General features: G+C 71.0%; 35 protein-coding genes. 2 read left to right on the plus strand and 33 right to left on the minus strand.

The genetic code is table 11. From position 1 onward, the window contains the following. Nucleotides 1-510, plus strand: a 510-nt coding sequence (locus KDM41_05775) for a hypothetical protein (GenBank protein MCB1182922.1), incomplete at its 5' end; no start/stop codon positions are given. A gap of 89 nt (nt 511-599) precedes the next feature. Here the strand turns inward: KDM41_05775 and miaA are convergent. The 19 genes from miaA to uvrC form a co-directional block, all read right to left on the minus strand. Further along, nucleotides 600-1,526, minus strand: a complete 927-nt coding sequence (gene miaA, locus KDM41_05780) for a tRNA (adenosine(37)-N6)-dimethylallyltransferase MiaA (protein ID MCB1182923.1) — start codon at nt 1,524-1,526, stop codon at nt 600-602. A gap of 13 nt (nt 1,527-1,539) precedes the next feature. Further along, the gene (gene mutL, locus KDM41_05785) at nt 1,540-3,393 is read right to left on the minus strand and encodes a DNA mismatch repair endonuclease MutL (GenBank protein ID MCB1182924.1); all 1,854 of its coding nucleotides are present in this window, start codon (nt 3,391-3,393) and stop codon (nt 1,540-1,542) included. 190 nt (nt 3,394-3,583) lie between these two features. Continuing rightward, entirely contained in the window at nt 3,584-5,830 is a 2,247-nt protein-coding gene (locus tag KDM41_05790) for a GAF domain-containing protein (protein MCB1182925.1), read from the minus strand. A gap of 111 nt (nt 5,831-5,941) precedes the next feature. After that, the gene (gene mutS, locus KDM41_05795) at nt 5,942-8,560 is read right to left on the minus strand and encodes a DNA mismatch repair protein MutS (GenBank protein MCB1182926.1); all 2,619 of its coding nucleotides are present in this window, start codon (nt 8,558-8,560) and stop codon (nt 5,942-5,944) included. 64 nt (nt 8,561-8,624) lie between these two features. Beyond that, the gene (locus KDM41_05800; GenBank protein MCB1182927.1) at nt 8,625-9,689 is read right to left on the minus strand and encodes an SPOR domain-containing protein; all 1,065 of its coding nucleotides are present in this window, start codon (nt 9,687-9,689) and stop codon (nt 8,625-8,627) included. A gap of 2 nt (nt 9,690-9,691) precedes the next feature. Beyond that, entirely contained in the window at nt 9,692-10,885 is a 1,194-nt protein-coding gene (locus KDM41_05805) for a hypothetical protein (protein ID MCB1182928.1), read from the minus strand. After that, on the minus strand, nt 10,882-11,211 hold the full coding sequence (locus tag KDM41_05810) for a LapA family protein (GenBank protein ID MCB1182929.1): 330 nt from the start codon (nt 11,209-11,211) through the stop codon (nt 10,882-10,884). Before KDM41_05810 ends, KDM41_05805 begins: the two co-directional genes overlap by 4 nt. 46 nt (nt 11,212-11,257) lie before the next feature. After that, the gene (gene miaB / locus KDM41_05815; protein ID MCB1182930.1) at nt 11,258-12,673 is read right to left on the minus strand and encodes a tRNA (N6-isopentenyl adenosine(37)-C2)-methylthiotransferase MiaB; all 1,416 of its coding nucleotides are present in this window, start codon (nt 12,671-12,673) and stop codon (nt 11,258-11,260) included. Continuing rightward, nucleotides 12,673-14,076 (minus strand): tRNA (N(6)-L-threonylcarbamoyladenosine(37)-C(2))-methylthiotransferase MtaB, encoded by a 1,404-nt coding sequence (gene mtaB / locus KDM41_05820; GenBank protein ID MCB1182931.1) that lies wholly within the window; start codon nt 14,074-14,076, stop codon nt 12,673-12,675. Before mtaB ends, miaB begins: the two co-directional genes overlap by 1 nt. Before the next feature lie 129 nt (nt 14,077-14,205). Next, a complete protein-coding gene (locus tag KDM41_05825; protein ID MCB1182932.1) occupies nt 14,206-16,185 on the minus strand; it encodes a 30S ribosomal protein S1 in 1,980 nt (659 codons plus the stop codon). 136 nt (nt 16,186-16,321) lie between these two features. Further along, nucleotides 16,322-17,800 carry a (d)CMP kinase gene (locus KDM41_05830; protein ID MCB1182933.1) on the minus strand — a complete coding sequence of 493 codons (1,479 nt, stop codon included), beginning with the start codon at nt 17,798-17,800 and terminating at the stop codon, nt 16,322-16,324. 1 nt (nt 17,801) lies between these two features. Continuing rightward, nucleotides 17,802-18,662, minus strand: a complete 861-nt coding sequence (aroF, locus tag KDM41_05835; protein MCB1182934.1) for a 3-deoxy-7-phosphoheptulonate synthase — start codon at nt 18,660-18,662, stop codon at nt 17,802-17,804. After that, the gene (locus KDM41_05840; protein ID MCB1182935.1) at nt 18,659-19,777 is read right to left on the minus strand and encodes a histidinol-phosphate transaminase; all 1,119 of its coding nucleotides are present in this window, start codon (nt 19,775-19,777) and stop codon (nt 18,659-18,661) included. The genes aroF and KDM41_05840 overlap by 4 nt, the downstream gene beginning before the upstream one ends. A 54-nt stretch (nt 19,778-19,831) precedes the next feature. Then, nucleotides 19,832-20,599 (minus strand): rRNA pseudouridine synthase, encoded by a 768-nt coding sequence (locus KDM41_05845; GenBank protein ID MCB1182936.1) that lies wholly within the window; start codon nt 20,597-20,599, stop codon nt 19,832-19,834. 2 nt (nt 20,600-20,601) lie between these two features. Further along, nucleotides 20,602-21,387 (minus strand): SMC-Scp complex subunit ScpB, encoded by a 786-nt coding sequence (gene scpB, locus KDM41_05850; protein MCB1182937.1) that lies wholly within the window; start codon nt 21,385-21,387, stop codon nt 20,602-20,604. Continuing rightward, a complete protein-coding gene (locus tag KDM41_05855) occupies nt 21,384-22,628 on the minus strand; it encodes a segregation/condensation protein A (protein ID MCB1182938.1) in 1,245 nt (414 codons plus the stop codon). Before KDM41_05855 ends, scpB begins: the two co-directional genes overlap by 4 nt. Before the next feature lie 7 nt (nt 22,629-22,635). Continuing rightward, complete coding sequence (gene trpS / locus KDM41_05860; protein MCB1182939.1) at nt 22,636-23,592, minus strand: tryptophan--tRNA ligase; 957 nt, start codon at nt 23,590-23,592, stop codon at nt 22,636-22,638. Between the two features lie 191 nt (nt 23,593-23,783). Continuing rightward, nucleotides 23,784-24,695 (minus strand): site-specific tyrosine recombinase XerD, encoded by a 912-nt coding sequence (locus KDM41_05865; protein ID MCB1182940.1) that lies wholly within the window; start codon nt 24,693-24,695, stop codon nt 23,784-23,786. After that, nucleotides 24,695-26,629 carry an excinuclease ABC subunit UvrC gene (gene uvrC, locus KDM41_05870; protein ID MCB1182941.1) on the minus strand — a complete coding sequence of 645 codons (1,935 nt, stop codon included), beginning with the start codon at nt 26,627-26,629 and terminating at the stop codon, nt 24,695-24,697. The genes KDM41_05865 and uvrC overlap by 1 nt, the downstream gene beginning before the upstream one ends. Before the next feature lie 78 nt (nt 26,630-26,707). On the opposite strand from uvrC, the gene rpsT reads away from it, so the two are divergent. Continuing rightward, on the plus strand, nt 26,708-26,965 hold the full coding sequence (gene rpsT / locus KDM41_05875) for a 30S ribosomal protein S20 (protein MCB1182942.1): 258 nt from the start codon (nt 26,708-26,710) through the stop codon (nt 26,963-26,965). Nucleotides 26,966-27,198: 233 nt separating this feature from the next. Here the strand turns inward: rpsT and dapB are convergent, their stop codons facing one another. From dapB to KDM41_05945, 14 genes are all read right to left on the minus strand, one after another. After that, on the minus strand, nt 27,199-27,942 hold the full coding sequence (gene dapB / locus KDM41_05880; GenBank protein ID MCB1182943.1) for a 4-hydroxy-tetrahydrodipicolinate reductase: 744 nt from the start codon (nt 27,940-27,942) through the stop codon (nt 27,199-27,201). Continuing rightward, the gene (locus tag KDM41_05885; GenBank protein MCB1182944.1) at nt 27,939-28,856 is read right to left on the minus strand and encodes a 4-hydroxy-tetrahydrodipicolinate synthase; all 918 of its coding nucleotides are present in this window, start codon (nt 28,854-28,856) and stop codon (nt 27,939-27,941) included. Before KDM41_05885 ends, dapB begins: the two co-directional genes overlap by 4 nt. Next, the gene (locus KDM41_05890) at nt 28,853-29,704 is read right to left on the minus strand and encodes a diaminopimelate epimerase (protein MCB1182945.1); all 852 of its coding nucleotides are present in this window, start codon (nt 29,702-29,704) and stop codon (nt 28,853-28,855) included. The genes KDM41_05885 and KDM41_05890 overlap by 4 nt, the downstream gene beginning before the upstream one ends. 4 nt (nt 29,705-29,708) lie before the next feature. Beyond that, nucleotides 29,709-30,941 carry an Ig-like domain-containing protein gene (locus KDM41_05895; protein MCB1182946.1) on the minus strand — a complete coding sequence of 411 codons (1,233 nt, stop codon included), beginning with the start codon at nt 30,939-30,941 and terminating at the stop codon, nt 29,709-29,711. A gap of 81 nt (nt 30,942-31,022) precedes the next feature. Next, nucleotides 31,023-31,937, minus strand: a complete 915-nt coding sequence (argF, locus tag KDM41_05900; GenBank protein MCB1182947.1) for an ornithine carbamoyltransferase — start codon at nt 31,935-31,937, stop codon at nt 31,023-31,025. Nucleotides 31,938-32,053: 116 nt separating this feature from the next. Continuing rightward, nucleotides 32,054-33,589 (minus strand): hypothetical protein, encoded by a 1,536-nt coding sequence (locus KDM41_05905; protein MCB1182948.1) that lies wholly within the window; start codon nt 33,587-33,589, stop codon nt 32,054-32,056. Between the two features lie 2 nt (nt 33,590-33,591). Beyond that, a complete protein-coding gene (gene hslU, locus KDM41_05910) occupies nt 33,592-34,953 on the minus strand; it encodes an ATP-dependent protease ATPase subunit HslU (GenBank protein ID MCB1182949.1) in 1,362 nt (453 codons plus the stop codon). After that, the gene (hslV, locus tag KDM41_05915; GenBank protein MCB1182950.1) at nt 34,953-35,504 is read right to left on the minus strand and encodes an ATP-dependent protease subunit HslV; all 552 of its coding nucleotides are present in this window, start codon (nt 35,502-35,504) and stop codon (nt 34,953-34,955) included. The genes hslU and hslV overlap by 1 nt, the downstream gene beginning before the upstream one ends. 13 nt (nt 35,505-35,517) lie before the next feature. Then, on the minus strand, nt 35,518-36,546 hold the full coding sequence (locus KDM41_05920; GenBank protein ID MCB1182951.1) for a tyrosine recombinase XerC: 1,029 nt from the start codon (nt 36,544-36,546) through the stop codon (nt 35,518-35,520). Between the two features lie 85 nt (nt 36,547-36,631). Further along, nucleotides 36,632-37,981 (minus strand): methylenetetrahydrofolate--tRNA-(uracil(54)-C(5))-methyltransferase (FADH(2)-oxidizing) TrmFO, encoded by a 1,350-nt coding sequence (gene trmFO, locus KDM41_05925; protein ID MCB1182952.1) that lies wholly within the window; start codon nt 37,979-37,981, stop codon nt 36,632-36,634. Beyond that, nucleotides 37,978-40,785, minus strand: coding sequence for a type I DNA topoisomerase (gene topA / locus KDM41_05930; protein ID MCB1182953.1), 2,808 nt, complete (start codon nt 40,783-40,785; stop codon nt 37,978-37,980). Before topA ends, trmFO begins: the two co-directional genes overlap by 4 nt. A gap of 82 nt (nt 40,786-40,867) precedes the next feature. Further along, on the minus strand, nt 40,868-41,347 hold the full coding sequence (locus KDM41_05935) for a DUF494 family protein (protein MCB1182954.1): 480 nt from the start codon (nt 41,345-41,347) through the stop codon (nt 40,868-40,870). Nucleotides 41,348-41,446: 99 nt separating this feature from the next. After that, nucleotides 41,447-44,458 (minus strand): preprotein translocase subunit SecA, encoded by a 3,012-nt coding sequence (gene secA, locus KDM41_05940; protein ID MCB1182955.1) that lies wholly within the window; start codon nt 44,456-44,458, stop codon nt 41,447-41,449. 10 nt (nt 44,459-44,468) lie between these two features. Further along, a partial coding sequence (locus KDM41_05945) for a hypothetical protein (GenBank protein ID MCB1182956.1) occupies nt 44,469-44,708 on the minus strand: 240 nt, incomplete at its 5' end.

Here is a 44,708-nt window from a genome sequence, read left to right on the forward strand (position 1 = left end):
AACACCACGAACTTCGTGCACCCGATCGGTGAGCTGGGTTCGACCGTCGCCGCCACCTACAACGCCTACGTCAGCAGCGACAACCTGACCGGCGGCACCGCGGCCACGGCCTACATGGGCCTGGTTCCGTTCGAAGCCGTCAATGCCGACCTCGGCCTGGTCGACCCCGGGAACTACTCCCAGGGCCCCACGGGCGTCGACGAAGTCATGTGCCTGAGCTGCCACCGCGCCCACGCCTCGGCGTTCGGCGACGCGGCCCGCTGGGACATGGCCGAGACCTTCCTGGTCGACTCCCACCCCGCCGACACCGACATCGGGTTCGTCCAGTCGGACGTCGACAACAAGTACTACGAGTACACCTTCGTCACCAACCAGCGTTCGCTCTGCAACAAGTGCCACGCCAAGGACTTCGGAGACTCGGGCTTCGACGAGCCGGGCGGACTGCCCCCGGGCGAAACCGTTCCGCACGGCGGCGGCGGCAGCAAGTACCCGGCACGGCACCGCTTCTGAGAACCGACGGGAGCGGCAACGACGGGGCGGCCGGGCGGCCGCCCCGTCGGCTTTGCGGGGAGCGGATCGGGTGAACCGCAGCGGCCGGTCTAGGTGCTCCCGCCGAGCCGGGCGACGAGACGCCCGAGCAGGGCCGGGTCGTCGGGTGACCAGGTGCCCTCCCGGGCGAGATGACGGAACATGGTGCGCTGCCGTTTGGCGTACTGGCGGGTGGCGAGGACGATCGCGGGCGCGAGGTCGTCGCGGGCGAGTTCTCCCCTCTTCCAGGCCACGATCTCGCGGTAGCCGATGGTCTGCAGGCCCGGGGAGTCGTCGGCGTGGGCGGTCAGGGCGGCCTCCGTTTCCTCGATCCAGCCGGACCCGAGCATGGCCGCCGTGCGGGCCGCGATGCGCGCGTCGAGATCGGGCACGGGGCGGGCCAGCACGAAGGCGGGGAAGGTCAGGCCGAGCGCCGGGTCCGGCTCCTGGGAGGCGGTCAGGTCGGTCATGGTGCGGCCGCTGACGAGGAAGATCTCCAGGGCCCGCTGGCTGCGGTAGCGGTCGTTCGGGTGGATGCGCGCGTGGGAGGCCGGGTCGGCCGCCGCGAGCCGGCGCCGGATCTCGTCGGCGGGCAGGGGCTCGAGTTCGGCGCGCACCGCGGCCAGGGACGCCGGGCTGTGGCCGGGGATCGTCATGAAGCCCTCGCGCAGGCCGGTGAGGTAGAGGCCGGTGCCCCCCACGAGGATCGGCACGCCGCCGCGCGCGGTGATCTCGCCGTGGACCCGGACGAAGTCGGCGCGGAAACGCTGGGCGTCGTAGGTCGCGCGGGGCGAGAGGAAGTCGATCAGGTGATGCGGGCAGACGGCGCGTTCGGCGGACGTCGGCTGGGCGGTGCCGATGCGCAGGCCGTGGTAGACCTGCCGGCTGTCCAGGCTGATGACCTCCAGGGGCACGCGGCGGGCCAGGGCCGTGACCAGGGCCGTCTTGCCCACTGCGGTGGGGCCGACCAGGGCCGGGCAGGCGGTTCCCGGTGCCACGGCCGCTCCCATCTCACGTGCGCCCGAAGCGCTTCTCCAACTCGGCGAGGGAGAATTGGATCAGGGTCGGACGTCCGTGGGGACAGCTGAGGGGCGTGTCGGTGGCGAAGAGCTGGTCGACCAGGTTCTGCATCTCGGGCACGGTCAGGGGTTCGCCGGCCCGCACGGCGCCGTGGCAGGCGTAGCTCGCCAGCAGGTCGACCTGGTTCTCACGGCTGGGCTGGTCGTCCCAGGCGAGGTCGTCGAGCATGTCGAGCAGGAGCTGGCCCTCGTTCCAGTTCTTCAGGCTGGCCGGGATGCCCTGCACCAGGATGCTCTGCCCGCCGAAAGGCTCGATGGTGAAGCCCATGGACGCGAGCTGCCCCGCATGGGCCTGCCACGCCTGCACCTGGCCCGGCGTCAGCTCGAGGTGGGCCGGGAAGAGCAGCTGCTGGGTCGGGACGCCGAAGCCGCCCTCGGCCTCGACCGCCTTCTTGGCCTCGTTGTAGAGGATGCGTTCGTGGCTGTTGTGCTGGTCGATGAGCACGAGCCCGCCGCGGATCTGGGTGACGATGTAGGTGCGGTGCAGCTGCCAGAACGGCGCCGAGTGGAGCGGCGGCTCGCTGGCACCGGACCAGACGCGGTCGTCGCCGTCCTCCCCCGTCGCCCGCGGCCGCAGGGCCGCCGCGCCGAAGAGTTCGCCCTGCCCCTGCGGCACGCCCTTGTACTCGTAGCCCGCCGAGGCGCCGCGCTGGAAGTAGCGGCGCAGGTAGTCGTCCTGGGCCTGGGCGACCCGGGCCGGCGAGTCGGGCTCGTCTTCGTCGGCGGCGCCGCGGCCGTCCCAGGGCCGCAGGTCGTCGGCGCGGCGCAGGCTGAGTCCCTCGGCGAGGGCCTTCTTGAGCATGCCGAAGATCTCGCGCTCGAGCAGCAGCCGGACCTCGGTCTTGGCCGGATGCACGTTCACGTCGACCTCGCCGGCGGGCACCTGCAGGAAGGCGATGACGACCGGGAAGCGTCCGGCCGGCACGACCTCGCGGTAGGCCTGCACGATGGCCTGGCTCAGGGCGCGGTTCTCCACCGGCCGTCGGTTGATGAAGAGGAACTGCTGCTCGCGGTTGCCGCGGGTCCAGGTGGGGCGCGAGGCGAGACCGCCGATGCTGAAGCCCCCCTTCTCCAGCTCGAAGCGGGCCAGGTGGGTCATGACCGAGCCACCGAGCAGGTCGCGCACGCGGTCGGTGAGGCTGGTGGCCGGCCGCAGGTCCAGGGCCACGTCCCGGCCCGAGCGCACGAGCCAGCGCACGTCCTGGTGGGCCAGGGCGAGCTGGGTCAGCAGCTTCATGATGGCGCGCTTCTCGGCCTGGGCCGTCTTCGTGAATTTCCGGCGGGCGGGCGTGTTGTAGAAGAGATCGCTGACGGTGATCGTGGTGCCGCGGTTGCGGGGCGCCGGTTCGCGCCGCACCAGCTCGCCGCCCTCCAGCTCGATCAGTCCGCCGAGCTCCTCGTCCTCGCAGCGGCTGACGCAGCGCACGCGGCTGACCGAGGCGATCGAGGCGAGGGCCTCGCCGCGGAAGCCGAAGCTGCCGACCTGCATGATGTCGGCCGCCGCGGCGATCTTGCTCGTGGCGTGCCGCTCGAAGGCCAAGGGCAGTTCGGCGAAGGGGATGCCATGGCCGTCGTCCTCGATGGTCAGGCTCGTCAGGCCGCCGTCCTCCATGGTGATCGTGAGGCTGCGGGCGCCGGCGTCGAGGGCGTTCTCCACGAGCTCCTTGACGATGGAGGCGGGCCGTTCGATGACCTCGCCGGCGGCGATGCGGTCGATGGTGGCGTTGTCCAGCACCCGGATCCGACGCGGACGTCGGCCGGGACCTTGGGCGGCTTCGCGGGCCATGTTGCCTTTCATTCCGTTGCGGGCTCTTTCCTGGGGAGGCGGCGGTCCGGTCTCCAGCCGGCCGCGCGAGGGGCGATTTGTCCGAGCAGCCAAGGTTAAACGGGGCGGCCGAAGGCGTCAACCGGGGTTGGGCGCGCGGCCGCGGCGACGGGGGGAATTTCCGGGGATAAGTGGACCTGGCGGGCGGGAATCAGTCGGCCAGCGCGTCGAGCACGTTGGCGATCAGCGCTTCGGGCGTCTCCCCGCCCCCGGGATAGACCCGGGTCGCGCTGCGGACGGTCAGGTCGGCCAGGCCGGTGGCCTGCCGGAGCACCTCGGTCACGCGGTGCTGCAGTCGGGCCAGGGACTGGATGTCCTCGGGAACGATCACCAGGATGGTGCCGTCCTGCAGGCAGCCCGTGTGGTCGGTGCTGCGCAGGCGGCGGTCGATGATCGCGACCACGTCGGCGGGGCCGAGACCGGCGTCGCTCTCGAGCCGGAAGGCGGCGAGGCCGAGCATGGTGTGGTAGCGGTCGCAGCGGTCCATCTCCCGCTGCAGGATGCCGGCCAGCGTGTCGCGCGTCAGACCCGCCAAAGCCGGGGCCGCGGCGGGTTCCAGACGGTCGACGATGGCCTCGGTGTCGGCCTCGCTGATGGCGGGGCGCTTCTCCTCCGGCACGTGCAGCAGCGGCAGCAGGCGGCGGGCGAACAGGGCGTCGAACTCGGTGAATCCGGCGCCGTCCAGGGGGTGCAGCCGGCGCTTGTCCAGCAGCACCAGGCCCGGGAACGGGTTGCGGTCGTCCAGGGGCACGACCAGCAGCGAGCGGGTCAGGGCGCCGCCGGCCACCTCGAGCACAGTGGTCTGCCAGCCGGCCCGACCGGCCTCGGTGAGCAGTCGCACCGCTTCGAGGCGCAGGGCGTCGTCGTCCTCGTCGTCGCCGTCGCCACCGGGCAGGGTGTCGTCGCTGCCGGTCAGGAGCAGCGCCTGGCTGGCCCCCGTCAGGCGGCAGGCCGCCTGCAGGACGCGGTCGCGGAAACCCGCGGCGCCGGCGCTGCGGGCCAGCTCGCTGAGCGCGGCGGCCAGGGTCGTGAGGCGGTCGACCTGGTCGGCCGTGGCCGCGCGGTCGAGGAAGCCCGTCAGGTGCCGGTTGATGAGGTAGATGATCTCGGCGCTGACGGCGTGGAACTGGTGCGCCCGCGCCGGGCTGGCGAAGCCGAGGGTCAGCAGGGCGCGCAGGGGTTCCCGCCCCACCGGCAGGTGGAAGATCGTCAGCGGGCTCGCCGCGGGGCTGTCCGGATCACCGGGACGCAGCACCGCGGGACGTCCCGAACTGAGCACCTCCGCCTTGCGGGCGGGAGGCGGCGACTCGTAGCCCGTCTCCTCCGGTCCGGCCCAGAAGAGGTCGCCGTCGCTGGTGAGCACCTCCAGGCGCGCCAGTTCGGCGCCGGCCACGTCCTGCAGGTCGAGGGCCCAGTCGCACAGGGTCGAGGCCACCGACTGGGGATGGCCCGTGTCCCGGTGCAGGTCGCGGTCGATGCGCCGGAAGAGCTCGCTGTCACGGGCGAGCTGCAGGCTGAGGAACCGGTCCAGGATGAGGCCGAAGCGGTGGGTCAGGCTCTGGATCGTCTCGAGGGCCTTGCGGTCGAGGGCGGCCTCGCCGGCGTCGGTCGAGACATTGACCACGCCGAGCACCTGGCCGCTCCAGAGGATCGGGGCGCAGATGGCCTGGCTGATGGCCGAGCGGTCGCGGCGGGCGCCCGGATGGCGGTTGTCGCCGATGAACTCGGCCTTGCGGGTCTGGGCCACGCGGCCGGCGATTCCCTCGCCCAGCCGCACGCGCGTGGTGTGCATGGTGTGCTGGCTCAGGCCGTAGGCGAAGGCCACGTACAGCTCCTCGGAGCGGTCGTCGAAGAGCATGATCGAGCCGGAGCTGGCGCCGGTGGCCCGGGTGGCCAGGCCCAGCAGCCAACGCAGCAGGCTCTCGCGGTCGAGGGCCTCCTCGATGCGGCTGAGGGTGCGGTGGATGGCCGCGGTCTCGCGCTCGAGCAGCTCGTCCTCGGTGGTGACGACCTCGGCGAGGCTGTCGAGGGTGGCGCCGGCGGGGGTCGGACGACGGTCCGGCTCGGGCGCCAGGCGCGGCCCGTTCAGCAGGGCGGCGAATTCGCGCGCGCCGATGGTCTCGAGCCCGTGTTCGGCGGCGGCGTCGAGGAAGAAGGCGACCTCGTCGTTGCGGGGCGGGTGCACCAGCCAGGCGGCGCTGCCCGGCGTGAGTTCGGCGAGATCCTTCACGACCCGCACGCCCATGATCTCCGCGAGGCCGGCGCCGAGGGACGAGCCGGTGCGGTCGGCCACCGCCACCAGCCGGGCATCCCGACGGGCCGACACCTCGGCCAGCAGGGAGAGCTCCTCTTCCCCGGGGCACACGAGAACGACCGGCCATTTGATGATGTCTGCCATGGTTCCCATCGGAGCGGGCGTTGCGGCGCTGCGGGCGCGCCCGGCGCTCCAGCTCGCCGGACGGGCCCAATCCTCGACTTCCTTCCGGTTTTCGGCCGCCGCCGCAAGGGATTAATCGGAAAGTTCCCGCTTGATCCGGGCCAGCCACATGAAGGCGTCCATCGGGCTGATGGATTCGAGGTCGAGGCCCTTGAGGGCGTCCAGGGCGTCGCGCTCCGATTCGTTGAAGAGGCTGAGCTGGGCCCGCGGCCCGCGCGAACCCGCGTCGGCGGCGAGGGAGGCCCCGCGCGGTCCGGCCACGCGGGCGTCGTGGTCGCGCCGATCGGCCGAATCGAGGCTGTCGAGGATGGTCTGGGCCCGGCGCAGCACGCCCTCGGGCAGGCCCGCGAGGCGCGCCACGTGGATGCCGTAGCTCTTGTCGCTGCGGCCCCGGCCCACCGAGTGCAGGAAGATGATCCGGCCCTCCCACTCCTTCACCTCGAGCTGCAGGTTCACCAGGCCCGGCAGGTCGCCCTCCAGATCGGTCAGTTCATGGTAGTGGGTGGCGAAGACCGAACGCGGCCGCGGGCCGTCCCGGTCGGAGAGGAACTCGGTGATGGCCCAGGCCAGGCTCAGGCCGTCGTAGGTCGAGGTGCCGCGCCCGATCTCGTCGAGGATGACGAGGCTGCGTCCGGTCATCTGGTGGAGGATGTGCGCCGTCTCGCTCATCTCCATGTAGAACGTCGACTCGCCCCGGGCCAGGTTGTCGCTGGCGCCCACGCGGGTGAAGATGCGGTCGACGACACCGATGCGGGCCGAGCGGGCCGGCACGAAGCTGCCCGCCTGGGCGAGCAGCGTGATCAGGGCGACCTGGCGCAGGTACGTGCTCTTGCCGCCCATGTTCGGGCCCGTCAGCAGCAGCACCTGGTTGTCGTCGTGGCCGAGCACCGTGTCGTTGGGGATGAAGTCGGAGGTGAGGAGCTGCTCGACCACCGGGTGGCGTCCCCCCTTGACGACGAGTTCGAGGGACTCGTCGCAGTGCGGCCGGCAGTAGCCGTGGCGCTCGGCCAGGGTGGCGAAGGCGAGCATCAGGTCGACGCCGGCCACGAGCCGGGCGGCGAGGTTCAGATCGGCCAGGCGGGCGGTGACGCGCCCGATCAGGGCCTCGAAGAGGGCGGTCTCCAGGCGCGTGGCGGCCTCTTCGGCCTCGAGGATGGTGCTCTCGGCCTCCTTCAGTTCGCCCGTGACGTAGCGGCAGGCGTTGACCAGGGTCTGCTTCTGCTCGTAGTGGTCGGGGACCTTGTCCACGTGCTTCTTCGTAACCTCGAAGTAGTAGCCGAACACCTTGTTGAAACCCACCTTCAGGGTCGGGATGCCCGTGGCCTCCCGCTCGCGCCCCTGCAGTCCCGCCAGGAAGCCCTTGCTGTCGGCGCTCACGGCCCGGAAGCGGTCGAGCTCGGCATCGACGCCGGCGGCGATGAAGCCGGGTTTGCGCACGTGGGCCGGGGCGTCGTCGGGAATCGTGGCCAGGATGTCGGCCGCGAGCGCGGCGAAGTCGGGCAGATCGGCGGCCCAGGCGACGACCGGACCCGCCGGCGCGCCCTCTGCCGCGGCCCGACCGCGGATCCCGTCGACGGCGGCGAGGGTGGCGCCGAACTGGCGCAGGGCGGACGGCCCGATGCGGCCGTTGGCGGCGCGCGCGGCGAGGCGGTCGATGTCCCCCACGCGGCGCAGCCGGTCGCGCAGATCGTCGCGCCAGGTGCGCGCCGCCAGGCAGGCGGCGACGCCCCCGTGCCAGGCATCCAGTTCGTCCAGGTCGGTCATGGCCTCGGCCAGTCGCATCTCGAGCAGGCGCCGGCCCATGGCCGTCAGGGTCGCGTCCACGTGGTGCACCAGGGTCCCCGGGCCGCGATCGCCGCGGAACGAGCGGAAGATCTCGAGGTTGCGCAGGGTCTCCTCGTCGAGCACGAGGCGGTCGCCGCGGGCACTGAAGCGGAGGGTCGTGACCTGCTCCGGACGGCGCTTGCCGAGGGTCGCGAGGTAGCGCAGGATGGCGCCGGCCGCCGTGCAGGCCGGTTCGCGATTCGCCTCCTCCAGGCCGAAGGCGGACAGGCTGGCCGTGGCGAAGTGGTCGGTCAGGGTCTGGCGCGCGAAGCCGGGATGGTACCAGGCGGCGTTGGCCTGGTTGACGACGACGTCCGGCAGGGCGGTGCGCCAGGCCTGCACCCGCTCGGGCGACGTGTCTTCGGCGACGATGACCTCGCGCACGGGGTGGCGCTGGCAGAGACTCTCGAGCGACACGTTCTCGGCCCCGCAGCGGAAGTCGCCGGTGGAGGCGTCCAGCAGGGCCCAGCCGTCCCAGCCGCCCTCCCGCGGCACGTAGGCCAGGCAGTAGCGGCCGCTGTTGCCGCTGAGCAGTTCGGGCGCCGTGGCCGTGCCGGGGCTGATGACCTCGACCACCTCGCGCCGGACGAGCCCCTTGGCCGTGGCGGGATCCTCGACCTGCTCGCAGATGGCCACGGTGAGGCCGGCCTCGATGAGCCGGGCGAGGTAGGTGTCCAGGGCGTGGTAGGGCACACCGGCCAGGGGCACCGGATGGGCCGACTTGGCGTCGCGGCTGGTCAGGGTGACGCCGGCCACCTCGGCGAGGGTCTGGGCGTCCTCGAAGAAGGTCTCGTAGAAGTCGCCCATGCGGAAGAGCAGCAGGGCGTCGGGGTGCTCGCTCTTGATCTCGAGGTACTGGGCGAGCATGGGCGTGACCTTGGCGGCGCCCCCGCCGGCTCTGGCGCCGCCTGTGGACGAGCCGCCCATGATCTCAGTTCCCGGTCCCGCCGACCACGTCGGTCAGTTCGGCCACCATGACGTCGATGCCCAGTCGGCGCTGCATCTCGCCCGCGTCGGTGCGGGCCAGGGCCGGATTCACGTAGTAGCCCGTGCGCACCTTGTAGAGGAACTGGCCACGGTCGTCGCGGGTCTTGTCGATGCGCAGATCGGGCAGCTGACCGGCGAAGCGCCGCTGGAATTCCAGGGCCAGGCCCCGGTCGCTGAAGGCGCCGAGCTGCAGCGAGTAGCGCCCGGTGCGGTCGACCGATCGGGCGGCGACGGGTTCCGGTTCGTCGGTCGCCCGCCTGGCCGCGTGCTCCTCCTCCTCCAACTGGCGCAGACGGCGGATCTCCAGGAGCGAAAGGCTGCCCGGGTCGTCGTCGGCCAGGGCATCGGCCAGGGCGGCGGCGGCCCTGTCGTCGCCGGCCGCCATCAGGGCCCGCCAGCGGCCGGCGGCGGTGCGGCGCGCGTCGTCGGACGTGCCGGCCTTGTCGGCGGCGGCGAAGTAGCGTTCGGCCAGCGACGGATCGTTCTGCTCGAGGGCGATGTCGCCGAGGGAGAAGCGCGCGAGAACGAACTGGGGATCCCCGGGCCGCACCGAGGCCAGCATTTCGCGGGCCTGCTGGAGCTGGCCGAGCGCGCGCAGCGAGAGGCCGGCGCGCAGGTGCACCAGTCCGGGCAGGGCACCGGTGTCGCCGCCGAGGAGCGGGGCCAGGATCTCCAGGGCTTCCCGGTGGCGCCCGCGACCGGCCTCGATTCCCGCCGCTTCGAGCGCGGCGCGCTGCCGCGTCTCGGCGGGCACGCCGCCGTCGTCGCGCACCGAGGCCAGCAGGGCGAGGGCCGCGTCCGGATCGGCTTCGAGGCGGCTCCGCCAGAGCAGGTCCTCGCCGGGGCGGGCTCCCTCGCCCGCCGCGTCCAGGGCGCTGCGGGCCTCGTCGTAGCGGCCGGCCTCGAAGAGACCGGCGACTGTCGTCAGGGCGGCCAGGGTGGGCAGGGCCGCACCGAGGGCGGCGGCGAGGGCCAGGACGATCAGCGGGACGGCGTTCCGCGGTCTCATCGCTATCCTCCCGACCGGGGCACGGCGACGTCGGCCGCCCGGTGCTGGTAGGAGTCGAAGGCGCCGCACTTCGGGCAGTGCCAACGCACGTGCTCGTCGCGGCGGTCGCACCGGTCGCAGACCCAGGCGTTGGCCGCCGCCGGAGCGGCGAGCATGCGCCACACGCGGGCGACGTCGGCTTCACCCACCTCCCCCATGAGCATCTTGAGGTACGGGGCCGCGGCGTCGGGCGTGAAGCTGGGGCGTCCCTTCTTGCTGGCCAGCAGACGCAGGGCCTTCTCGCGCTGGTCGAGCTTCTCGTAGAGCATGGCCAGGTCGACCCACAGGCTGGCCGGGGCGTCCTCGGCCTGGCAGGCCCGCTCGAGGATCGGGATCGTCCGCGCGTACTGCCCCGAGCGCAGCAGGACCTCTTCCAGCAGGGGCAGGAAGACCCCGAGTTCGGTGGGGTTGTGCAGCAGCTGCTCGGAGGCCACGGTGACCGCTCCGGCCGCGTCGTTGGCCACGGCGGCCAGCACCGCCTGCACCAGGGCCGAGCGGGACTCGGAGCCGTCGAGCCCCTTGACGTCCCGCAGCCGCGCCTTCGCTTCGCCCGCCTCGCCGGCGAGGGCGTGGCGCAGGGCCCGGTCGAGCTGGTAGCTGGCGTAGGCGCGACGGAACCCCTCGCGGTCGCGCTCCGGCACGTGCCGTGGGGCGTGCTTGAGGGTGCGGGCGGCCTCGGGCAGGTTGCCCTGGCCGTGCCGCTGGGCGAAGCGGGTGCGCCAGTAGCGCGAGCGCCCGGTGGCGCTGCGCAGCAGGGTGTCGAGCACCTCGCCGGACTCGTCCCAGCGCTTGAGGGCGTTGAGGTCCTCGGCCAGGGAAAGCCCGGCGGAGACCTTCACCTCATGGTCGAGATTGGGCCGCACGGTCAGGCCGCGGTGCAGCACCGCCGCCCGTTCCGCGTCGCCCCGGCGCCGCAGCAGGTTGCCCAGGTAGAGGTAGGGTTCCACGGCGTGGGGATCGTCGTGGACGACCCGGTGCAGCAGCTTGGCCGCTTCGTCGAGCTCGCCCTCGATCCACAGTTCGAGGGCCTGCAGGTAGGAGTCGCGGCCGGGCGGCGCCGTGCGGTCCTGCCAGTTGCGCCACAGCACCCAGCCCGCCGCCCCGACGACGGCGGCGGCCACGAGCCAGGGCACGGCGGTCGCGAGGAAGGCGCTCACTGCGGCGTACCCTCCGTCTCCGCGCTCCTGGGCTGGTCGGGCCGCAGGGGCAGGGTGCGCAGGTCGGCGATCTCGCGGTCCTTGGCCCCGCCGTCGCGCTTCAGGCGGGCGATCTCGCGGTGGAAGCGGAACTCCCGCAGGGCGGCCAGCACGAAGCTGGTGGCGAAGCCGAGCAGGAAGCTCGTCACCACGACCCAGTAGATGGAGATGCCCAGGAAGGACTTCCCGAACAGGTTGATGTCGACCGACTGGCCGCTGTTGGTGACGAAGAAGTAGACCAGCGCGAACAGGAGGATCAGGAAGACGAAGCCTCTAAACAGCCACACGAGCGGACCTCTTTCGTCGCCGGCCCAGGCCGGCCGGGTGCAGGTGTCAGTCCCGGGCCTCGCCCAGGAAGGTCGTGTTCTTCCAGCCGGTGATGCGCACCGGCACCGTCTGCCCCACCTCGTAGGCGCCGCCGTGCAGGATCACCTTGCGGTTGTTCCCGGTGCGCAGCCGCCACGAGGGGCCGTCGCCGGCCGCCTCCTGATGGCGGGCCGGACCTTCGACGACCGCGTCCCACGCGCTGCCGACGCAGCCGTCGGCGATGCCGCGCCAGACCTCTTCCTGGACGGCCAGCAGGGCCGCCAGACGCCGCTTCTTCTCCTCGGCGCCGACGTCGTCGTCCAGCTTGGCCGCCGGAACCCCCGGTCGCACCGAGTACTTGAAGCAGAAGGCCTGATCGTAGCGGACCTTTCGGGCCATCTCAAGCGTTGCCTCGAACTCGGCCGCGGTTTCTCCCGGGAAGCCCACGATGAAGTCCGTGGAGAACGTCACGTCGGGGATGACGTTCCGGGCGTAGGCCACCATCGCGAGGTATTCGTCCGCCGTGTAGAGGCGCTTCATGCGGCGCAGCACCCGGTCGGCCCCCGCCTGCACCGGCACGTGCAGCCAGGGGCACACCTTGTCCAGGCGCCCGATGGCGTCCATGGTGTGCCGGTGCATGTCCCGCGGGTGCCCGGTCAGGAAGCGGATCCGCTCGAGACCGCTGATCTCGACCACTTTCTCAAGCAGGGCCGCGAAATCAAGACCTCCCTGCCAGTTGTAGGCCGTCACATTCTGGCCGAGCAGGGTCACCTCGGTGCCGCCGCCGGCCACGATGTCGGTGATCTCGGCCAGGATCGCGTCCGGGGACTTCTCGCTCTGGGGGCCCCGGGTGGCCGGCACGATGCAGTAGGTGCACTTGTAGTCGCAGCCCTTGTGGATGGTGACCAGGTGCGAGTTGTTGGTCGGGTAGAGGCTCGGGGGCGCCACGTAGTGGGCGTCGCTGCGGTGGCCGGTGACCGTCCGGGAAAGCCCGGCCGGTGCGGCGTCGCCCCGGTCGCCGGTCAGGTCGCCGAGCAGGCCCGGCAGGGTGTCGTAGTTGTCGACCCCCACCACGAGATCGACCTTGCGCGGCCCCTTGCGCAGCTCGGGCCCGAGGCGCTCGGCCATGCAGCCGCAGATGCCGATGATCGGTTCGGGGAGGTCGGCCCTGGTCCGGCGGTGACGCAGCTCCCCCACCCGCGAGATGATCTTGTGCTCGGCCAGTTCGCGCACGCTGCAGGTGTTCAGCAGGATGACGTCGGCCTGCAGGTCGTGTTCGACCAGGGTGTAGCCGGCGCGCCGCAGCAGCCCGTCGATGGCCTGGGAGTCGTAGACGTTCATCTGGCAGCCGTAGGTCTCGATGTACACCGCGGCGTTGCGGCCGCCGGCGGGGACATCGGCCGCGGTCGTGAAGTCGGGCAGGTTGCCCTGGAACGTGGCCATCAGCCCACCTCCGGCAGGCGCATCGGGGGGTTCAGCTCGTCGACCACCTCGGCGTGCAGGTGGCCGTTCCGGTAGTCGGTGGCGCGCACCGCGACCAGGGCGCCGGGGCGGCGGCCGTCGTCGGGCACGCGAACGGTGACGTAGTTGTCGGTGGTGGCGTCGCGCCAGCCGGGCACGGCGGATTCGGCCTCGACGACCGCTTCGCGCACGGTGCCCACCAGGGCGCGCGCGAACTCCTCCTGCTTGGCGTCCGCCAGGCGGCGCAGGATCTCGCTGCGGGCGGCGATGGTCTCGGGGTGCACCTGGTCCGGCATGTCGGCGGCGGCGGTGCCGGGCCGCGGCGAGAAGCGGAACACGTGCAGGTAGCTGAAGGGCAGTTCGGCGATCATGCGCCGCGTCTCCTCGAACTCGGCGTCGGTCTCGCCCGGGAAACCGACGATGATGTCGGCGCCCAGGCCGAAGTGCGGCTGGACCGCCGCCGCCGCGCGGATGGCCTCCCACGCCCGGTCCCCGCGGTAGGGCCGCTTCATGCGCTTGAGGACGCCGCTGCTGCCGCTCTGCAGGCTGATGTGCAGGTGGGGCCGCATGCGGGGGTTGTCGCGGTAGAAGTCGAGCAGCCGGGGCGTCACCTCGTTGGGGTGGATGCTGCTCAGGCGGATGCGCAGGTCGGGCAGCTCGGCCAGGCAGCGGTCGAGCAGGTCGGGCAGCAGCAGACGCGCGTCCGTGTCGCGGCCGTAGCCGCCGAGGTGGATCCCGGCCAGGATGGTCTCGGGGTAGCCCTTGTCCACGAGCACGCGCAACTGGGCCAGCACATCGTCGACGCTGCGGCTGCGGCCGGGCCCGCGGGCCCGCCAGATCAGGCAGTAGGTGCAGCGCAGGTTGCAGCCGTCCTGGATCTTGACGAAGGCCCGGCTGCGGCCGGAGAACTCGTCGATCAGGGGCGAGTCGAAGACCGGATCGGCGGCGAACTCCTCCACCTTCAGGGTCGGCACGTCGTCGCCCAGCACCTCGGGCAGCCACATCTGCACGTCGTCCTTGGCCGTGTTGCCCACGACGCCGTCGATCTCGGGGATCGCCGTCAGGGCCTCGGGCTGGGTCTGGGCGTAGCAGCCCACGACCACGACCTTGCTGGCCGGGAAGCGCCGCTTCACCTGGCGGGCCAGGCGCCGGCACTCCTGGTCGGCCTTGGCCGTCACCGTGCAGCTGTTCAGGACGTAGAGCTGGGCCGGGCTGTGCCAGTCGACGATCTCGATGTCGTACAGGCCCGCCATGGTCTTCTTCAGCCCCTCGGTGTCGTACTGGTTGAGCCGGCAGCCGAGGGTCCAGAAGGCGGCGCGCAGGGGCACGCCGCCGGTGCCGGCGGCGGGCGCGCTGGTCAGGGGTTGCAGTTCGTGCAGTTCCATGGCTTCCTCGCACTCGGGCCGCGGGCGACCGGGACCAAAAGCAGAGGGACGGAGGTGTGACCCCCGCCCCTCTCACAGGCGGACCGAACGGATGTCCGTCCGGCGGTCCGGGGACCGCCGACCGGATGTCTACTCGTCGTCCTCGTCGGGGTTGGCCGAACCCATGGAGGCGGCCTCTTCGGCCATGATCTCCGCGGCTTCGTCCTTGCCCATGCCCTCGTCGCCCGTCTCGCCGGCGGCCGCGGCGGCCTCGTCGGCGGCGACCACGTCCTCCAGGCGCGGATGGGCGCTGATGAACTCCGCGGTGTGGGCCTCGTCGAAGTCCTTCAGGCGCTCGGCGATGGAGAGCACGATGCGGCGGTTCTCCACGTCCATCTTGATCACCTTCAGGTCGACCTTCTCGCCCTCGCGGAAGTAGTACTGGGGCTTGTCCAGCTTGGGGATCCCCAGGTGCCCGATGGGCACGAAGCCCTCCAGGTCGTCGCCCATCTCCACGATCACGCCGTGATCGAGCATGCGGCTGACGGTGCCCGCGAGGTCGTGGCCCAGCGGGTAGTCCTCGGCCAGGGTCGGCCAGGGGTTGTCCTGCAGCTGCTTGATGCCCAGGCTGATGCGGCGCTTGTTGGTGTCGATGTCCAGGATCTGGACGGTGACCTCGTCGCCCCGCTTCAGGATCTCCTTGGGGTGCCGCACGCGGCGCGTCCAGCTCATGTCCGAGATGTGCACCAGGCCGTCGATGCCCTCCTCGACCTCGACGAAGGCGCCGAAGTCGGTCAGGTTGCGCACGTGGCCCTTGATGGTCGAGCCCACCGGGTAGCGCTCGATCAGGGTCAGCCAGGGGTCGCTCTCGCACTGCTTGAGGCCCAGGCTGATCTTCTCGTTCTCCTTGTCGATCTTCAGCACCATCACGTCGACCTCGTCGCCGATGCTGACGACCTTCGACGGGTGCTTGATGTGGCGCGTCCAGCTCATCTCGGAGATGTGGATCAGGCCCTCGACGCCCTTCTCGAGCTCGACGAACGCGCCGTAGTTGGTGATCGACACCACGCGGCCGCGGACGATGCTCTCCTCGGGGTACTTGGCCTCGACGTCGTCCCAGGGGTACGACTGCAGCTGCTTCAGGCCGAGGCTGATGCGCTCACGCTGCTCCTCGAAGTCGAGGACCTTGACCTCGATCTCCTGGCCGATGGTCACGACCTCGCTCGGGTGCGAGACGCGGCCCCAGCTCAGGTCGGTGATGTGCAGCAGGCCGTCGATGCCGCCGAGGTCGACGAAGGCGCCGAAGTCGGTGATGTTCTTGACCACGCCCATGCGGACCTGGCCCTTCTCCAGCTCGCCGATGAGCGTGCGCTTCTTCTCCTCGCGCTCCTGCTCCAGCACGATCCGCCGGGAAACGACGACGTTGCGCCGCCGCTTGTTCTTCTTGATGATCCGGCACTGGATCTCCTCGCCGATCATGTCCTCCAGGTTCGGCACCTGACGCAGGGCCACCTGGCTGCCGGGCAGGAAGGTGTCCACGCCCCACAGCTTCACGACCAGACCACCCTTGATGCGACGGTCGACGAGGCCGGTGACGACGTCGCCGTTCTCGTGGGCCAGCTTGATCTTGTCCCACACCTTGAGGAAGTCGGCGCGCTCCTTCGAGAGCACGACCAGGCCGTCCTGGTTCTCGAGCTTCTCGAGGAAGACGTCGAAGGTGTCGCCCTCGGCGATCTGGGCGGCGCCGAATTCGTCGAGGTTGATCACACCCTCGCTCTTGAAGCCGATGTTCAGCAGGACCTCGTTCTCGCGGACCTCGATGACGGTGCCCTCGAGGATCTGACCTTCCTGGATGTCGGTCAGGGTCTCCTCGTACTGGTTGATCAGGGCGAGCATCTCGTCGTGGGACAGGTCGTCGCTCGAACCCGTCTCCTCGAGGTAGTCGAAGTTGACGATGCTCTCCTCGTCGTACGAGGTGCTCAGCTTCGGCGCGGCCGGCGTGGGCAGCACCTCGGCGGCGGCGTGGCTGTCGTCATCGTCGTCGTCGCGGTGACGAGGGCCGCGCGAGTCGGAGTACCGACCCGGCCGCTCCCGGTAGGAGTCTTCGGGGGTGGAATGGGGGTTGGACATGAAAGGTTGCCTCCTAGTGACATGTGAATGCACCGGACCCGGTGGTCCGGCAAGCTGCCCAATATAGCGGGTCCGGGGCGCCATGGCAAGGATCGCGCGCCCTCAGAAGCGGTGTTTCCCGCCTGTTTGCAGGGAATTAACGTCCGAAGATGCGGCGATCGCGGGCGGCGACCCGGGCGAGCTGCCGCTGGCCGAGTTCCCGTTCGAACTCGGTCTGGGGGTACCGATCGAACGAGCGGGCCTGCATTTCGCGGAAGGCCCCCTCGCAGAGGCGCCCGATGATGCGGCTGACTTCCTTCTTGTCGGTGGTTTCCAGGAGGGCGTCCAGGCCGTGCCAGCGCAGGGGCGGCCCGTAGCTGACCTCCAGGGGCGAGAGCTGGCTCCCGCCCGGCCGGCGTCCGTAGCTGCCGCGGATGAACACGGGCACGACGGGCGCCCGCGTGGCCTGGACCGCGATGCCCAGGCCGTTGCGGACGGGACCGGGATGGCCGATCGGCCGGCGCGTCCCCTCCGGGAAGATGACGAGGTTGGCGCCCTTCCGCAGGGCGGAGATGGCCACCTTGAAGGCCCGGGCGTCGTAGCCGCGGCGCCGGATGGGGATCGAGTCGAGCATGCGGAACATGGCCCCCAGCGGCGGGAACCTGAACAGCTCCTCCTTGGCCAGGGTGTGCACCGGGTGGCGCAGGAAGGTCGATCCGACCAGCGGCGGATCCCACATGCTGATGTGGTTGACGGCGATGATGCAGCCGCGCGGCAGGGCCTTCCCCTCCTGACCGCCCCGGACCTGCAGCCCGTAGAAGCGGGCCAGGGCGCGCATGACGAAGAAGGCCAACCGGTAGTGGCTGGGCAGGGCGCGGTACGAGGTCTCCAGGTCGGTGTCGAGCTCGGCGTCGAGGGCCGGATTGACCAGGCAGGCCCGGGCGCAGGTCTCGTTCTGCTGTTCGAGGCCGAGCCCGCTGCTGTCGACCACGATGGCGTCGGGGCTGATGGCCAGGGGGCTCGTCTCCCGCTCGGAGTCGCGCCGATCGCGTTCGGCCAGGTCGCGGGCCAGCTCCGCGCGGTCGACCTCCACCCCGCGCTGTCGGTACTGGCGGAGGCGCCGGTCGACGCGGTCGTCGAGGGAGGCCGAAAGGAAGATCTTCGCCGTGGCCAGGGGGAACACGACGCTGCCGATGTCCCGGCCCTCCATGACCACGCCGCCGCGCCGGCCCATGGCCTGCTGCCGGCGCACCATCTCGGCCCGCACCGCCGGGTGGCTCGCCACCGCCGACACGTGGTCCTCCACCGCCGGGGTGCGGATCTCGCGCGAGACGTCGCAGCCGTTCCAGTGCACGGCGACCTCGCCCCGCGCCGGGGCCAGGGTCAACTCGGCGCCGGCGAGCAGGGTGGTCAGGCCCTCGGCGTCGTCGGGGGACACGCCCCCGGCGGCGGCGGCCCAGGTCAGGGCCCGGTACATGGCGCCGGTGTCGATGTAGAGCAGGCCGAAGCGCTCGGCGAGGAAGCGGGCCGTGGTCGATTTGCCGCTGCCCGCCGGGCCGTCGATGGCGATGACCGCATCGGCCGGCAGCAGGCCGGGTGAGGCGTCGGGCAGGTCGGAGGGCCGGTGGGCGGTCATCTCACACGTCCCGGCCGACGGCGCGGGCCACGGCGCGGCACGAGGCGACCAGTTCGGCGAACTCGTCCGGTCGCAGGCTCTGGTCGGCATCGCTCAGGGCGCGGTCGGGATCGTCGTGGGTCTCGATGAGCAGGCCGTCGGCCCCGGCGGCCACGGCGGCCCGGGCCAGGTCGGCCACGTAGCGCCGGTCGCCCGCGGCGTGGCTCGGGTCGACGATCACCGGCAGGTGGGTCCGGTCGCGCAGCACGGCCACCGAGCCGATGTCCAGGGTGTTGCGCAGGGCCGGTTCGAAGGTCCGGATCCCCCGCTCGCAGAACACGAGATCGCGGCCGCCGGCGGACAGCACGTACTCGGCGGCGTTCAGCCACTCGGCGATGGTGGTCATCATGCCCCGCTTGAGCAGGACGGGCCGGCCGCTGGCGCCGGCCTCGCGCAGCAGCGGGAAGTTCTGCACCGAACGGCTGCCGATCTGCAGCATGTCGGCTGTCTCGGCGACGACGGCCACATCGCGCGGGTCGAGCACCTCGGTCACGAACGGCAGTCCCGACGCCCGGCGCGCGGCCGCGAGCAGTTCGAGCCCCTCGCGGCCGAGGCCCTGGAAGGCGTAGGGGCTCGTGCGGGGCTTCCAGGCGCCGCCCCGCAGCATGGCGCCGCCGGCCCGGGCCACGGCCGTCGCGATGCCCGTGATCTGGTCCGGCGCCTCCACGGCACACGGGCCGCCGATGACGACCACCTTCTCGCCGCCGAAGCGGACGTCGCCCACGGCAACGATGGTGCGGTCCTGGCCGGGACGGCGGCTCACGAGGGGAGTGCCGCCGCCGGCGGCGTCCGGGACGAGGGGTTCGGGTCGGGGCGCGGTCATCGGTCCAGGATCTCCTCGAGCGCCGCGAGGCAGCGCGTGTTCTCGTCGGGCAGGCCGATGCTGATGCGCATGGCGCCGTCCCCGAGGCCGAAGGCGTGCATGGGCCGCACGATGACGCCCATCTGCAGCAACCGCGTGGCCAGCTCGCCGGCGTTCACGTCGCCGCGCACGAGCACGAAATTCGTCTGGCTCGGCACCGTCTGCAGGCCGAGGGCCTCGAGCCCGGCGACCATGCGGTCGAGTTCGGCCCGGTTGCGGTCGCGGCGCCCGGCCACCTCGTCCCAGTGGTCGAGGCAGGCGATGGCGGCCGCCTGGCTGAGCATGTTCACGTTGAACGGTTCGCGGGTCTTGTGGAGTTCGCCGACCAGGTCGGGGTGACCCACGCCGTAGCCGACCCGCAGGCCCGCCAGCGAATGGATTTTACTGAAAGTCCGCAGAATGACAAGGTTCGGATGGGCCGCCAGCATCGGCACCGTCCGGGGGTAGTCGTCGGCGGTGACGTACTCGTAGTAAGCTTCGTCCAGGGCCACGATGACGTGGTCGGGGACGGCGGCGAGGAACGCCCGCAGTTCGGCCGCCGTGTTGTAGGTCCCCGTCGGATTGTTGGGGTTGCAGACGATGACCAGCTTCGTCCGCTCGTCGACCGCGGCGGCCATGGCGGGCAGGTCGTGGCGGTCGTCGGCCCCGAGGGGCACCGCGACGCCGCATTCGAAGTGCACCTGGGTGGTCAGGGCATAGACGATGAAGCTGTGCTCGCTGTAGACCACGTTCTCCCCCGGGCTGACGAGAGCCCGGATGAGCATGTCGATGACCTCGTTGCTGCCGTTGCCGAAGATGAGGCCGGCGGGGTCGACGCCGAGATGGTCGGCGAGGCGGGCGGTCAGGCGGAAGCAGGCCGCGTCGGGGTAGCGGTTGATCTCGCGCGCGGCGTCGGCGATGGCGGCGAGCACCGCCGGCAGGGGGCCTTCCGGATTCTCGTTGCTGGCCAGCTTGACCACCGAATCGAGTCCGAGCTCGCGCTGCACTTCCTCGATGGGCTTGCCGGGGCTGTAGGGACGGGTCCGGAGGATGCCGGGGCGCAGCAGGGACTGGAAGTCGAGGGTCTTCGGGCTCATGGTTTCCTCCCTTTCACATCCGTCACGCGGGGCGCCTTCGCCCCGCCGGGCCGCTCATGGGTCGGTGGCGGTCGCGACGGCCCGGCGCAGGGCCGCCACCTCGTCGGGTGCGAGACGGCGGAAGTCGCCGGGACGCAGCAGTCCGAGCCGGATCGGACCGACGGCCGTGCGGTGCAGGTGCACGACCTTCAGCCCCACCGCCGCGAACATGCGGCGGATCTGCCGCTTGCGCCCCTCGTGGAGCTCCATGACCCACTGCCGCGTGGTCCCGTCCCGTCGCGGCTCGAGGCGGCAGGGGCGGCAGGGGCGCCCGTCCAGCTCGATCTTGCCCTGGGTGAGGCGCCCCTTCATGGCGCCCGTCACCTCGCCGTTGACCTCGACCTCGTACACCTTCCACAGCCCGCTGCCGGGACGGCAGAGGTCCTGGTTCAGGCGGCCGTCGTCGGTCCAAAGGAGCAACCCCGTGGTCGCGGAGTCAAGGCGCCCGACGGGCATGAAGCGGTCGGGCAGGTCGGCCTGGCGGCGGTACGGCAGCAGGGCGGGCTGGCCGCCCTGGCTCCGGAGGGTGGACACGACGTCGCGGGGCTTGTGGAAGGCGTAGACCCGGTGGTCGTCGGGGGTGGTCGCCGGCCGGCCGTCGACCGTGACGGCCTCGCGACCGGGCACGATCCGCCGACCGAGGTCGGTCGCCGTTTCGCCGTCGATCGCCACGCGCCCGGCCCGGATCAGCTCCTCCACCGAGCGCCGGGAGCCGAAGCCGGCGCGGGCCAGGTACTGGTTCAGACGCAGGTCCGGACCGGGGTTCCGGTCGTCGCGGGCCACGGCTACTCGGCGCTCTCGCGGCGGGCGGGCTGCTCGTCGGCGTCGTCGGCGGGTTCGCATTCGGGCGCGGCGTCGGCTGCGTCCGCGGCCACCGGCTCCTCGTCGTCGGCCCGGGACTCCGCGTCCGGCCCGGCGTCCCCGTCGGTCTCCGTCTCCGCCGACTCCTCGAGCGGGTCGGCCTCGCCTTCCTCGGGCGCGGCGAAGTAGTCCTCGAGTTCCTCGTCCGACACGTCGCGTCCGACCCGCGAGGCGAACTCCTTCAACTCGTCCCGGTCGTCCATGACGTGCTCGAGGTCGGGCAGGTCGGGCAGCTGCCCGAGGCCCTTCAGGCCGAGATGGTTGAGGAACTCGCGGGTGGTGCCGTAGAGCAGCGGGTTGCCCACGGCCTGGCTGCGGCCGACCACCGTGATCAGGTTGCGCTCGGTGAGCGTGCTGATGGCGCCGGCGCTGTTCACCCCGCGGATGTCGTCGATCTCGATCCGCGTCAGGGGCTGCTTGTAGGCGATGATCGCCAGCACCTCGAGACCCGCTTTCGACAGCCGCGTGAAGCGGCGGGTCTTGAGCATCTTCTCGACGATGGGCGAGAATTCCGGCTTGGTCGCGATCTGGAAGCCGCCGCCGAACTCGATCACCGTGAAGGCGTGGTCGTGTTCGTCGTATTCCGCCTGCAGCGCGGCGACCGCGTCACGCAGCTCGGTGGTCTCGGCCTCGGGAAAGATCTTCTTCAGGCGCGCCAGGGTCAGGGGGCTGTCGGTGGCGAACAGCAGCGCCTCGAGTTCCCGTTTCAAGATTCGGTCTCCCGTTCTGCAAGGGGCTCGTCGCCCGTGTCGTCGTCGAAGTCGTCGTCGGCGAATCCGTCCTCGTCATCCTCCGCGTCGAAATCATCGTCATCGAAGTCGACATCGTCGTCTTCGTCCCCGAAATCGTCGTCTGCGTCATCTTCGTCATCGTCGTCGTCATCGTCGCAGTCATCGTCATAGTCAGCGTCGAAATCGTCGTCCTCGAGATCCTCGTCGTCGTCGTCATCCCAGCCGGCCGCCGGGCCGGCCGCCGCGTCGACGTGGTCCTCGTCGCCCAGGTCGAAGCCCCCCTCGTCCTCGTCGTCGGCGACGTCGGTCGCGTCGACGCCGGGGTGCTGGATCCAGATCGGGCCGCGCGGTTCCGTCTGCATGAACTGCAACCGCCCCCGCTTGACCATCTCCAGCACGGCGATGAAGGTCACGATGACCTCCATCTTGATGGTGTCGTCGGAGAAGAGCTCCTCGAAGCGCACGGTGCCGCCGGCCCCGATCTTCTCCTCGATGAGCGACATCTTCTCCTCGACCGTGTACGGCTCGCGCACCACGTCGTGGGTGGTCTTGGCCTGCACGCGGTCGAAGATGCCGGCCAGGGCGCTGAGCAGGTCGAACATCTCGATGCGCAGGCGCGGTTCGAGGTCGAGCTCGCCGCTGAAGGGGAAGCGCGTCTGGCGCAGATGGTACTGCTGGCGCTCGCTCTCCTTGCGCTGCAGGGCCTCGGCCGCCTCCTTGAACCGCTTGTACTCGAGGAGCTTGCGCACCAGCTCGGCCCGCGGGTCCTCCTCTTCCTCCTCGTCCTCGGGCAGGTGGCTCGGCATGAGCATCTTCATCTTGATCACCATCAGGGTCGCCGCCATGGCGATGAACTCGCCGGCCTTGTCCAGGCTGATGGTGTGCATGACCTCGATGTGCCGGATGAACTGCTCGGTGATCAGGGCGATGGGGATGTCGTAGATGTCCACCTGCTCCTTGTCGATCAGGAAGAGCAGGAGGTCCATGGGGCCCTGGAAGCCGGTCAGTTCGACCTGGTAGGCTTCGCTGTTGCGGAAGTAGTCGAGTTCGGGCGGCAGGTTCTCGAGGTTCCACGATTCGGGGCCGTCGGCGCGGTGTCGTTCGGCCCGCGCCGCGACCTCGGCGGCGACGGCCTCGCGGACCTCGCCCGCGTCGGGCGCGGCGGCGTCCTGCCCGGCCGGGGTGCTGTTCTCCGGTGTGTGCTCCATGTTGCCTTTCATGCCGGTCCTAGCCGATGCCCATGGCGGCGTGGACCCGGTCCATGGTCTCCCGCGCCACGGCCCGCGCGCGTTCGCACCCGGCGGCGATGATCTCGTCCAGACGGTCCGGATGGGCCTCGAAGTCGGCCCGCTTCTCGCGCAGCGGCGCGAAGTGCGCGATGACGCCATCGGCCAGCTTCAGCTTGCAGTCGACGCAGCCCCGGGCCGCGCTCCGGCACTCGGCGGCGGTCTCGTCGGCCTCGGCGGGCAGGAACTTGCGGTACCAGGTGTAGACCGCGCACACCTCCGGGTTGCCCGGATCGCTGCGCCGCACCCGGGCCGGGTCCGTCACGGCGGGCTTGACCTTGGCGCGGATCTCGTCCGGCGTGGCGGAGATCTCGATGGTGTTGCCGAGGGACTTGCTCATGCGCTTGCCGTCGGTGCCGGGGAAGCGCGCGAACTTCGTGATCAGCGACTCCGGATCGGGGAAGACCTCGCCGAAGTGGAAGTTGAAGCGCCGCGCGATCTCGCGGGTGAGCTCGAGGTGCGGCAGCTGGTCCTCGCCCACCGGGACCGCGTGGGCCCGGTAGGCCATGATGTCGGCGGCCTGCAGCACCGGGTAGCCCAGGTGGCCGTAGCTGATCTCGCCGCTCATGTTCAGGTCGCGGATCTGCTCCTTGAAGGTCGGGTTCCGCTCGAGACGCCCCATGCTGATCATCATGGCCAGGATCAGGTAGAGCTCGGCGTGCTCCTTCACCTCGGACTGGATGAAGAGGATCGAGCCCTCGGGGTCGAGGCCCGCCCCCAGCCAGTCGAGGAACATCTCGCGGCTGTTGTGGCGGATCTCCCCCGCCTTGTCCAGGGCCGTGGTGAGCACGTGCCAGTCGGCGACCATGAAGTGGCAGGTGTAGTCGTCCTGGAGGCGCTGCCAGTTCTCCAGCGCGCCGGTGTAGTTGCCCCAGTGCAGGCGCCCGGTGGGCCGCATGCCGCTGAGGATGATCTTCTTGCCGCCCGCCTTGTCCGCACTCACGGTCAGCGCCCGCCTTTCGCCACGAATACGCGCACGGGGCCGCCCGGACGGCGCCCCGCTGGGAAATCAATCGGCCAACAGTACCACCGGCCCCGGACGATGTCAAAGCCGCGCCGTCCCGGGCCGGAAACGGCCCCGGCGGGGCTCTAGCGGGCCCGCGGATGGGCCTCGCGCCAGGCGTCGGCGAGCCAGCCCCGGTCGATGTGGGTGTAGATCTCGGTGGTCGAGATGTCGGCGTGCCCGAGCAGCTCCTGCACCGCCCGCAGGTCGGCGCCCCCCTCCAGGAGGTGGGTGGCGAAGCTGTGGCGCAGGGTGTGGGGCGAGACGGAGTCGGGCAGACCGGCCGCGGCGCCGGCCCGTTTCAGCAGGTTCCACACGGATACGCGCGAGAAGCGACCGCCGCGGCGGTTGAGGAACAGGGCTGCCGTAGGCCGCGCGCCCGCCCGCCGGGGGCGGCCGGGGGCCAGCCAGCGGGGGACGGCGGCGAGGGCCGGGGCGCCTACGGGCACCAGCCGCATCTTGCGGCCCTTGCCGCGCAGCATGAGGGTGCCCTCGCCCCGGTCGAGGTCGGTCACGTCGAGGCCGCACAGCTCGCTCACCCGGCAGCCGCAGCCGTAGAGCACCTCGAGGATGGCCCGGTCGCGCAGGTCGCCGGGTTCGCTCCCGTCGACGCCCTCGATGAGCCGCTCCACCTGGGCCACGCCGAGGACGTCGGGCAGCTTCCGCCCGCGCCGGGGGGCGGCGATGGTGGCGGTGGGGTCGCCGTCGACGAGGCCCTCGGCTGCATGGAAGCGGAAGAACGAGCGCAGCGTCGACAGCAGGCGCGCGCGGCTGCTCGCGGCGAGGTCGTCGGCGCAGCCGAGCAGGAAGTCGCGCAGGTCGGCGTCGGAAACGGCGGCCGGCCCCCGCCCGGCCCCGACGGCGAAGGTCCGCAGCCGGGCCAGGTCGTGCTCGGCCGCCGCGAGGCTCGCCGCCGCCAGGCCCTTCTCGGCGCTGCAATGGGCCAGGAAGGCGTCGACGGCCAGGTCCCAGGCCCCGGCGAGGGCTTCGCCGGCCATCACGTCTCCTCCGGTGGGAGGGGTGGTGGTGCGGCATTGCGGTCGCGCGCCGCGAAGTGCTCCCGGATGGCCACCACGTCGTGCCGGTTGATGCCGTGGACCTCGGCGAGCTCTTCCGGCGTCGCCCGCCGGATCTCGGCGACCGAGCCGAAGCGGTGCAGCAGGCTGAGCTTCTTGATGCGTCCGATGCCCGGGATCAGGTCGAGCTCGCTGTGGGTGGTCCGCTTGTCGCGCAGCAGGCGGTGGTAGGTGATGGCGAAGCGGTGCGCCTCGTCCCGCACCCGCTGGAGCACCTTCAGGGCCTCGCTGCGGCGCGGCAGACGGATGGTGCGATCCTCCTTGTGGATCAGCTCCTCGCGCTTGGCCAGGCCGATCAGCTGCGTCGCGTGCAGGCCGTACCCCGCCAGCACCTTGCGCGCCATGGAGAGCTGCCCGACGCCCCCGTCGACCACCACGAGGTCCGCCGGCTGCTCCCCCTTCTCGATGAGCCTGCCGTAGTAGCGGGTGAGCACCTCGGTCATGCTCGCGAAGTCGTCCACGCCGGCGACGGTCCTGATGCGGAAGCGCCGGTAGCGGCTCTTGAGCGGTTTGCCGCCCTTGAAGAAGACCAGCGAGGCGACGGTCTCCTTGCCCTGGAAGTTCGAGATGTCGAAGCACTCGATGGTCTCGGGCACGGTGTGCAGGTCGAGGGCCTCCTGGAGCTGGATGTCCGCCGGCGTGACCCGCGCGGCGTGGCGGACCTGCTCCTGCAGCGTCGCCTCGCGCAGCTTGAAGGTCGCGTTGGTGCGGGCCAGCTCCACCGCGTCGTGCCGGGCTCCGCGACGCGGGATCCTGAGGTCGACCCGGCGGCCGCGCAGGCGGGACAGCCACTCCTGCCAGGTCGCCGGATCCTCGACCGGCGAGCCGAGCAGCACCTCGGCCGGGATGTCCCCCGCCCGCGGGTAGTACTCCCGCAGGAGCTGCGCCATGAACGTGGGCAGGTCGCGGTCGAGCTTGTCGGTGAGCAGGAAGTGGTGCGTGGTCAGGATGTGCCCCCCCCGCACGCGCAGCACCACCCCCGATGCGGTCTCGCCGTCGCGGGCCAGCCCCACCAGGTCGGCGTCGCCCGCGAGACCGGCCACGGGCCGGCTGCGGCTGGTGGTCTTGTCGAGTTTGGCGATGAGGTCGCGCAGGCGGGCGGCGTGCTCGAAGTCGAGGGCCGCGGAGCGCTCCTCCATCTCGCGGCGCAGCTCGTCGACCACCTCGGACTCGGCCCCGCCGAGGAAGCGCAGCATGCGCCGCACCTTCTCCCGGTACGACTCGCGCGGATCGTAGTCCACGCACGGCGCGCTGCAGCGCCCGATCTGGTAGTCCAGGCAGGGCCGATCGACGGTCTGCCCGGGCAGGTCGAGGTGGCAGGTGCGCACCTGGAAGGTCCCGGCGGCGAACTTCAGGGTCTCCCGCATGGCCCGCACGTCGGTGAAGGGGCCGAAGTAGCGGGCGCCGTCCTGGTCGAGGCGCCGCACGACCTCGACCCGCGGGAAGGGCTCCTGCAGGGTGATCCGCAGGTAGGGATAGGCCTTGTCGTCCTTCAGCCGGACGTTGTAGAGCGGCCGATATTCCTTGATGAGCTGGTTCTCGAGCACGAGGGCGTCGGCGTCCGAATCGGTCACGATCCAGTCGAAATCGCGGATCCGGCGCACCAGAGCGGCCGTTTTGCCGTCCTTTTCGCCGCCGGCCTGGAAATACGAGCGCACCCGCTGGTTCAGGCGCACCGCCTTGCCCACGTAGATGACCTTGCCGTCGCGGTTCTTGTGGAGGTAGACGCCGGGCGCCTCCGGCAGCAGGCCCAGCTTGTCGGCCACGGCCGCGCGCGCGGCGGCGGCCGGATCCGTCCCGCGGCCGTCGTCCTCCGGCTTAGCCGGTGTGTCGTCACGTTTTGCGTCGTCGCTCATGGTGCTGGTCGTCCTTGACATCCATCCGGATGGCTGTTAAATTGCCCCGCCTGTGAAACTCTAACGGAGGTTTGGGACGTGCCCCATCACAAAAGTTGCAAGAAGCGCCTGATCACGGCCAAGAAGCGCAACGAGCGCAACCGTCAGAACCGGGCCATGATGCGCTCCAGGATCAAGAACTACCGCACCAATGTCGAGCAGATGAGTGCCGAGGACAAGGCCGAAGCCGTTTCCTCCATGTACAGCCTGATCGACTCCCAGGCGCGCAAGGGCCTCATGCCCAGGAGCCGCGCCTCGCGCCTGAAGGCGCGCATGGCTGCCGCCGCCGCGAAGTAGTTCCCGCCCCTACGGCAACAGGAAGGGTCCTCCAGCGAGGACCCTCTTGTCGTATCTGCCGGAATCCAGTGTATCTTCCGGAATCCAGCGTGTCTTCCGGAATCCAGAGTGTCGTCCGGAAGCCACTGTGTCGTCCGGAAGCCACGGTGCGTTCCGGAAGCCATCATGCTGTCCCGGAGACGAGCCCGGGCGTCCCCGCCCGGCACCCCTGCCCCGCAGCGACGGCGACCGACTCACCCCGCCGCGCCCAGTCCCTTCAGCACATCGGTCAGGTTGTACAGTCCGGGCCGGGCCCCGGCCACGAACCGCACCGCCGGCAGGACGCCCCGCAGGAAGGCCCGCCGCGAGTGGGCCCGGTGGGTGACGACCAGGGTTTCCTCCTGGTCGCTGAAGGTCCAGGTGTGCTCGCCGATGACCCCGCCGAGCCGCTGGCTGTGGGTGGGCACCTCGGCCCCGCCCCGCGCCGCGCGCCAGACGCCCGCCAGATGGGCCGCCGTGCCGCTCGGCTTGTCGAGCTTGGTCACATGGTGCACCTCGACCTGCTCCGCGTCGAACTCGCCCGGCAGGGTGCGGGCCAGGAGTTGCAGCAGCATCTGCAGGGTCGGGATCCCGATGCTGAAGTTGGCCGCGCGCACCACGGGGAAGTCGGCGGCGTAGGCACCCAGCGCCTCCTCCTGGGCGGCGGTGAAACCCGTGGTGCCGATGACGAGGCCGGCACCCAGCCTGCGTCCGGCCTGCAGCAGGCCGTCGAGGGCCGGCGCGAGGCTGAAGTCGATGACGACGCACCCGGCAGGGAGCGCGTCGGCCATGCGGTCCTGGCCCATGAGGGGCAGGCGCGGATGGAAGTCGCCCGCAGCCGCCGACCGGCCCGGCTCGGTGACCAGGCCCACCAGCTCGGCATCGTCCGCCCCGTCGACCAGGTCGGTCAGCAGGCGCCCCATGCGCCCCTCGGCGCCGTGGACCGCGACCGCGATCACGAGGCGCCCTCGACGTCCCGGGCCATGAGGTCGGCCAGCGTGCTCTCGTAGAACTGCACCAGGAAGGTCAGGCTCTGCTCGGAAACGGTCACCAGCGGAAGGCGCGGATCGCGTTTGCACACCCCGGCGAGGCTGAGGAGCTCCTTCACCGGGACCGGGTTGGTCTCCACGAAGCAGGCGTTGGTGATGGGGTCGAAAGCCCGCGCCATGGGCCAGGCCGCGTTGATGTCGCCGGCGGCCCAGGCCTTCCAGAAGCGGGTCATGGCGCCCGGCAGCAGGTTGCTGACGACGCTGATGGCGCCGTGGGCACCGAGGCCGAAGATGTTGAAGTTCAGGCCGTCGTCGCCCGAGAACACCTTCAGGTCGCAACGCGCGATGGCCTCCTCGATCTGGGGCAGGTTCGCGCTGGCTTCCTTCAGGGCCACGATGTTCGGCTCGGCCGAGAGCTGGGCCGCGGTCTCGGGCAGGATGTTCACGGCCGTGCGGCCCGGCACGTTGTAGAGCACCAGCGGGATGTCGACCTTGCGGGCGACCTCGCGGTAGTGGGCGAGCAGGCCCTGCTGCTGCGGCTTGTTGTAGTACGGCGAGATGAGCATGGCCGCGTCGGCCCCCCACTCCTTCGCCTTGCGCGTCAGGTCGACGGTGACGGCGGTCGAATTGGACCCCGCACCCGCCACGACGGCGCACTTGCCGCGGCACATCTCGACGGCCGCGCGGACCAGCCATTCCTTCTCGTCGGTGGTGAGCGCCGCCGCCTCGCCCGTGCAGCCCACGGGCACGATGCCGGCCACGCCGCCGTCGATCTGGCGCTGCACCAGGCGCTCCCACGCCTTGCGGTCGACCTGGTCACCGGCGAACGGGGTGACCAGGGCCGTGTAGACGCCGTCGGGCATCTCCCAGGTCTTCTTGCTCATGTCGTCGACTCCTTGCGCGGGTGGGCGGTCGCGATCTCGCCGGTGAAGCTCGTCACCGCCGGGCCGCGGAGCTCGAGCCGGCGGTCGTCCCCGCCGACGGTGATGCGCAGCAGGTCGCCGCCGCGGGTGCGGACGGCCACCGGATTGCCGGCCTGTCCGAGACGCGACAGTACCACCGCCGTGGCCGATGCGCCAGTGCCGCAGGCCAGGGTCTCGTCCTCGACGCCGCGCTCGTAGGTCCGCAGCAGGAACTCGCCGCTCGCCGGGTCCCGCTGCACCCAGTTGACGTTGGTGCCGGCGGGGGCGAACCGGTCGTGGTGGCGGAGGGCCGCGCCCCAGCGGCGCAGGTCGAAATCCTCGATGTCGTCGACGGGGATCACCAGGTGGGGCACGCCCGTGTTGCAGGCGTAGTGCGCGGCGAAGGGGCTGTCCGGCAGTTCGACGGCCAGGTCGAGATCCTTCCAGGCGGGCAGGGTGACGGCGATGTCCTCCGGCCCGTGCACCCGCCCCGACAACACGCCGCTGAAGGTGTCGAAGCGGCACTCCTCGCCGCACAGCCCGCGGGCCCGGGCGAAGGCGACGGTGCAGCGGGCGCCGTTGCCGCACATCTCGGCCTCGCCGCCGTCGGCGTTGTAGTAGGTCATGCGGAAGTCGGTCTCGCCGGCGCGGCCCGGCCCCACCACGATCAGACCGTCGGCCCCCACGCCGAGGCGCCGGTCGCAGAGGAAGGCCACGACCTCCCGGGTGGCCTGCCAGCCCGCGGGCAGTTCGCGGTGGTCGAGGAAGACGAAGTCGTTGCCCGCCCCGTGCATCTTGGTGAACGGCAGGCGCCAGGCCGGTCCGGTCATGGAACTACTCCTCGTCGGCCGGCGGGGGCGGGCTCTGCAGCGAATCGGCCCGGCCGGCGATGGTGGAATCGGTCGCGCCCAGGCTGTCGGGCAGGGCGGGCGGCGGGGGCGGCGTCCACGGAGTCAGGCTGTACGGCCCGTCCGGAACGACCACGTCGGTCGGCAGCCCGGGTGCGACCGTGATGCCCTCGACCATGAGCCAGGGCTCGAGGAAGTGGGTCGGCACGCTGTCGCCGCGGGCCAGGGCGGCCGAGTCGGCGGCGACCCCGGCCAGGGCCGCCGGCACGCCGCTGAAGGTGGAGTCGGCGTCGAGGTCGACGAAGACGACCAGCCGGTTGCTCCCCGGCTGCACGTCCCGGACCGTGCTGGTGGTGTCCGGCGTCAGCCGGGCGAAGTTGGCATCGGGGGTCGGGGTCGGCACCCAGCCGGTGTCCTCCTCGCCCACGTGCATGGTCCAGGCCATGGAGCGCCCCTGCCCCGGGCGCGGCGCGAAGGGCGCCAGGCGCAGGCGCCCCGGCGTCTTCGGCGGGTACAGGGTGGTGACCCCCGCCACCGCCCGGGCCGCGCTCGGGTCGAGGCGCAGGGTGTCCGGCAGCAGGCGCTGGGCCTCGTTGTCGCCGGGGCGCAGGTTGCCGTCGTCGTCGGCGAAGGCCCGCACCAGGTACGGGCCCCCCGGGACGGGCAGCCAGTCGAAGGTGTAGGCGCCGGTGCGATCGGTGACGGTGCGCCGCAACAGCGGCTGCTCGAAGTACTCGAGGGTGTCCGGGGGCACGGCGAAGAGCTCGAGCACGCCGTTGGAGACCGCGCTGTCGGCCATGACGAGCACGCCGGAGATGCGTCCGCCCGGGATGCTGTCGCCCGTCGCGATGGGATAGCGCCGGCTGCGCCGGTTGGCGACCTTGTGGGCGTCCTTCATGCCGCCGGCCACCTCGACCACGATCACCGTGTCGGGCGGCAGGGGCTCCTCGAGCCGGATCTCGGCCCGGGTGGCGCCGTGCCATTTCGTGGAGCGGATGCGCTGGTCCGGGAAGAAGTGCAGCCAGGTGACGGCGTCGACCCGGTCCATCTTCTCCGAGAACGTCAGGTTGAGCTCCGAGATCCCGCCCAGTCCCGTCGCCGCCGAATCGGGGATCATGAACTCGAGGTGGGGCCGGACCTTGTCCTCGGGGCCGCCCGGCGGCGGCTCGACGACGGCGCAGGCGTTCAGCAGCAGCGCCACCGCCCAGACGCCGGCCACCGCACCCGCGGCCCGGAACGGGATCCGGGCCGCGGCGCGGCGGACGGGCGGCTGGTTGCGGTGCGTGCCGATGGCGGTCTCCTACCTGATGAGGCCGGCCAGGATGGCGCGCTGGGCGTGCATCCGGTTCTCGGCCTCGTCGAAGACGACCGAGTGCGGGCCGTCCATGACCTCGTCGGTGATCTCCTCGCCCCGGTGCGCCGGCAGGCAGTGCAGCACGATGTGCTTCTCGTCGGCGGCCGCGAGCAGTTCGCTGCTGATCTGGAAGGGCGCGAAGTCCTTGCGGCGCTGCACCGCCTCCTCCTCCTGCCCCATGCTGTAGAAGGCGTCGCTGTAGATGACGTGGGCGCCCTCCACGGCCTCCTGCGGATCGTGGGTGATCATGAACGAGGCGCCGGCCGCCTCGGCCTTCCGCACGATCCCCTCGTCCGGCAGGTACCCCTCGGGGCAGGCCAGGATGAAGTTGAAGGGGAAGACGATCGACGCGTTCAACCAGCTGTTGGCGAGGTTGTTCCCGTCGCCGACCATGACCACGTTCCTGCCCTCGATGGTGCCGAGGTGCTCCTCGATGGTCATGATGTCGGCCATGACCTGGCAGGGGTGGCTCAGGTTGGTCAGGCCGTTGATCACCGGCACGGTGGCGTGACGCGCCAGGTCGACGACTTCCTGGTGGTCGAACCAGCGGATCATGATGCCGTCCACGAAGCGGCTCAGCACCTCGGCGACGTCGTGCACCGACTCGCGCGTGCCCATGCCGATCTCCTTGTCGGTGATGAACAGGGTGTTGCCGCCGAGCTGCCGGAAGCCGACCTCGAAGCTGATCCGGGTGCGCAGGCTGGGCTTGGCGAAGACGCAGGCCAGGGTGCGGTTCGGATGGCTGTGGGGCAGCTGGTGGCTGCGCGCGAGGGGCTTCTGCTCCCGGGCCAGGTCCAGGATGCCCCGCAGTTCGGCGAGACTGAAGTCGTCGATCGCCAGGAAATCCTTCTTCGAAAGCACGGCGGTCCTCCACGGAAAAGGGGTGTGCCGATACGGGGCCCGCCGGGGCGGGTCCGGGTCGTTGTGCCCCGCAAAAGTAAAGCATCCGGCGCGGGAGTCCACCCCGAAACTCGGCTTCAGCGGCCCACCGGAAAGAAGATGTAGGGCTGGCTCATGCGGGCGAACCAGTGGTCGTCCGGCTGCAGGGCGATCCGGGTGCCGAACAGGGCGTTGAAGAGCACCGGGAAGGTGTTCACCGCCGTCATGCCCTCGTACAGCCCCACCTCGGTGCCCGCCGGCACGAACCAGGCGTTGAAGATGCCGAAGCGCTCGTCGTGGTCGGTCTCCAGGGGCTGCTCCCACCGGAGGCCCGAGCCCGGGCCGTGGTCGCCCTGCACGATGATCACGTGCTCGCGCGTGGTGTCGGCGGTGATGGCGTCGATGGCGCCGGCCAGGCGGTGCATGACCCAGACGGCCTGGTCGGCGTAGCGGCGCCGGTAGGAGGTGTCGTCGGGGCCGTGCAGGTTCAGCCAGTGGTCGCCGTCGGCGAACGCGAACGGGCTGCGCGAGGGCGCCGGCCCACCCTGCCGGTCGAAGACGAACGGCGGGTGGGGCGCGAGGATGTGGGCGAAGACGAAGGCGGGCGTGTCCGTGGCCAGGCCCTGCCGGGCCTGCGGGAGGTCGTCGAAGATGAAGTCCAGGCGGCCGCGACGCAGGGCGAAGGAGACGTCGGCGGGGCCCCGGCCCAGGAGCGGCAGCAGCAGGGGCAGGAAGCCGTCCTCGAGCAGGTAGTACTCCACGAAGGTCGGGTTCAGCAGCGGGCGCCGCCGGGCGTCGGCACCGTCTAGGCGGGTCAGCGGATAGCCGGAGGGATAGGTCACGACCGCATAGCCCACGTCCTGCAGGGCGCGCACGGCCCGCGAGCCCGCGATGAGGTCGGCCAGGGCATGCCGGTCGCGCGACTCGGGCGCCGGAATCTCCAGGAGGTCGTCGAGCAGGCCCAGGTTGAGGGTCGCGGCCGTGGAGAGCGCCGTCTGGGGGTAGTTGGCGGTGCTGTGGCGGAGCACCGTGAATCCGCGCCGCGCCAGGGGCAGGCTGTACTCGGACGGCCGCACGGGGAAGTTCTCCTCGACGAACGCCGGTTGGCCCAGGCCGTCGACGAGGAGGAAATAGATGTCGGGCCGCCGCTCCACCGCCGCGGCCTCGGGCATGGGCACGTCGGCCGCGAAGAGGTCACTCGTTTCCGGCGGCGTGTCGCGGCGCGCCGCCAGGCCCGCCCCCACCAGCGGCAGGAGCACGAGCACCAGGACGGCCGCGTCGAGGGGACGCACCGCGAGGCGGGGCCAGGCGGCCGGCCGTCGGCGCAGCAGGACACCCAGCACGACGGCGGCGACCAGCGCCAGCAGGCTTACCCAGGGCCCCATGTCGGCCCCCTCGAAGATCACCGCCAGCAGCGGCGCGGTGACCGCGGCGGCGGTGGGCGTGTCGCGCCACGCCAGCCGGCCGAGCGCCAGCACCAGGGCCACGACCACCCAGCCGAGCAGGGCGGGCCGCACGAGATCGCCGAAGGGCACGATGCGGAAGTTGGCCTCGTAGAAGTGCACCGCCGGCAGCAGGGCCAGCAGGAACGGGTACAGGACCGCACCGGACGGGAGCCGCAGGCCGCGCGCCACGGCTACAGGATGTACCGGGACAGGTCCTCGTCCCGGATGATCGCGGCCAGGCGCTCGTTGACGAAGGCCCTGTCCACGGTGAAGGAGGTCCGCGCCGGGTCGGGCACGTCGAACATGAGATCGTCCAGCAGCTGGGCCATGATGGTCTGCAGCCGCCGGGCGCCGATGTTCTCCAGGCGCTTGTTCAGTTCGGCGGCGAGATGGGCCAGCTCGGCCAGGGCGTCGTCGGTGAAGGTCACGTCGCAGCCGTCGACTCCCAGCAGGGCCTCGTACTGGCGGATCAGGCTGCCTTCGGTGTCGCGCAGGATGCGCACGAAATCGTCCTCGCTGAGGCTCTGCAGCTCGACGCGGATCGGGAAACGGCCCTGCAGCTCGGGGATCAGGTCGCTCGGTTTGCTCATGTGGAAGGCGCCGGCGGCCAGGAAGAGGACGTGGTCGGTCTTCACCGGCCCGTACTTGGTGCTGACAGCCGCCCCCTCGACGATGGGCAGCAGGTCGCGCTGGACGCCCTCGCGGCTGACGTCGGGCCCGCCGCCTCCCCCGCCCCGGCCCCCGGCGATCTTGTCGATCTCGTCGAGGAAGACGATGCCGCCGTTCTCCACCAGCTCGATGGCCTCGGCGACGATCTGGTCCATGTCCAGTCGCGACTCGGCCTCCTGCTCGCGCAGATGCCGGCGGGCCTTGGCCACCGACATCTTCTTCTCGGTGCGCTCCTTGGGGAACATGTTCTTCAGGCTTTCGCCGAAGGAGGCGTCGAACTCCTCGCCCGCGGAGGTGAAGATGTTGGCGATGGGGACCTTGGATGTCTCGGTGGTCACCGAGACGTCCTTGTCGTCGAGCACGCCCTCGCGCAGCTGCTTGCGGATCTTCTCCCGGCTGCGCTCCCAGCGCGCGAGGCGCTCCGGATCGTCGCTCATGCCCGCCAGGGGCGGGAAGAGGCTGTCCACGAGACGGTTCTCCACCGCGGCGTCGATGTCGCCGGTGAACCGTTCCTCGGCCCGTCGCCGCACCAGGGCGATGGCGTTCTCCACCAGGTCGCGCACCATGGCGTCGACATCGCGGCCCACGTAGCCCTTCTCGGTGAACTTGGTGGCTTCGACCTTGAGGAACGGCAGATCGGCCAGCTGCGACAGGCGGCGCGCGATCTCGGTCTTCCCCACGCCGGTCGGGCCGATGAGGATGATGTTGTTGGGCACGACCTCGCGGCGCATTTCGTCGGGCAGCTGCATGCGGCGCCAGCGGTTGCGCAGGGCGATGGCGACGGCCTTCTTGGCCTCGTCCTGGCCGATGATGTAGCGGTCGAGCATGGCGACGATCTCGGCGCACGACCACATGGTCTCGGTGTGGAGCTGCTTGATCTCCATCAGGCGTCCTCTCCGGCCTCGCCCAGTTCGAGCACCGTGATGTTCGTGTTGGTGTAGATGCAGATGCCGCCGGCGATCTCGAGGCCGCGGCGGCAGATGGTCGGAGCGTCCAGCTCGGAGTGGGCCACGAGGGCGCGCGCCGCGGCGAGGGCGTAGGGCCCGCCGGAGCCGATGGCCGTCACCTCGTCGTCGCTCCGGATGACGTCGCCGTTGCCCGAGACCACGAAGATGTCGTCCTTGTCCATGACCACCATCATGGCCTCGAGGCGCCGCAGGATGCGGTCGCTGCGCCACTCGCGGGCCATCTCGACGGTGGCCCGCTTGAGGTGTCCGCGGTAGCGCTCGAGGTGGCCCTCGAACTTCTCGAAGAGGCTGAAGGCGTCGGCCGCACCGCCGGCGAAGCCGGCCAGCACCTGGCCGCCGAAGATGCGCCGCACCTTCACCGCCCCGTGCTTGACCGCCGTGTGGCCCAGGGTCACCTGGCCGTCGCTGCCGATGGCGCCGCGGCCGTCCTTGAGGACCGCCAGCACGGTCGTCGCTCTGAGTCTCATGATCGGTTCTCCCTCAGGTCCGGGGATCGTCATCGGGCTCGCGGCCGGGAGGCGCTTCCGCGCTTCGCCGTCCGGCCCGCGGGTGGGCCGCGTCGAAAACCTCGCGCAGCCGCCCGCGACCCAGGTGGGTATACACCTGGGTGGTCGAAAGATTCTGGTGACCGAGCAGTTCCTGCACCACCCGGATGCCCGCCCCCCCGTCGAGCAGGTGCGTGGCGAAGCTGTGCCGCAGCGTGTGCGGCGAAACGCCCGCGGTGCCGGCCAGTTCCGTGGCGTAGCGGGACACCCGGTCCTGGACCGTGCGCCGCGCGATGCGGCGGCCGGGCCGGCCCTCGAAGACGGGCAGCCGGGCCGCGTCGCCGCGCACGGCGCCGTCGCGCACGTCGCGCCAGGTGCCCGGGTCGAGCCGCTCGGCCAGGTGCGCGGACAGGGCCCGCTCCGCGCAGCCGCCCAGGGGGAGCACGCGCTCCTTGTTCCCCTTGCCCAGGACCTTCACCCGCCCGCCGGGAAAGTCGAGGTCGCCGAGGTCCAGGCCCGTCAGCTCGGCGAGCCGCAGACCCAGGCCGTAGATGAGTTCGAGGATGGCCCGGTCGCGCCGGCCCCGGGCCGTGGCGGGATCCGGGCTCTCGATGAGCGCCGTGGCCAGTTCCACGTTCAGGTCGCGCGGCAGGCGCCGCTCGCGGCCGCCGCGGCCGGTGCCGAGGTTGCCGGGCACCTTCTCCAGCACGCCGGTGGTCTGGAGCCAGCGGTAGAACGCGCGGATGCCGGCGAGGTTGCGGTCGACGGTGGTCAGCCGCCGCTCGGCCCGGCGCATCTGGGCCAGGTGCCCGCGGATCAGGGCCCGCTGGCCCGCCAGGCGCGACCACTGGGCCGCCTCCGGCGGGTCGGCCAGCACCCCGAAGGCCACCGCCGTGGCCAGGAAGGCCCGCACGTCGCGGCCGTAGGCCTCGACCGTGCGCGGGCTCATGCCGCGCTCGTGCCGCAGGTAGGCCAGGAAGGGCTGCAGGGGATCCGGTCGGTTGTGGGGCTGGTCCGCCGCCATGTCGGCCACTTTCGGAAGGGACGTCCGTGTCCTCGGCTCCCCGCGAAGTTACCACCGCGGGCCGGACGCGGCAAGGCGGTCCGGCTCAGCCGCCGAGCAGCCGACCCACCGGCGGTTCGTCGCGCCAGGCGGCCAGGGCGTCGCGGGCGCGGGCGGCCTTGGCCAGCTTGCGGTCGCGTTTGCCGCGGACGGGCTCGGCGAGGTCGGGCACGATGCCGAAGTTGGCGTTCATGGGCGACAGGCGGGCGGTGGTGGTGTCGAAGAGGAAGCCGTGCAGGAGCGCACCGAGCATGCTCGCCGCGGGCAGGGCGGGCAGCGTCACGCCGGCCAGGCGCGCGGCGGCCTGCCACGCGGTGTGCAGGCCCGAGGCGATCGACTCGACGTAGCCCTCGACGCCCGTGATCTGGCCGGCGACGAAGACGTCGCGCCGCCCCACGAGGCTGAAGTCGTCCGCGCAGCAGCGCGGCGTGTCGAGGAAGAAGTTGCGATGCAGCTGTCCGTAGCGGACGAACTCGGCGTCGGCCAGACCGGGGATCCGGCGGAAGACGCGCTTCTGCTCGGGGAACTTCAGGCGGGTCTGGAAACCGACCAGGCCGTACAGCGTGCCCTCCACGTTCTCCTGCCGCAGCTGCACCACGGCGTGGGGCCGGCGGCCGGTGCGGGGATCGATCAGGCCCACCGGGCGCAGCGGACCGAAGGCCATGCTCTGGGGCCCGGAAGCGGCGATCTCCTCGATGGGCTGGCACCCGTCGAAGAGGAATGCCCGGTCGAAGTCGTGCACCGCGGCCTTCTCGGCGGCCAGCAGGTCGGCGTGCAGCGCTTCGTAGGCGGCGCGGTCCAGGGGCGCGTTGAGGTAGTCGTCCTCCCCCTTGCCGTAGCGGGCGGCGCGGTACAGGATGTCCAGGTCGAGGGACTCGGCCGTCACCGTCGGGGCGATGGCGTCGAAGAAGTGCAGGCCGGGACGCCCGGTGATTTCCCCCAGCGCGGCGACCAGGTCGTCCGAGGTGAGGGGGCCGGTGGCGACGAGCCAGAGATGGTCGGGGCGGGGCGTGAGCTCCGTGGTCTCGCGGCGCGAGACGGTGACGAGGGGTTCGCCGGCCAGGGCGTCGGCCACCGCCGCCGAGAACAGCGCCTTGTCCACGGCGAGGGCGCTGCCGGCGGGCACGGCGCAGGTGCGGGCCAGGGCCAGCAGGCGGCAGCCGAGCAGGTCGAGCTCGTCCTTCAACAGCCCCGACGCGGTGCCCGGGGCCGTGCTCTTCAGGGAGTTGCTGCAGACGATCTGGGCGAGGGCGTCGCCGTCGTGGGCCGGGGTCGGGCGCGCGGGCCGCATCTCGACCAGTTCGACCGGAACCCCGAGCCGGGCCAACTGCAGGGCCGCCTCGCAGCCGGCCAGGCCGCCCCCCACGACCGTCACGCGGGGCGTCGGGCCCGTCATGCGTCGCCGGAAGGCGCGGGATCGCCGGAGGCCCCGCCGGAAGACCGGCCGGACGTCTTCTTCGCCACCTTCTTCTTCGTCGTGGCCTTCTGGGTCGTCTTCTTCTCGGCGGTCTTCTTCTTGGCGGTCGCCTTCTTCCCGGCGGCCTTCTTCTTCGTGGCCGGCTTCTTGGCCGTCTTCCTGGACGTCTTCTTGCCGACGGCCTTCTTCTTCCCCGCCTTGCGCCGCGAGGGGCCACGTGCCGCGGCCTCCTTGAGCAGGGTCAACGCCTCCTCGAGGGTGACCTCCTCGGGATCGCGGTCGCGGCCGATGGTGGCGTTCACGGTGCCGTCCGACACGTAGGGGCCGTAGCGGCCCTTGTACACGGCGAGGGGCTCGCCCGTCTCCGGGTGGGCGCCGAGGTCCTTCAGCACCGGCTTGCGGTTCTTGTTCCGGATGCGGTCGAGGGCCTCCGCGAGGCCGATGCTGAACAGCGTGTCGATGTTCTCGACGCTGGCGTAGGTGGGCGGGCAGTGGACGTACGGGCCGTAGGGGCCGAGACCGGCCTTCACCTTCTTGCCCGACTCGGGGTCGACGCCGATCTCCCGCGGCAGGGTGAGCAGGCGCAGGGCATAGTCGAGGTCGATGGTCGTCGGATCGGTTTTGCGCCCGAGGCCGATGCGCTTGGGCTTCTTGTCGCCGTCCTGCTCGCCGAGCTGCAGATAGGGCCCGTAGGGACCGCTCAGGGCGTAGATGTTCTGTCCCGTCTCAGGGTGCCGCCCGATGGGCTCGCGCGACTTGTCGCGCAGGGTGATCAGTTCGAGCGCCTTCTCGGGGGTCAACTCGTCGACGAGCATGTCGACCGGCACCGTGGCCCGGCGGTCGTCGACGCCTTCGACCTGCACGGAGACGTAGTTGCGCCCGATGCGCAGCACGATCGGATGGCCGGTCTGCGGATCGGCCCCCACCTCGATGCGGGGGAAGTCGATCTTCTCGAGCTCGGCCGCGATGTCCTGCTCGAGTCCCGGCTCCGCGCCGCCGCCGCGGTAGAAGCGGTCCAGGAACGAGACCCAGTCCACGTCGCCGGCGGCGATGCGATCGAGGTCCTCCTCCATGTTCGCGGTGAACTTGAGGTCGACGTACTTGTTGAAGTGCTCGCGCAGGAGATGGGTCACGGCGATGCCGATGTAGGACGGCAGCAGCGCGCTGCCCTTCTTCTCCACGTAGCCGCGCGACTGGATCGTGGCGATGACCGAGGCGTAGGTCGACGGCCGGCCGATCCCCTCCTCCTCGAGCTTCTTGATCAGGCTGGCCTCGGTGTAGCGCGCCGGCGGCTGGGTCTCGTGGGCCTGCGGCTCGACGCTCACCACGGCGACGTGGGGATCGGCGGTGTCCTCGGGCCCGCCGATGAGCATGCCTTCGGACAGATCGGGAAGCAGCGAATCGCGGTCGCGATCGCCGTACACCCGCAGGAAGCCGGGGAACCGCACCACCGAACCGTTGGCGCGGAACACGAGTTCACGCGTGGCGCCGGCCGCATCCGGGACCTCGGTCGCGAGGTCGACGGCGGTCTTGTCGAGCTTGGCGTTGGCCATCTGGCTGGCGACGGCCCGGTTCCAGATCAGGGTGTAGACCGCGAGTTCGTCCCCGTCCAGGCGTCCCTTGACCTTCTCCGGGGTGCGGTTCACGTCGGTGGGCCGGATGGCCTCGTGGGCCTCCTGGGCGCCCTTGCTCTTGGTCTTGTAGCGGCGTGGGCCCTCGGTGTAGGTCTCGCCGAAGGCGTCGCGCACGTGGACCTCGGTCTCGGCCAGGAACTTCTCGCTGAGGGTGAGCGAGTCGGTCCGCATGTAGGTGATCAGGCCCTCGCGGAAGCCGCCGATGCCCTCGTACAGCCGCTGGGCGATGCGCATCACCCGCTGGGGCGTCATGCGCAGACGCCCGCTGGCCGCCTGCTGCAGGGTCGAGGTGGTGAACGGGGGCGACGGCCGCTGGGTGGTCTCCTTGCGCGTCACGGCGGCCACCCGCCACGGCACGTGCGCGGCGGCCGCGGCGGCGAAGGTCGCGGCCTCCGCGTCGCCCAGGTGGTGGCGGCGGTCGGCGTTGCGCAGCTCGCCCGTGTCCGGATCGAAGTCCTTGCTGCCGGCCAGCTTCACGCCGTCGATCTCGCCGAGACGGGCCGTGAAGTCCGTTTCACCGCTGCGCAGCAGGGCCTCGATGTCGCAGTACTTGCTGACGCGGAAGGCCTGGCGCTCCTCCTCCTTCTCCACCACCAGCCGCACCGCCACGCTCTGGACGCGCCCGGCCGAGAGCTTCGTGCGGACCTTCTTCCAGAGCACCGGCGAGAGGCTGTAGCCGTAGAGCCGGTCGAGGATGCGGCGGCCCTCCTGGGCCCGCACCAACTGCATGTCGACGTCGCGCGGGTTGTCCAGGGCCTCCTGGATGGCGCCGCGGGTGATCTCGTGGAAGGTGATGCGCCGCACCGGCACCTGCGGCTGCAGCACCTCGAGCAGGTGCCAGCTGATGGCCTCGCCCTCGCGGTCCTCATCGGTGGCGAGCAGGATCTCGTCCGCCGACTTCATGAGCTTCTTCAGTTCGGCGACCTGCTTGCGGCTGTCGCTCGAGACGACATAGATCGGCGCGTAGCCATCGTCGGGATTCACGCCGAGGCGCGACCAGGGTTCCTTCTTCACCTTGGCCGGGATCTCCTTGGCCGATCCGGGGAGGTCGCGGATGTGGCCGTAGCTGGACGTGACGGTGTAGGAATCGTCCAGGAACCGGGAGATGGTGCGGGCCTTGGCGGGGGATTCGACGATGATCAGTTTCAAGTCCGATACCTTTCAAGCAAAACCCGGCAACCGGGAATCCGGCGGCCGGTTCGGGCGTGGCGTCCGCCGGCGGCGGCGGCGCTCAATGGATGTTCTCGTGGCCCTCGGAGGCGCCCCCGGTCATGCCCGGACGCCCCGGACGGAACAGCACCTGCTCGATGACGGGCTCGAGGTCGAACGTGTCCATGGGGCGGTAGGCCACGAAGGACGCGTAGGTGAGCAGGGCCTCGAGCTCACCCCGGTCGATCTGCCGGTCGTTGAGCAGCGAGACCAGGTAGCCCATGGCCGCCGGCGTCAGGTAGCGCGCGTCGTCCGGGCCGAAGAAGCGGAAGGCCTTGGCCGAGGGCGCGTCGGGCGCGGGATCGCCGGACCAGCCGTCGCGATCGCCGGGCAGAACCTGCCCTTCCAGCCAGGCGAGCAGTTCGTGGACGTCGTCCTCCTGCAGGCCGGCCGCGAGGACCTTGTCCTGGAAGGCGCCATAGGACGCGGGCACGCCGTCCCCCGCCAGCGCCTCGAGCAGCGTGACGAGCAGGTGCCTGATCTTGTCGTGGTCGTGGTCCATGGCGTCCGAATCTTCCGGGATGATGCGCCGGTCCCGGGGTGATCCCGGTGCGCGCTCAAACTAGCACGGCCCCCCGCGCCAGGCAAGGGCACCGCCGGTTCAGCCCTCCTGGCCGCAGCACTTCTTGAACTTGCGGCCGCTGCCGCAGGGGCAGGGATCGTTGCGCCCCACCTTGGGTTCCGCGCGCTCCTGGGGCCGCCGGGCGGGGGCGTCCGGGGCGTTGGTCTGGCCCTGGGCCGCCGGGCCCTGCTCGTAGGCCGAGACCTCCTGGTGGCGCGTCTGCATCTCCTCGACGGCCGGAGCGCGCTGCTCCGGCGGCGGGGCCAGCTCGGCCCGGAAGAAGAGGTTCACGGCCGACTTCTCGATGTTCTCCATCAGGGCCTCGAACATGCGGAAGCTCTCGGCCTTGTACTCGACGAGCGGATCACGCTGGCCGTAGGAGCGCAGCCCGATGCCGCTGCGCAGCATGACCAGTTCGTTGAGGTGGTCGCGCCAGTGGTCGTCCAGCACCTGGATCAGCACGAACTTCGCCAGCTGCCCGCTCAGGTCGGTGCCCAGGCGGGTCTCCTTGGCGGCGAACTTCTCCAGGGCGAACTCGGTGAGCTTCTCCTCGAGGGTCTCGAAACCCATCTCCAGATGCTCCCGCTCGTCGAGGGGAAGCGGCGCGAGCACGAGCCCCTGGTACTGGCGCGCGAGGGCGTCCATGTCCCAGAAGTCGGGCGCGTCGGTGCGGTTGGCGCACTCGCCGACGAGGGTCTGCACGGCGCCCGCCACGAAATCGCGGAACTGCTCGCCGAGCTCCTCGCCCATCAGGGCGGCGCGGCGCATGTCGTAGACGACCTCGCGCTGCTTGTTGACCACGTCGTCGTACTCGAGCAGGTGTTTGCGGATCTCGTAGTTCTGGGTCTCGACCCGCACCTGGGCCTTCTCGATGGCCTTGGTCACCATCGAGTGCGTGATGACCTCGCCCTCCTCCACGCCCAGCCGGTCCATCACCTTGATGATGCGGTCGGGACTGAACAGGCGCATGAGATCGTCCTCGAGGGACAGGAAGAAGATCGAGGTGCCGGGATCGCCCTGGCGGCCGGCGCGGCCACGCAGCTGGCGGTCGATGCGCCGGCTCTCGTGGCGCTCGGTGCCGACGATCTGGAGGCCCGTGCTCTGCCCCTCGTAATCGGAAGGGTCGAGGTCGGGGTCTTCGGCCCAGCGCGCGGGGAGCTCCTTCACCTCGGGCGCCAGCTTGATATCGGTGCCGCGGCCGGCCATGTTCGTGGCGATGGTCACCGCGCCGACGCGGCCGGCGTCGGCCACGATCTCGGCCTCCAGCTTGTGCTGCTTGGCGTTCAGCACGTTGTGGTTGATGCCGGCCAGCTTGAACATGCGGCTGAGCAGCTCGCTCACCTCGACGGTGGTCGTGCCCACGAGCACCGGCAGGCCGAGCCTGTGCATCCGGATCACCTCGTCCCGGATCGCCTTGTACTTCTCCTTCTTCGTCTTGTAGATGAGGTCGTCCTGGTCGTGCCGGGCGATGGGCCGGTTGGTGGGGATCACCACCACGTCGAGCTCGTAGATGCCGTTGAACTCGGCCTCCTCGGTCTCGGCGGTGCCCGTCATGCCGGCGAGCTTCTCGTACTTGCGGAAGAAGTTCTGCACCGTGACGGTGGCCAGGGTCTGGGTCTCCTTCTGGACCGTGACCCCTTCCTTGGCCTCGAGGGCCTGGTGCAGGCCGTCGCTGAAGCGCCGGCCGGGCTGCAGGCGGCCGGTGAAGGTGTCGACGATGACGACCTTGCCCTCCTGCAGCACGTACTCGACGTCCTTCTCGTACAGGGTGTAGGCCCGCAGCAGCTGGTCGACGTTGCTGATGCGCTCGTTCTTCTGGGCGTAGGCCTGCTCGAGGGCGGCGAGCTGCTTCGCCTTGGCGCCGGCGTCGAGGTCGGGATCGGCATCGATGGCCCCGGCGCCCTCGGCCAGGTCCGGCAGGACGAAGAAGTCGGGCTCGGCCTGGGCGAAGACCTCCCGTCCCTTCTCGGTCATGTCGACCTGGTTGTTCTTCTCCTCGACCACGTAGAGCAGGTCGGCGTCGGCCTCCCACATGGCCTTGTCGCGCATGTAGGCCTCGTGGGTCTTCTGGACGCGCTCGAGGACGCCCGGGATCTGGGCCAGCTTGCGGAAACGCGGGTTCTTCGGACCGCCGCGGCTGATGCGCAGCAGCTTCAGGGCCGTCTCGTCGTCGATGGCCACGTCGTCGCCCTGCAGGGCGGGCCGCAGGGCCCGTTCGGCGTCGCTCAGCCAGTCGTTGACCATCTTCATCTGCTGGCGCACGAGGTTGTTCACCCGCGGGTTCAGCTCGGTGAACTGGTGGGTCGACTTGTCCACGGCGCCGGAGATGATCAGGGGGGTGCGGGCCTCGTCGATGAGCACCGAGTCGACCTCGTCGACGATGGCGAAGTGGAACTCGCGGTGCACGAGGTGCTCGGCGTGCACGACCATGTTGTCGCGCAGGTAGTCGAAGCCGAATTCGTTGTTGGTGCCGTAGGTCACGTCGCAGGCGTAGGCCGCGCGCCGCTCCTCGGGCGTCATCTGGCCGAGGATGTAGCCCACCGAGCAGCCGAGGAACTCGAGCACGCCGCCCATCCACTGGGCGTCGCGCTTGGCCAGGTAGTCGTTCACCGTGACGAGGTGGGCGCCCTTGCCGGGGATGCTGTTCAGGTACAGGGGCGCGATGGCGACGAGGGTCTTGCCCTCGCCCGTGGCCATCTCGGCGATCTTGCCCTGGTGCAGCACGATGCCGCCCATGAGCTGCACGTCGTAGGGCACCATGTCCCAGGTCATCTCCTGGCCCCAGACGAGCCAGGTCTCGCGGCGCTCGGCGAGGCGGCGACAACCTTCCCACACGACGCCGTAGGCCTCGGGCAGCAGGTCGTCGAGGCTCTCGCCGTCGGCGTGACGGCGCACGAATTCCGCACGCTTCGCACGGAGCTCGTCGTCACTCAGGTTCTCGTAGTCGCCCCGCCGCGCCTTGATGGCGTCGACGAGGGGCTGCAGGCGGGCCACGTCGCGGTTCTTCTTCCCGAAGACCTTCTCGATGATCCCCATGAGGCCACCGGCCATGGGTGTGCTCCTATTCGTTGTTTCCGGCTTGCGGGTCCAGCCCGTAATTCGCGCCGATGATTGCACTGTAGATCTCGCGGTCGATCAACACCTTTTCCACGTAGCGCCGCGTCTCCGGGTAGCCGATCCAGGCCAGGTAGATGTCGGCCGGCGCGTCGCCGCCGAGCTGGCGGTCCCAGCGGTCCGCGGCTTCGGGGCCGGCGTTGTAGGCGGCGAGCACCCGGTAGGCGTCGCCGGCGTACCGCCGCCG

The organism is bacterium, assembly GCA_020440705.1.
Classification (GTDB): Bacteria; Krumholzibacteriota; Krumholzibacteriia; order LZORAL124-64-63; family LZORAL124-64-63; genus JAGRNP01.

What these genes read in the sequence shown, in the direction of transcription:
- KDM41_05830 (MCB1182933.1), bottom strand. Translation starts at nt 17,800, where the DNA reads ATGACCGCCCACCGGCCCTCCGACCTGCCCGACGCCTCACCCGGCCTG.
- mutL (MCB1182924.1), bottom strand. Translation starts at nt 3,393, where the DNA reads ATGGCCCGCGAAGCCGCCCAAGGTCCCGGCCGACGTCCGCGTCGGATC.
- trmFO (MCB1182952.1), bottom strand. Translation starts at nt 37,981, where the DNA reads ATGACGGGCCCGACGCCCCGCGTGACGGTCGTGGGGGGCGGCCTGGCC.
- hslV (MCB1182950.1), bottom strand. Translation starts at nt 35,504, where the DNA reads ATGAGACTCAGAGCGACGACCGTGCTGGCGGTCCTCAAGGACGGCCGC.
- hslU (MCB1182949.1), bottom strand. Translation starts at nt 34,953, where the DNA reads ATGGAGATCAAGCAGCTCCACACCGAGACCATGTGGTCGTGCGCCGAG.
- uvrC (MCB1182941.1), bottom strand. Translation starts at nt 26,629, where the DNA reads ATGAGCGACGACGCAAAACGTGACGACACACCGGCTAAGCCGGAGGAC.
- mutS (MCB1182926.1), bottom strand. Translation starts at nt 8,560, where the DNA reads ATGCTCGCCCAGTACCTCGAGATCAAGAGCGAGCACCCCGACGCCCTG.
- miaB (MCB1182930.1), bottom strand. Translation starts at nt 12,673, where the DNA reads ATGGCCACGTTCCAGGGCAACCTGCCCGACTTCACGACCGCGGCCGAT.
- KDM41_05890 (MCB1182945.1), bottom strand. Translation starts at nt 29,704, where the DNA reads ATGACCGGACCGGCCTGGCGCCTGCCGTTCACCAAGATGCACGGGGCG.
- trpS (MCB1182939.1), bottom strand. Translation starts at nt 23,592, where the DNA reads ATGCGGCCCACCGGGCGCCTGCACTGGGGCAACTACACCGGCGCGCTG.
- KDM41_05855 (MCB1182938.1), bottom strand. Translation starts at nt 22,628, where the DNA reads ATGAAAGGCAACATGGAGCACACACCGGAGAACAGCACCCCGGCCGGG.
- secA (MCB1182955.1), bottom strand. Translation starts at nt 44,458, where the DNA reads ATGGCCGGTGGCCTCATGGGGATCATCGAGAAGGTCTTCGGGAAGAAG.
- KDM41_05790 (MCB1182925.1), bottom strand. Translation starts at nt 5,830, where the DNA reads ATGGCAGACATCATCAAATGGCCGGTCGTTCTCGTGTGCCCCGGGGAA.
- aroF (MCB1182934.1), bottom strand. Translation starts at nt 18,662, where the DNA reads ATGACCGCGCCCCGACCCGAACCCCTCGTCCCGGACGCCGCCGGCGGC.
- KDM41_05840 (MCB1182935.1), bottom strand. Translation starts at nt 19,777, where the DNA reads ATGAGCCCGAAGACCCTCGACTTCCAGTCCCTGCTGCGCCCCGGCATC.
- KDM41_05920 (MCB1182951.1), bottom strand. Translation starts at nt 36,546, where the DNA reads ATGGCGGCGGACCAGCCCCACAACCGACCGGATCCCCTGCAGCCCTTC.
- mtaB (MCB1182931.1), bottom strand. Translation starts at nt 14,076, where the DNA reads ATGGAACTGCACGAACTGCAACCCCTGACCAGCGCGCCCGCCGCCGGC.
- KDM41_05825 (MCB1182932.1), bottom strand. Translation starts at nt 16,185, where the DNA reads ATGTCCAACCCCCATTCCACCCCCGAAGACTCCTACCGGGAGCGGCCG.
- KDM41_05800 (MCB1182927.1), bottom strand. Translation starts at nt 9,689, where the DNA reads ATGAGACCGCGGAACGCCGTCCCGCTGATCGTCCTGGCCCTCGCCGCC.
- KDM41_05865 (MCB1182940.1), bottom strand. Translation starts at nt 24,695, where the DNA reads ATGGCCGGCGAAGCCCTCGCCGGGGCCTGGGACCTGGCCGTCGACGCC.
- KDM41_05935 (MCB1182954.1), bottom strand. Translation starts at nt 41,347, where the DNA reads ATGGACCACGACCACGACAAGATCAGGCACCTGCTCGTCACGCTGCTC.
- KDM41_05885 (MCB1182944.1), bottom strand. Translation starts at nt 28,856, where the DNA reads ATGAGCAAGAAGACCTGGGAGATGCCCGACGGCGTCTACACGGCCCTG.